Annotated in this window: 51 protein-coding genes (2 of these 51 cut by a window edge); 29 read left to right on the top strand and 22 right to left on the bottom strand. The window is 35.9% G+C overall.

The annotated features are described in order from the left end of the window. From HOO91_12940 to HOO91_12925, 4 genes are all read right to left on the bottom strand, one after another. A protein-coding gene (locus HOO91_12940; GenBank protein ID NOU18456.1) for a hypothetical protein crosses the window boundary here: on the bottom strand, positions 1 to 1,237 show its 5' end (the start). Its footprint begins 1,649 nt before the window's first position; 1,237 of the gene's 2,886 nt are visible here — the first part of the coding sequence; the start codon lies at positions 1,235 to 1,237; its stop codon lies off the left edge, out of view. A gap of 396 nt (positions 1,238 to 1,633) precedes the next feature. Next, positions 1,634 to 2,587, bottom strand: coding sequence for a TIGR01212 family radical SAM protein (locus HOO91_12935; GenBank protein NOU18455.1), 954 nt, complete (start codon positions 2,585 to 2,587; stop codon positions 1,634 to 1,636). Positions 2,588 to 2,782: 195 nt separating this feature from the next. Next, the gene (locus HOO91_12930; protein NOU18454.1) at positions 2,783 to 4,168 is read right to left on the bottom strand and encodes a TlpA family protein disulfide reductase; all 1,386 of its coding nucleotides are present in this window, start codon (positions 4,166 to 4,168) and stop codon (positions 2,783 to 2,785) included. 264 nt (positions 4,169 to 4,432) lie between these two features. Further along, entirely contained in the window at positions 4,433 to 7,660 is a 3,228-nt protein-coding gene (locus tag HOO91_12925) for a UvrD-helicase domain-containing protein (protein ID NOU18453.1), read from the bottom strand. A 329-nt stretch (positions 7,661 to 7,989) separates the two neighbouring features. Between HOO91_12925 and HOO91_12920 the strand changes: the two genes are divergently transcribed. Beyond that, positions 7,990 to 8,913: a hypothetical protein gene (locus HOO91_12920; GenBank protein NOU18452.1), complete on the top strand. Its 924-nt coding sequence runs from the start codon at positions 7,990 to 7,992 to the stop codon at positions 8,911 to 8,913. Positions 8,914 to 9,011: 98 nt separating this feature from the next. Here HOO91_12920 and HOO91_12915 read toward each other — a convergent pair whose 3' ends face one another. Further along, positions 9,012 to 9,167, bottom strand: coding sequence for a hypothetical protein (locus tag HOO91_12915; GenBank protein ID NOU18451.1), 156 nt, complete (start codon positions 9,165 to 9,167; stop codon positions 9,012 to 9,014). Between the two features lie 139 nt (positions 9,168 to 9,306). Here HOO91_12915 and HOO91_12910 point away from each other — a divergent pair, with 139 nt between their 5' ends. Beyond that, the gene (locus HOO91_12910) at positions 9,307 to 9,474 is read left to right on the top strand and encodes a hypothetical protein (protein ID NOU18450.1); all 168 of its coding nucleotides are present in this window, start codon (positions 9,307 to 9,309) and stop codon (positions 9,472 to 9,474) included. A gap of 116 nt (positions 9,475 to 9,590) precedes the next feature. On the opposite strand, the gene HOO91_12905 is transcribed toward HOO91_12910, so the two are convergent. Then, positions 9,591 to 9,755, bottom strand: coding sequence for a hypothetical protein (locus HOO91_12905; GenBank protein ID NOU18449.1), 165 nt, complete (start codon positions 9,753 to 9,755; stop codon positions 9,591 to 9,593). Positions 9,756 to 9,879: 124 nt separating this feature from the next. Between HOO91_12905 and HOO91_12900 the strand changes: the two genes are divergently transcribed. Beyond that, positions 9,880 to 10,047 (top strand): hypothetical protein, encoded by a 168-nt coding sequence (locus HOO91_12900; protein NOU18448.1) that lies wholly within the window; start codon positions 9,880 to 9,882, stop codon positions 10,045 to 10,047. 2,141 nt (positions 10,048 to 12,188) lie between these two features. Here the strand turns inward: HOO91_12900 and HOO91_12895 are convergent. Then, entirely contained in the window at positions 12,189 to 12,344 is a 156-nt protein-coding gene (locus HOO91_12895; GenBank protein NOU18447.1) for a hypothetical protein, read from the bottom strand. Positions 12,345 to 12,483: 139 nt separating this feature from the next. Between HOO91_12895 and HOO91_12890 the strand changes: the two genes are divergently transcribed. The 15 genes from HOO91_12890 (at position 12,484) to HOO91_12820 (ending at position 28,880) form a co-directional block, all read left to right on the top strand. Then, positions 12,484 to 12,651, top strand: coding sequence for a hypothetical protein (locus tag HOO91_12890; GenBank protein ID NOU18446.1), 168 nt, complete (start codon positions 12,484 to 12,486; stop codon positions 12,649 to 12,651). Positions 12,652 to 13,106: 455 nt separating this feature from the next. Beyond that, positions 13,107 to 14,099, top strand: coding sequence for an inorganic phosphate transporter (locus HOO91_12885; protein NOU18445.1), 993 nt, complete (start codon positions 13,107 to 13,109; stop codon positions 14,097 to 14,099). Between the two features lie 457 nt (positions 14,100 to 14,556). After that, positions 14,557 to 16,767, top strand: coding sequence for a T9SS type A sorting domain-containing protein (locus HOO91_12880; protein ID NOU18444.1), 2,211 nt, complete (start codon positions 14,557 to 14,559; stop codon positions 16,765 to 16,767). Positions 16,768 to 17,116: 349 nt separating this feature from the next. Next, entirely contained in the window at positions 17,117 to 18,103 is a 987-nt protein-coding gene (gene rlmF / locus HOO91_12875) for a 23S rRNA (adenine(1618)-N(6))-methyltransferase RlmF (GenBank protein NOU18443.1), read from the top strand. Between the two features lie 206 nt (positions 18,104 to 18,309). Beyond that, positions 18,310 to 19,518, top strand: coding sequence for an alpha/beta hydrolase (locus HOO91_12870; GenBank protein NOU18442.1), 1,209 nt, complete (start codon positions 18,310 to 18,312; stop codon positions 19,516 to 19,518). A 272-nt stretch (positions 19,519 to 19,790) separates the two neighbouring features. Next, a complete protein-coding gene (locus HOO91_12865) occupies positions 19,791 to 21,449 on the top strand; it encodes an NAD(P)-binding protein (protein NOU18441.1) in 1,659 nt (552 codons plus the stop codon). A gap of 254 nt (positions 21,450 to 21,703) precedes the next feature. Next, a complete protein-coding gene (locus HOO91_12860; GenBank protein NOU18440.1) occupies positions 21,704 to 23,644 on the top strand; it encodes an electron transfer flavoprotein subunit alpha in 1,941 nt (646 codons plus the stop codon). Positions 23,645 to 24,013: 369 nt separating this feature from the next. Next, positions 24,014 to 24,499, top strand: a complete 486-nt coding sequence (locus HOO91_12855) for a hypothetical protein (protein ID NOU18439.1) — start codon at positions 24,014 to 24,016, stop codon at positions 24,497 to 24,499. A 128-nt stretch (positions 24,500 to 24,627) separates the two neighbouring features. Continuing rightward, positions 24,628 to 25,263, top strand: a complete 636-nt coding sequence (locus HOO91_12850; GenBank protein NOU18438.1) for a CPBP family intramembrane metalloprotease — start codon at positions 24,628 to 24,630, stop codon at positions 25,261 to 25,263. Between the two features lie 148 nt (positions 25,264 to 25,411). Continuing rightward, a complete protein-coding gene (locus tag HOO91_12845; protein ID NOU18437.1) occupies positions 25,412 to 26,179 on the top strand; it encodes an AraC family transcriptional regulator in 768 nt (255 codons plus the stop codon). Positions 26,180 to 26,209: 30 nt separating this feature from the next. Beyond that, positions 26,210 to 26,653, top strand: a complete 444-nt coding sequence (locus tag HOO91_12840) for a VOC family protein (protein ID NOU18436.1) — start codon at positions 26,210 to 26,212, stop codon at positions 26,651 to 26,653. A 571-nt stretch (positions 26,654 to 27,224) separates the two neighbouring features. Next, complete coding sequence (locus HOO91_12835) at positions 27,225 to 27,578, top strand: helix-turn-helix transcriptional regulator (protein NOU18435.1); 354 nt, start codon at positions 27,225 to 27,227, stop codon at positions 27,576 to 27,578. Positions 27,579 to 27,836: 258 nt separating this feature from the next. After that, positions 27,837 to 28,124: a hypothetical protein gene (locus tag HOO91_12830; protein NOU18434.1), complete on the top strand. Its 288-nt coding sequence runs from the start codon at positions 27,837 to 27,839 to the stop codon at positions 28,122 to 28,124. 84 nt (positions 28,125 to 28,208) lie between these two features. After that, a complete protein-coding gene (locus HOO91_12825; protein ID NOU18433.1) occupies positions 28,209 to 28,526 on the top strand; it encodes a cupin domain-containing protein in 318 nt (105 codons plus the stop codon). 18 nt (positions 28,527 to 28,544) lie between these two features. After that, on the top strand, positions 28,545 to 28,880 hold the full coding sequence (locus tag HOO91_12820; GenBank protein ID NOU18432.1) for a cupin domain-containing protein: 336 nt from the start codon (positions 28,545 to 28,547) through the stop codon (positions 28,878 to 28,880). A gap of 249 nt (positions 28,881 to 29,129) precedes the next feature. Here HOO91_12820 and HOO91_12815 read toward each other — a convergent pair whose 3' ends face one another. The 4 genes from HOO91_12815 to mtnA all read right to left on the bottom strand — a co-directional run bounded on the left by HOO91_12815 (position 29,130) and on the right by mtnA (position 32,526). Next, on the bottom strand, positions 29,130 to 29,654 hold the full coding sequence (locus HOO91_12815) for an adenine phosphoribosyltransferase (GenBank protein ID NOU18431.1): 525 nt from the start codon (positions 29,652 to 29,654) through the stop codon (positions 29,130 to 29,132). A 241-nt stretch (positions 29,655 to 29,895) separates the two neighbouring features. Next, positions 29,896 to 30,639: an S-methyl-5'-thioadenosine phosphorylase gene (mtnP, locus tag HOO91_12810; protein ID NOU18430.1), complete on the bottom strand. Its 744-nt coding sequence runs from the start codon at positions 30,637 to 30,639 to the stop codon at positions 29,896 to 29,898. 7 nt (positions 30,640 to 30,646) lie between these two features. Next, the gene (locus tag HOO91_12805; GenBank protein ID NOU18429.1) at positions 30,647 to 31,417 is read right to left on the bottom strand and encodes a class II aldolase/adducin family protein; all 771 of its coding nucleotides are present in this window, start codon (positions 31,415 to 31,417) and stop codon (positions 30,647 to 30,649) included. Next, the gene (mtnA, locus tag HOO91_12800) at positions 31,414 to 32,526 is read right to left on the bottom strand and encodes an S-methyl-5-thioribose-1-phosphate isomerase (protein NOU18428.1); all 1,113 of its coding nucleotides are present in this window, start codon (positions 32,524 to 32,526) and stop codon (positions 31,414 to 31,416) included. The genes HOO91_12805 and mtnA overlap by 4 nt, the downstream gene beginning before the upstream one ends. Positions 32,527 to 32,865: 339 nt before the next feature. On the opposite strand from mtnA, the gene HOO91_12795 reads away from it, so the two are divergent. From HOO91_12795 to HOO91_12785, 3 genes are all read left to right on the top strand, one after another. Next, a complete protein-coding gene (locus HOO91_12795) occupies positions 32,866 to 35,376 on the top strand; it encodes a prolyl oligopeptidase family serine peptidase (protein NOU18427.1) in 2,511 nt (836 codons plus the stop codon). Between the two features lie 266 nt (positions 35,377 to 35,642). Then, positions 35,643 to 35,915 carry a hypothetical protein gene (locus tag HOO91_12790; GenBank protein NOU18426.1) on the top strand — a complete coding sequence of 91 codons (273 nt, stop codon included), beginning with the start codon at positions 35,643 to 35,645 and terminating at the stop codon, positions 35,913 to 35,915. Beyond that, entirely contained in the window at positions 35,902 to 37,137 is a 1,236-nt protein-coding gene (locus HOO91_12785; protein NOU18425.1) for a sodium ion-translocating decarboxylase subunit beta, read from the top strand. The genes HOO91_12790 and HOO91_12785 overlap by 14 nt, the downstream gene beginning before the upstream one ends. An 80-nt stretch (positions 37,138 to 37,217) precedes the next feature. Here the strand turns inward: HOO91_12785 and HOO91_12780 are convergent, their stop codons facing one another. Continuing rightward, complete coding sequence (locus tag HOO91_12780) at positions 37,218 to 38,849, bottom strand: M14 family metallopeptidase (GenBank protein ID NOU18424.1); 1,632 nt, start codon at positions 38,847 to 38,849, stop codon at positions 37,218 to 37,220. 285 nt (positions 38,850 to 39,134) lie between these two features. Here HOO91_12780 and HOO91_12775 point away from each other — a divergent pair, with 285 nt between their 5' ends. The 4 genes from HOO91_12775 (at position 39,135) to mnmA (ending at position 44,542) form a co-directional block, all read left to right on the top strand. Beyond that, a complete protein-coding gene (locus HOO91_12775) occupies positions 39,135 to 39,305 on the top strand; it encodes a hypothetical protein (GenBank protein ID NOU18423.1) in 171 nt (56 codons plus the stop codon). Positions 39,306 to 39,451: 146 nt separating this feature from the next. After that, positions 39,452 to 39,607: a hypothetical protein gene (locus tag HOO91_12770; GenBank protein ID NOU18422.1), complete on the top strand. Its 156-nt coding sequence runs from the start codon at positions 39,452 to 39,454 to the stop codon at positions 39,605 to 39,607. 291 nt (positions 39,608 to 39,898) lie between these two features. Further along, positions 39,899 to 43,126 carry a choice-of-anchor D domain-containing protein gene (locus HOO91_12765; GenBank protein ID NOU18421.1) on the top strand — a complete coding sequence of 1,076 codons (3,228 nt, stop codon included), beginning with the start codon at positions 39,899 to 39,901 and terminating at the stop codon, positions 43,124 to 43,126. 240 nt (positions 43,127 to 43,366) lie between these two features. Next, entirely contained in the window at positions 43,367 to 44,542 is a 1,176-nt protein-coding gene (gene mnmA / locus HOO91_12760) for a tRNA 2-thiouridine(34) synthase MnmA (GenBank protein ID NOU18420.1), read from the top strand. Positions 44,543 to 44,578: 36 nt separating this feature from the next. Here mnmA and HOO91_12755 read toward each other — a convergent pair whose 3' ends face one another. The 3 genes from HOO91_12755 to HOO91_12745 all read right to left on the bottom strand — a co-directional run bounded on the left by HOO91_12755 (position 44,579) and on the right by HOO91_12745 (position 47,615). Further along, entirely contained in the window at positions 44,579 to 45,349 is a 771-nt protein-coding gene (locus HOO91_12755; protein NOU18419.1) for a nucleotidyltransferase family protein, read from the bottom strand. A 136-nt stretch (positions 45,350 to 45,485) separates the two neighbouring features. Then, positions 45,486 to 46,928 (bottom strand): phosphotransferase, encoded by a 1,443-nt coding sequence (locus HOO91_12750; GenBank protein NOU18418.1) that lies wholly within the window; start codon positions 46,926 to 46,928, stop codon positions 45,486 to 45,488. A 9-nt stretch (positions 46,929 to 46,937) separates the two neighbouring features. Further along, positions 46,938 to 47,615 carry a DUF554 domain-containing protein gene (locus HOO91_12745; protein ID NOU18417.1) on the bottom strand — a complete coding sequence of 226 codons (678 nt, stop codon included), beginning with the start codon at positions 47,613 to 47,615 and terminating at the stop codon, positions 46,938 to 46,940. Positions 47,616 to 47,798: 183 nt separating this feature from the next. Here HOO91_12745 and HOO91_12740 point away from each other — a divergent pair, with 183 nt between their 5' ends. Further along, the gene (locus HOO91_12740; protein NOU18416.1) at positions 47,799 to 48,257 is read left to right on the top strand and encodes a hypothetical protein; all 459 of its coding nucleotides are present in this window, start codon (positions 47,799 to 47,801) and stop codon (positions 48,255 to 48,257) included. On the opposite strand, the gene HOO91_12735 is transcribed toward HOO91_12740, so the two are convergent. The 5 genes from HOO91_12735 to HOO91_12715 form a co-directional block, all read right to left on the bottom strand. Continuing rightward, positions 48,244 to 49,344 (bottom strand): 4-phosphoerythronate dehydrogenase, encoded by a 1,101-nt coding sequence (locus HOO91_12735; GenBank protein NOU18415.1) that lies wholly within the window; start codon positions 49,342 to 49,344, stop codon positions 48,244 to 48,246. The two genes, HOO91_12740 and HOO91_12735, sit on opposite strands and share 14 nt — an antisense overlap. A 264-nt stretch (positions 49,345 to 49,608) precedes the next feature. Then, on the bottom strand, positions 49,609 to 49,914 hold the full coding sequence (locus tag HOO91_12730; GenBank protein NOU18414.1) for a helix-turn-helix transcriptional regulator: 306 nt from the start codon (positions 49,912 to 49,914) through the stop codon (positions 49,609 to 49,611). A gap of 247 nt (positions 49,915 to 50,161) precedes the next feature. Next, positions 50,162 to 50,764 (bottom strand): hypothetical protein, encoded by a 603-nt coding sequence (locus tag HOO91_12725; GenBank protein NOU18413.1) that lies wholly within the window; start codon positions 50,762 to 50,764, stop codon positions 50,162 to 50,164. Between the two features lie 117 nt (positions 50,765 to 50,881). After that, on the bottom strand, positions 50,882 to 52,066 hold the full coding sequence (locus HOO91_12720) for an HNH endonuclease (protein ID NOU18412.1): 1,185 nt from the start codon (positions 52,064 to 52,066) through the stop codon (positions 50,882 to 50,884). 339 nt (positions 52,067 to 52,405) lie between these two features. After that, on the bottom strand, positions 52,406 to 53,884 hold the full coding sequence (locus HOO91_12715; protein NOU18411.1) for a PLP-dependent aminotransferase family protein: 1,479 nt from the start codon (positions 53,882 to 53,884) through the stop codon (positions 52,406 to 52,408). 86 nt (positions 53,885 to 53,970) lie between these two features. On the opposite strand from HOO91_12715, the gene HOO91_12710 reads away from it, so the two are divergent. From HOO91_12710 to HOO91_12700, 3 genes are all read left to right on the top strand, one after another. Beyond that, the gene (locus tag HOO91_12710) at positions 53,971 to 55,173 is read left to right on the top strand and encodes a PLP-dependent aminotransferase family protein (GenBank protein ID NOU18410.1); all 1,203 of its coding nucleotides are present in this window, start codon (positions 53,971 to 53,973) and stop codon (positions 55,171 to 55,173) included. Positions 55,174 to 55,213: 40 nt separating this feature from the next. Then, the gene (locus HOO91_12705; protein ID NOU18409.1) at positions 55,214 to 55,666 is read left to right on the top strand and encodes a GNAT family N-acetyltransferase; all 453 of its coding nucleotides are present in this window, start codon (positions 55,214 to 55,216) and stop codon (positions 55,664 to 55,666) included. A gap of 192 nt (positions 55,667 to 55,858) precedes the next feature. Next, the gene (locus HOO91_12700) at positions 55,859 to 56,203 is read left to right on the top strand and encodes a DHCW motif cupin fold protein (GenBank protein NOU18408.1); all 345 of its coding nucleotides are present in this window, start codon (positions 55,859 to 55,861) and stop codon (positions 56,201 to 56,203) included. A gap of 477 nt (positions 56,204 to 56,680) precedes the next feature. On the opposite strand, the gene HOO91_12695 is transcribed toward HOO91_12700, so the two are convergent. Both HOO91_12695 and HOO91_12690 read right to left on the bottom strand, forming a co-directional pair. Further along, on the bottom strand, positions 56,681 to 57,334 hold the full coding sequence (locus HOO91_12695; GenBank protein ID NOU18407.1) for a response regulator transcription factor: 654 nt from the start codon (positions 57,332 to 57,334) through the stop codon (positions 56,681 to 56,683). Positions 57,335 to 57,346: 12 nt separating this feature from the next. Continuing rightward, positions 57,347 to 57,671: the end of a hypothetical protein gene (locus HOO91_12690; protein ID NOU18406.1), read on the bottom strand. The gene runs 473 nt beyond the window's last position; the window shows 325 of its 798 coding nt (coding positions 474–798); its start codon lies off the right edge, out of view; the stop codon is at positions 57,347 to 57,349.

Here is a 57,671-nt window from a genome sequence, read left to right as displayed (position 1 = left end):
TGATATTCTCTGCCTTTATCCTATTGATAATTGAATTACATCTTTCTGAATCAATTATTTGCAGATATGGGTGGTTTAAAACCGAAAGAACATCACGATGGTAGAAACGCACTCTTCCATCATCATCTGTCCTTGAATTGATATGTAATTTGATAAGAAACTCCGCTAGGTTATACGCTGCTGTCTCCTTTAAAGGGTAACCCATTGTGATATTCAGCTCGCCAATGTCCTCGGGTAAAGCAGATAGAACAGGGAGTAGAAGATGTTCCTCGGGAAGTACAATTGCTGTGTTGATACCAAGCACAGACGTTTCACCCTTCAAATTGCTAATTATTTGGGGTAATAGCTTTGCCTGTGTAACGCCCGATGGGGTTGCAATAAGGTAAATCTTTGAATTCTTGTTGAAATTATTGAAATGCTCAGGGTCCAACTTATTCCTGAACTCATTCAGGTTATCACGTAAAAAGAGAGCGGCTTCGTGAACATCGGATTGGATGTATGATACATCGTAATCCCAGTAAAATAGGGCGTTATTGGTCTTTTTTAGATGCTTAAAAAGTGCCCTTTCGCACTCGTTAAGGGCATTGAATCCAATAAAAGCGTAGGTTCCCTCTAAGGGAGCATTAGTACTATCATCTAATTTAGCCGCTGCGAGGCTGTATGCTAAACCATCATAGCAAATCCCTTCTGATATTATTGCCGAGCGAAATTCTCTGTAAATTGAGCCTAAAACCTTCCATATCGATAGGTATCTATCGCGGATAATGGAGTTATTGGAATCGGTCATCACCCCTAAGTAACTTTTCAATACCTCAATCTGCTCGGGTGTGAAGCCCCCAAAACGCTCATCAATCTCCTTAATATCAAGGATATTTGTGAATAATTTAGAGGCATCAACACGATATTTATCTACCTGATCGAAATCAACAAGCATAACCTCTCCCCAGAAATAGAAATTATCGAATGTCTCCTCGGTATGTAATTGCTTTTGGTAGATGTTGTATAGTTTGACAATTAACGATAACGGATCGGTTTGCCTTAATCCCGATATCTTATACATTAATTCAGATATGGTAATTGTAGAGGGTTGCCAGATTGGGACTTTCAAGTTCTCCGAAAGGTATTTATTGAAAAAAAGCGATGCTCTTTTACTCGGGAAAACAAGGTTTAATTTGGAGATATCATTCCCAAATTCGTTGTATAAATCGTCGGCAACAAGTTTTAGAAAAGGAGGCATGGGAGTTGTTTGTTATTGAAAAATAAGATTTCAGAACAAGGATTAGCTTCACTGAACTCACTCTGTTCGGTTAATGAATTAGCTTCGCTGAACTCGTACAGAATACTCGGTTTTGATTTAAGAAGATAAAAAAAGATTTAAATTGACATGCAATATCTGCAAAATTCACGGTATGTCAAAATCGGATATTATGAGAAAAGGAGCAAATTCTTTGATAGATCTTATTCTATGCAATTTTAATAATTAACCTTAGTTGCTAGTTACTGGTTGCAAGTCACTAGTTTAGTGAGTTACTGTATTTGATTCTTTTTGCATTTAACTTTAAGAGATGAAATATGTCAATCCGAATATAAAATAGATAGATATCAGCAACTAGCATCCAGCAACTTGAGTTAGCTACCAAACATTCATTTCTAAAAAACGTCCCTGCCAGGTGTTTCGTTCCTCCAGTATTTTTTCAATTTTTGTAAGGAGTTGATCGGTTCGGAGAAGACCCCAGTTGGGTGCTACCAAATGCCAGGGAGGAGCTTCGCTAGTAAACCTCTCAATCACAAAATTAGGATTGAGTCTCTCTAAGAAATCAACAACAAAGTTAAGGTAGTCATTCATCGCAAAAAGAGAGAATTTCCCAGGAGTCTCATTATACTGTATCTCCATTTCTGTCCCACTGAATATCTGAAGCTGATGAAATTTTATTGATGTAAGTGGCAAATCTGAAAGTATCGCAGCCTGCGATAACATTTCCTCTCGGGATTCTCCGGGTAAGCCAAATATAATATGAGCGCCAGTATTAATTCCTCTTCGGGCAGTTTCTTCAATAGCCCAAACCGATTGTTCAAATGAATGTCCACGGTTTATGGATTCGAGAGTACGGTTAAAGCATGATTCTACACCATATTCCACAGATATATAGTAGTTCTTCGATAACTCTTCGAGATAATCCAATTTCTCAAAATCAACACAATCAGGGCGTGTACCAATAACCAAACCAATTACACCGGGGTGTGAGAGGGCTTCGGAATACAGTTCTTTCATCCTTTCAACTGGTGCATGTGTATTTGAATATGCCTGAAAGTAAGCAAGGTAGTTTTTTGCTCTTTTATAACGAAGTGCATGGAATTCAATTCCCTCATTTAATTGCTGGGTAATTGATTTTTGGGGATCGCAGTAACTTGGGTTAAAAGCATCGTTTTTGCAATATGTACAACCTCCAGTTGAAACAGTTCCATCGCGATTTGGACAGGTAAATCCAGCATTGATGGTAAGTTTTTGGACTCTGCCACCAAATGTTCGTTTAAAATAACCGGCATAGCTATTAAACCGCCGCTTATCGCCCCAGGGATAGACCATTTTTTAAATTTTGTTTGTGTATTGTAAAGTAAATAATATTAGTATTAGGTATCAAACGAAAAATGAAAAAAATTGATAGATATAATATATCTATATTCCAATCTAAGGTAAAATGACTTTAACGTGTAATTTTAATACATAACAAATAAGGCCAGCCGATGGCTAGCCCGATTGTTCAATAATTTGTTAATTTCTCTATTTTATCTTCACCAGATTCTCATCCAGTAGATTAATCAAATCAGCACCAGATGATGGTCTTGGCGCGCTTGGAGAGATAATAATACCATTCTGATCGATAAGAACAAATGTTGGAATTCCTTTAATCTGATAATCTTTTGCTACTGTTGAGTTAAATGCGCCATCGGCATGTAACTGGAGACCCATCATCTTCTTATCTTTCACCATTTTATCCCAAGCAAACATATCATCATCCACTGACATGCTGATGAATGTAATTTTCTTTCCCAAGTAGGCCTTTTCTACCTCTTCGAGGTAAGGTAGCTCATGACGACATGGGCCACACCATGTTGCCCAAAAATCGATGTATACAAGCTTCCCTTTTAGATCTTCAAGTGCGTATTCTTTACCATTAATATCTTTATACTTAAATAGCGGAGCAGTTTTTCCGGGTGCTAAATTCATCTTCTGGTCATAAAGCTTTTCAATGATATTCTTGTAACCTACAGTTTGACATTCGGCCTTATACCTATCCACCAAATCGGTTAGTTTCCAGAATTCGCCATAAGAAAGATCGTCCATGAAATTAACCTGCTTCAAATAATCACGAACTTCAGAATTGGTAGCACTTTTATCAATAAAGGCAAATAGTTTTGGTAGTCTTTCAGTTGCTGGCATCGATTCTAAATTATTATTCCCTATCTCCTTCTTGAATTTATTAATTATAGTAGCATTCAAAACTTCCAAATACTCTTTATACATCAAATGGTAAGCATTATTCAAATTAAATCCTTCAAGGAAGGAATAATCAGCACTATCGGGTTTAAACTCAATATTACTGTAGTAAGCGTGATATTCGGGGTAATTTGCCTCTAATGATTTAACTAGATAATCGGCCCTTTCGGTTTCGAGTTCAGCAATTTTACTGTTGGAGATTGTTTGTACTTTCTCAACAAGAGCATTCTTTAACGAGTCCATCTTCTTGTTAAACTCATCTTTTTTTAGAGTAAAAGTCTCCTGATAGTTTGTAATATATTTATCAACAACAACCTCTTTCTCCTGAAGGATTTTATTCACGCTTTCCAAAACACCCGAGAACTTTGGACCCTCCTTTAAATTCTCAAAATCGATAGTTACCTGAGTTTTATCTCCAGGGTTAAGATATAGCTCAAAATTAGTCTTCCTTCCAGTTTTTATGGTATACAGAACAGGCTTATCGATAGTAGTTTTATACTCAAATGTTTTATCGGCATTCAATTTAACAGTTTCGGTAATACCCTTCGAACTCAAATACACAACCGTGTCCCTGTAATTCTGTAATGTACCCGAAATAATAGCCTCCTTAGGCTCTTGTTTACATGCTATTGCCAATGGTAGCAAAAGAATTATTAAATATTTTTTCATCTCCGTAGGTTTTAGTTTTATTTTTTCGCAAGATAGGGAAAAAGTGAGAAGTGAGAAGTGAAAAGTGAAAAGTGGAAAGTGAAAAAACATTAGCGCCCAGTTCTCCATAGAGATAGTGCAGTTTTCAAATTGTCTTATTTTCAAATTGTCCCATTGTCTTATTTTCAAATTCTCAAATCTTCAAATCCCTCAATTTTCAAATTATTAAGCATCTCCCCTCTTCCGTCTTCCGACTTCCATCTTTTCTCTTTTAACTTTTCTTTTTTAACTTTTAACTTCCACCAACCTCTCCGAATCCACATACCACAAATACCCATCAACCCGTTCGTAACCCATTTTTTGAATTAGGCTTGAATACCTTCGAATCTGCTTATGGTACGATTCCGACTCCGCCCCAAACTTATAATCAACAATAACAACCTCATTCGCTTTTATCATAACTCTATCGGGGCGATAGGTAGAGCCTTCGGGCGTTATCACCGATGCTTCGTTTTTTATCTGCCACTCATCCGAAAACCAGTTTGAATAGGGCTCCTGAACAAGCAGCTGTTCCATTTTTCCTTTCAGTAGTTCCTTCTGTTCCAAATTTATCAACCCCTCCAATTGCATAGAATTAAGGGCATTGTCGATATCCGATGAGTAGGCAATCCTTGAGAAGAGCGTATGCATCAGCTTACCATAATTTATTGATTGGATATAGCTTGCCGTCGATTCCGAGAAGAAATCGGTTGATTCAAGCCTCTGCTTCACATTCGCCTTTGTTTCGCCAGCCGGGTAATTCTCAAGAATCCATATTGGGTTGCCCCCTTTCGTTTTCTGATTTTTGTAGATATCACGCTTACCCCTACTATAGCTGATGGCTGAATCACCATATCTATCGGCATCAACAACAAATTCCGATGAATCAATAGCCGACAGAACACTCCTCATCAATGGAGAAGTACTTAAAATCTTGCTATCCTCCTTTTTTTGTGGACAAAAAACGTACAGCTCATTCTCGGCACGGGTAAAAGCAACGTAAAGCAGGTTGATATTATCCACCAGCACCTGCATATCATCCTCAATGGCTGATTTTGCAAAGTAGCTGCTCTTGGAATCCTTTCCCGAATTTATTGGGTATTTAGGAAGAATATCGAATGGTTTTTGAGAGGATTCAACCCAAAGCAATGGCTTCATTCCGGGTGGGTTAAACTGCCAATCCCCATGCGGAATTATAACAACCGGGAACTGTAACCCTTTAGATTTATGTATTGTAGTTATGGTTACCGCATTCTCGGAATCGGGCATGGTTAGCGCAAGCTTAATGCCATCCTCATCCCACCATTCTAGGAATCGACCAATATCATTAGGCCCTTTACGCGATAGGTTAAGAATCTGCTCGTGCAGCTCCGATATATAGGCCAGCTCCTTCTTACTATTCAGCAGCCCATATCGTTTTATGATTGCCTCAAAAACTTCCTGCACAGGCCGAGTTCTAAACCCTTTTAGCCATTCAACCTCAATATCTAAAGCCTCCCCGGTAAAGAGCTGATGCCACGAAACTGCGCTATTGCCATTAATGGTTCTCAGACCCGCTGCCAGACACGCCTTTGTGATGCTATCCTTCGGTTGATAGGTTGCCCGGATAGCCGCAATGCACAGCCTTATTGCTGGCGATGACACAAGCAGCAACCCCTCCTGGCTAACAACATCAAATGAACCAAACGTTTCGGGGTTTGTCTGTTTATGCGATAGTAGAATATTTGCCAAATCCTGCCCATCCTTATTGGAGCGTACCAGAATTGCGATATCTCCCGCTTTATAGCCTCTCTTCTGAATATCCGAGATTAAATCGGGTAGATAATTCTTTAGATTCTCGTTGAACGACTTATCCTCATTGGGCAAAAAGTTAACCTCAACGTAACCCTCGCCCTCATCCTTCTTCGATTTCTTTTGAATAACATTATCGTATGCAAGCGAAAATTCCTTCCCGAAATCAGGTTCTAGATTAGTGCCAACAACCATCTCCTCGGTTAAGGCCTTTAAAACTATCGATGCGCTGGTAAAGAAAAGATTATTAAAATCGATAACTGCGGGCAAACTCCTTCGGTTTACATCCAGCGGTTTATGGGTAATTCCCAGCGATGCAAAATCAACCTCAAGTCCCGATGACAGTATCCTCCAATCGCCATTACGCCAACGGTAAATGGCCTGTTTCACATCACCCACAACCATGCTAAAGCTGCCCTGAGCAAGGCTATTCTCTATAAGCGGCTTAAAGTTTTGCCATTGAATAACCGATGTATCCTGAAACTCATCAATCATAAAGCTATCGAAACGGGTTCCAACCTTCTCGTAAACGAAGGGAGCATCCGTCTCCTTCACAAACTCCCTCAGCAGCGGGCCGCTATCCGCCAGCAGCATAAAACCCTCCTCGGTTGATAGCTTCCTGATGGTTTGCCACAAATCGCTTAGGATTGCCAGCGAATCCAGATTCTTTAGCACCAGCCTTGCCGAGTTGTACTGGGGTTCATTCTCCCCAATGGTATTATAAAGTTTGGCTAGAGCTGGGTGCAACTTCCCGCTGATTAAACCCGATATCTGGGCAAACTTCCCAGCATTCTTCCTATCCGCGGCCGTTACCCAATCCTCACCCGATGGGCTATCCAACGCCTTCTGCACACGAGCACCATCCAGCTTTGGGAGCAGTTCGCCAAAATCCAAATCGGCGCACTTCTCAAAAAAGCCGTAAACGCCACTGCTTCCATAAGCAAAATCCTTCTCACTAAACCCAAACTCACCTATAACTTTTAGTGTATCCTTTCCTAGCCCAATTACGCTACCCGAAATACTACCAATTAACCCATTCAGCTCCTTTTTCAGGGCGTTAACCTTCTCCTTATCGGTAATTGCAATAATCTCATCGTGGCTCAATAGCCTGAAACTCTCGGAGAACAACTCCCGCCCAAGGTTAACCAAACCGCTACGGATATCCCAGCTCTTCCCCGCCTCCAGCTGCGATTCGCCCATCGATTGTAACCACTGGAACAGCGCAGGGTTATCCACCGACTCATCAAGCATAATATCCGCTGCACGCTCCAGAACAGGCTTAAAATCCAAACGGATATCGCCACCACCCTGCTGCCCAATCTCCCATAGCAAAGCCTGAATAATCCGCTGCACAAAACTATCGATGGTGCTTACCGAGAAACGTGAGTAATCGTGCAGTATATTGGATAGCGCCTTTGACGCTCTGGCTGTAACGGTATCAGGGTTTATGCGGGTCTCCTCGCAGATAAGTGCGAACATTGGGCTCTTTTTGCCATCGGCAATACCTTTAAGCTCCTCAAGAATTCTCCCCTTCATCTCGGCGGTAGCCTTATTGGTAAAGGTAACCGCAAGAATCCGTTTGTACGATTGCGGATCGTGAATAACCAGCTTAATATACTCCGCCGCCAGCCGGAAAGTCTTTCCCGATCCTGCGGAAGCCTTATATACTATCAAATTCGACATACCCTGAGTTTATTCATTCGTTATTCGTGAGCTGTTAATCGTTATTCGCTTTTCACTTGGTTTTTCAAAGGTAAGGAAATTCTGGGGGTAAATTCTATACCTTAATGAACCTAAAACAAAGATAGGTTTCACTTAATTGGAAGTACAATTATTTCAAAAGAAAATTAAGTATCACATCCTGATAATTAAAAAGAAATAGTTTTAACTTTGGTGTATAAATACAAAACAGAGTTTGGATTATCATTCCATACTAGGTATTATAATCCAAATAAAGATTGGGTTATAAAAGAGTTATGCAACATGATTGAAGATAAGATAAGTAACTATATATGAAAAGAAAAATTTTTTCCTTTATTGTAATTTACACTTTAGTTTCGTTAGAAGTAAGATCCCAAGAAACTTTAGTTAGAGAATTGTTTTTAAAGGATATTCGTGAATTTGTTGTTGCTATTGGAGAAGAAAAATCTGATACAGTATTGGTTAATGGAAAAAAGAAACTTATGACTAAGTTTAATCCCATAGGAAGTGGTTTATTGACTTATTTGCATGTTGATACAATTATCTTAAGTAATATTATAACGGCTAGACATATTATAGATTATTTTAAAAATAAAGGAAGTAAAGAAATTTATATTCGACCTTCTTATGCTGATACCATTAGTACATTAGACTATTTTGGAATACCTGTGCCAATTATTAATTTTAATAAATCTCCAAATACATTTGTATACCCAGATTCAAAAATTGATTTAGGTGCTATTATTTTATCCTCCGGTAATTTGTATTATGAATACTCAAAAAAACTATTTAAAAAAAAATTTAGAATTTTCCCGATTAATTCTATGACCTCCTCGCACCTAGGAGATTTAGTGTGGATTTGTGGATACCCTGATCACATACAATCTTCAATTAGAAATTATTGTATTTCAACGTATAAGCCAGGATATATTGCTTGGATTCCATACAAAAATATGAAAAACAAAGATTTAAATCACATTACGTTAATTGAATCAAATGCGACTTTTGGTAATAGTGGAAGTCCCGTTTTCTCACTTCAAGAAAAACCTGAACTAATAGGAATTCTTGTAGCAGGTTATGAGGAGGATAATAATGTTTTTGATAAAAGTGTTATATCAAATAGTTTGATAGCAAAAAGTAGAGCAGGAGTTTCATTAGTTGAAAATGCTGAATATATTAAGCGTTTTAACGCTTACATAGAGAATGAATTAAAAATAATATTAAAATTAAAATAAATCACGGCGCCCCTCACACCTCGGATTTTCTATTCTTGCGGGCTTCGCTTAGGTAAACAGGGTAACGCTTAGCTTAAGCTGTAGTTGGCTTAAGATTATTAAACTCTAGCAGGACCTTCGGACTCTGCTAGGTTAATCGGCTTGGTTGACCTTCCAAATTCGGAAGAACTGGAAGAGTCAATAATAACCCAAACCGCCACCAAATCCCATCGCATTTTGCGATATTCTGTAAAAGCACCAAAACCTCTTTTCACTTGTCACTTTTCATTCTTAATTTTTAATTCTCCTCTTGCCTTTTCAAAGAATCAAATAGCACTTAAATGTTCAATAAAAAATATTTACTTTTGTTTAACAAGAAAAGTAATTGGATGTGCAATACCACAAACAGCTAATATGAAAAATAGATCGGTTTACATGTATACTTTAATCGCCTCAATACTTTTTATTATTGCAGGTGCTGCAACTAAAGTAATGTACGAAAGAAAATACTCAACTATTTTTTTAATTGCAGGGTTAATTGGTATTATATTCTCCATTATTCAACTTATCAGAAATCGATAAGAGAGATATTTACCCCCATTAATCCGAGGCCTCCCACCTCGGATTTTCTATACTTGCGGGCTTTGCATGGGTAAACAGAGTAAAGTTTAGCTTAAACTGTAGTTGGCTTAGGATTATTAAACTCTTGCAGGACCTTCGGACTCTGCTAGGTTAATCGGCTTGGTTGACCTTTCAGATTCGTAAGAACTGGAAGAGTCAATTGTAACCCAAACCGCCACCAAATCCCATCGCATTTTTCGATATTCCGCAAAAGCACCAAAAAATCTTTTATCATTTTTCATTCTTAATTTTTTATTTCCTCTTACCTTTTCAAAGAATTAAATAGCACTTAAATGTTCAATAAAAAATATTTACTTTTGTTTAACAAGAAAAGTAATTGGATGTGCAATACCACAAACAGCTAATATGAAAAATAGATCGGTTTACATGTATACTTTAATCGCCTCAATACTTTTTATTATTGCAGGTGCTGCAACTAAAGTAATGTACGAAAGAAAATACTCAACTATTTTTCTAATTGCAGGGTTAATTGGTATTATATTCTCCATTATTCAACTTATCAGAAATCGATAAGAGAGATATTTACCCCCATTAATCCGAGGCCTCCCACCTCGGATTTTCTATACTTGCAAACTTTGCCTGGGTAAAAGGAGTAACTCGCTTAAACTATAGTTGGCTTAGGATTACTTATACCCTCCACCTTACAATCAACCCCAAACCACTTAAATTAAGGGGCTTTAACAGTTAATACTATAAAACCTCCCAACCCTCCTAAAAGGAGGGCTAATAGAGTGCTTTAATTAGGATTGTCTTCTGGTGAATTGGTTAAAAATAGAATTGATAGAGTATACGAAAATCTGTTTCACCCCCTTGTTTCAATGGTGCAGGGGGTTTCTCCGTGCCAGAAGATTCGTAAGAGCTGGAAGAGTCAACAATAACCCAAACCGCCACCAAATCCCATCGCATTTTTCGATATCTTACCAAAACACCAAAAACCCTTGTCCCTTTTCACTTTTCACTTTCCACTTGCCACTTGTCACTTGTCACTTACCACTTGCCACTTACCACTCTCAACCACCACCTCCCATCGCATTTTGCGATATCTTACCAAAACACCAAAAACCATTGCCACTTGCCACTTGTCGCTTGCCACTTACCACTTACCACTTACCCTTGCCACTCTCAACCGCGATCAAATCCCCCGCTCGGCGTAGATTAGCGAAGCGTATCTACGTCGTCTTTAAACAGCGGTCTCTGACCGCACCAAACTCCATAAAAGAATAACCCCATTAATCCGAGGCCTCCCACCTCGGATTTTCTATTCTTGCGGGCTTTGCATGGGTAAACAGAGTAAAGTTTAGCTTAAACTGTAGTTGGCTTAGGATTATTTAAACTCTAGCAGGACCTTCGGACTCTGCTAGGTTAACCACCTTGGTTGACCTTCCAGATTCGTAAGAACTGGAAGAGTCAATGGTAAAATCGTTAAGTCATCTACATTGAATTACAAGTTGTTATTAGTGCAAACTCAAATTTATCCAACTGTACCATTTATCCCCGTTAATCCAAGTCCTCCCACCTCGGATTTTCTATTCTTGCGGGCTTAATCTGGGTAAACAGAGTAACGCTTAGTTTAAGCCTCCTGCCACTAAGATTTACCAAATCATCTTTAAGGCTTATCTGAATACTTGTAATTTTTTAAGGTTTAAGCTATTAAGGTATATTTGGGAATACATTTTTTTTGTATATTTATAAAAATATAACTTACGATGATAAAGTTACTGAGTAATTCCGCAATGTCTTAAATCGAGGGAACATTAGTTGGTATTATCCAAATAATATAAATCCCTATTATATTACATATAATATAAATGGAGGACACTAGAATGTATGAAAAGGAATATGAATTACTAAGAAACGAGTTAAATGATAATAAGAAATATGTATTCGAACGACCTCTTATCATTTTTACTGCGGCATGTATCTTTTTAGATTATATTTCAAATACAGGTTATATTATGTTGTTTCCTTGCTTAATTATTTTATTATTATTGTTTAACCTACATTTTACTGCTAATAGATTAAATAGTAATGCAAGAATTATTGCTTATATCAGGTATATATAGAAAAAAAGCATCCTGAAAGTTATCATTGGGAAACTTTTTTGAATTCTTATAGAGGTAAAGGTGAGAAAAAAGGTGTAAAATTTTATCCAATTATATACTATTTTCATATTGTACTTATTAGCCTTCTTTTATTACTGGAAATACTATTTTATTGTAATAGGCATCGGTTAAATCATTGCCCAAATGATATTAATCTGATAACAACAATAATCTCTATTATATTATTAATTTGTGGAATAATCTATTTTTTTACAATACGAAAATTGATTTCTCCAAAATTCGTTAAGATTTATTTTAAAAAAGAGACTGATAAGGTTGTTAAAATTATTGCATCTATGAAAAAAAACAAAAAAAACAAAAAAAATAATTGACCTTGCTCGTCATAAATTGCTTTCAGCGAGTTAACAAAATACACTCGGTTAGCGAAGCATATCTCCTCCATCGTTAAATTGCGGTTTCAAACCGCACCAAATTCAACAAAAGAATAACCCAGAAAATCCGAGGCCTCCCGCCTCGGATTTTCTATTCTTGCGGGCTTTGCTTGGGTAAACAGATTAATGCTTAGCTTAAGCTGTAGTTGGCTTAGGATTATTAAACTCTAGCAGGACCTTCGGACTCTGCTAGGTTAACCACCTTGGTTGACCTTCCAGATTCGTTAGAACTGGAAGGGTCGATAGTAACCCAAACCGCCACCAAATCCCATCGCATTTTGCGATATTTAGCAAAAGCTGCAAAACCTCTTTTCACTTGTCACTTTTCATTCTTAATTTTTAATTTTCCTCTTGCCTTTTCAAAGAATTAAATAGCACTTAAATGTTCAATAAAAAATATTTACTTTTGTGTAACAAGAAAAGTAATTGGATGTGCAATACCACAAAAAGCTAATATGAATAATAGATCGATTTACTTGTATACTTTAATCGCCTCAATGCTTTTTATTATTGCAGGTGCTGCAACTAAAGTAATGTTCGAAAGAAAATACTCAACAATCTTTCTTATTGCAGGATTAATTGGTATTATATTCTCCATTGTTCAACTTATCAGAAAACGTTAAAAGAAACAGTTACCCCCTTAATCTGAAACCTTTCCCAAACACCACCAAATGTATCGCATTTTGCGATATCCTTCAAAAACACCAAAACTCCTTTCCACTGGACACCGGCAACTTACTATTTGCAACTGTCAACTCCAATTCATCCCATCCAAACCATCGCATTTTGCGATATAGTTCGCACACTTTTGCCGAATTTCCAACCCGCAACCCCTAATAGCCTAAAGCCCACAATCTAAAATTCCCCCTAAAATACTCTCATAAGCCATTGCATTTTTAACTTATTTGCTACTTTAGCGGATTCGAAATACTAAAAAAGTATATCTAAATCTATAGAATAGCAATAAGTATACTTTATAAATAAATTAATACATCACTAAGGATATTAAATATTAGGTGAGATAACAAACATGGATACATCTTTAATTAGCCATCTACTAATTCCATTTCTAGCTGCAATGTTTTTAGCCGTAACAATGGGTGGAAGCGGAACTGGACCCGCTTTCTCTGCTGCTTATGGCGCTAAGGTTATTAAAAAAAGTTTAATCCCTGGACTATTCGGAATAATGGTTTTTCTGGGAGCTATTATTGCAGGAAAAGGAACGGCAGTTACAATGGGAAAAGAGCTATTGCCTCCAGAGTTGATGTCCGTCCCAGTAGTGTCAATCATACTTTTCTCAGTTGCAATATCGCTACTTATTGCCAATCTAGTCGGGATACCCCAATCCACAAGCCAATCCACTGTATTATCCATAGCTGCTATCGCGTTATACTTTCACAACCTTCACTCCGATAAACTATTCTTCCAAATAATCCCAACATGGTTTATCCTACCAATAATATCATTCATAATAAGCCTACTCCTAGGGAAGTATATCTATAAACCAATGCGAAGGAGGGGGCTTACCCTGCAACGAGCTCAGAGTGAGAATATGAAACCCGTATGGAATACTCTACTAATAATCATGTCCCTTTACGTTGCTTTCTCAATTGGAGCAAACAACGTAGCCAATGCCGCTGGTCCAATTACAACAATGACAGCAAATGAGTTACACATATCGTTAGACAAAAACTTCATCTTGCTACTAATTCTATCAATTCTAATTGTTGCTCCAAGTTTTGGAATTGGAAGTTCAATTTTCGGTCAAAAAATACTAGAGAATACAGGGAGAGAAATTGTCCTATTCGGGAAATTTGAGGCAGTAATTATAGCTTTTGTATCCGCAACCTTACTGCTATTAGCATCGTTAACAAAAGGAATCCCAACATCGCTGGTACAAGTGAATGTTGCTGCCATTCTAGGTATTGGCGTTGCAAAACTAGGTCCTAATCACATTTTTAAAAAAACCGAAGTCCGAAGATTTTTTGTGATGTGGATGATTGCGCCACTGGTTTCCTTTACACTATCAATGCTACTAATATTCATTGCCGACAAATACGGATTCATATAAAACTATTTTGGTGCCAGTTTCACTCTTCATTTTTTACTTTTCATTTTTCACTCCAATCCTCCCCCTCAGATTTTCCATTCTTGAAGGTTATACCTGCATAATACTCCATTCAACTTGAAACTATTCGCCTCAGTCGATTATATCTTTTCAGGTTACAGCCTGAAATTAACGCCAATTAAAGATTTATCTTATTGCTCTCTATTATTACCCCCCAAAGAATCCGAAAGAAACTTTCATCCCCTAAACTTGCTCTTTGAGTCACTTAAAAGAACTTTACTATGTTTACCATTCAAGGCACACCCAATAACTCATTGAAAATATAAAATATTACTACATTTGTTTGATTTATTAAAAAAAATCAAAAATGAGTATTTAAATAATGTAATGTTATATCCGCCAAACAGAGGGTGCTTGGCGTTTTGTAATACAATTCTCATGAAAATTTAATTTTTTAAATATGAAAAAAATAATAATTAATGCTTGGTTTATTTTAATATTGAGTATTGCTACTGATGCCGCATCACTATATGTTCCTTCTCAATATGCAACTATACAGGCGGCTATTAACGCCGCTCCCACAAATTCTATAATATACGTTGAGGATGGTGTATATACAGAGAAACTAGTTATTAAAAACAAATCGCTTTCTATTTTCGGTTCAAGCTATGATAAGTGCATAATCCAATACAATACTCAGAAAGATAAACCAAATACACCTGATATTGAATACGTTATTACCATTACCGGCACAGGTAGCGAAAAAATTGCTTTCCTGAACCTTCAGGTATTCGGTGGAACAAAGGATAATTTGGGTGCAATCACAGGTAGCGCCAGAGGTGCATTTTCAGCTTACCAGGTAAGTTTGTCGATAAAAAATATAAGAATAGAAGGCGTATACAATCTTGTTCCTGATTTTCCGGGTATGTGTATTAATGCACAAAACAGCACATTAAAAATTGAGAATGTTGAAATAAATAAATTCATGAATTCATATTTGATGGATTTAGGTATAAATATTGCCTGTAGTACTGCAAGTATTAATGGGCTAATATCTAACGCAGGTACCATCGATCATGTGATTAATATTTCCGGTAATCTCGTAAATAGGTGTTATGTAACAATTCTAAATTCAACAATAAGGGCAAGTAAACAACATTACGGCGAATGTATACGCGTATATAATTTCAGTTCCGTTAAAATGGACAATAACATTTTGTACCGTTCGCATGGAGGTATACCTTGGGATCCAAATTCAACAAATCATGCAGGCATTGGAATTAATGGAAGTAACAACAATATTACTATTACTAATAATACAATTACCCACCTTCCACTTGGCATTAACTTAGATATAATTCAAGATAATAGCGTTAAAGTTGAAAACAATGTTATTGAAAATTCGGAAAATTATGCTGTACGCATTGCAAATGGTTATGACTCACCTAATACTCATATAGATTTCGGTGGAGGAAGCCTAAATAGCATCGGTAGAAATTACTTTGTAAACGATGCGCTTCAATATCATTTCTGGGTTACAAATGATTTCCACTATAATTCATCAATGGTAATACCGGCAAAAAATAACTACTGGACGTACCATCTGTCTCCTTTTGATCTTAAAGCATATATTTATGACGATATAGATGATCCTAGATTATTAAAAATTGATAATGGAACAGGTGCGAATGCGGCAAATTTCAATACAATAAATTTCTCGCCCTCATTTATATTGCCCAATAATACTGTTACCACTTATGAGGATTTTGGAAACTTCACCAAAAATGAATTTGCCCTTAATATCAACGATGGAAACCCTGGAATTTATCAGCCATGCACATTTTTTCTAAGCAACGACAACCCTGACCTATTTGACATCCAGCCAACAATTGACTATAATGGCGTACTAACTTTTACTACAAAAGCGGACATGAATGGCACTGCAAAAATTTCTGCAGTTTTAAAAGATAATGGTGCAAATAACTTACTCAATCACAATTCAAGCCTTGTGCAATCATTTACCATTAACCTCATACCCCAACCAGATGCCCCAACTTCAAATAACATTTCGATTACTATTCCTCCAAACCAACCTTATGTATTCAAAACTTCAGACTTTCCGTATTACGATGCCGATGGCGATTTACAAACAGCTGTTTATATTAAAAATGCCGATAACTGGTATATGAAAGATCAAGGCTCCCCCTTTACAATGGGAACTATTACTATGCAAGACTTTATTAACGGGAGCCTGACATTTGTGCCACCTACCAATACATCAGGTTTTGTATCAACATTTCTTTTTCAAGTGGTAAATGATGGAGGGATAGATGGTGAAATTAAAGACCACCAATCCGCTTTTTATACAATGACCGTTAATGTATTAGCAACTAAAGCAGCCTCTGCAAAAACAACAGATGTGAACAATTTAACTCAAGCCGATCAACTTACAGCATACCCCAATCCCGTAACAAACTTGGTAACTATTAAACTCAATAATTGCTGCAATGGTACTGTAAAACTGTATGACATGTTGGGTAATGAGTTTCTTACAACAAGCGTTAATGATGGTAAAGCAGTATTTAATATGTCAGCATTAAGATCGGGCAACTATGTTGCTTCAGTGTTCTACTGCAACAGTATTAAGCATTTGAAGATAGTGAAAGAATAATTAAGGTAGTTTCAATTCCTATTCTTTCTAAAAGGCTATAATATTTAGGTCGTTTTTTGGAATTGTTTTCAATGATGTTTTTTTAATATAATGAAAGACTGTAGGAGTTTTTCAACCTAAATATTGATAGTTTCATGCAGTGGAACTAGTATTGAATTTAGGATATTATAAAGAAACAAAATAATACTAAACCCAGTTAATCCGAGGCTTTCACCTTGGATTTTCTATTTTTTCGGATTTTGCCTGTTTAAATAAAATTTGGCAAGTCTATAGCATTGAGGTATTTTTACCATCGGAGTAACAAAAGCAGCTGTAAACATATAATGTAGCTAAAAACATCTTCACAAAAATGCTTAGTAAAAAGCGAGAATATCCTAAAGAGAAAACCAGCTTGCACCCGCGAAATAGGCATCGTGAGCGGTATAACTTCAAACTTCTAACAGCTACCTACCCGGAACTTAACCAATTTGTGAAGCTGAATAATTACAATGACGAATCAATTGATTTTTTTAATCCCGAAGCGGTGAAAACGCTTAACAAAGCGTTACTAAGGCATTATTATGATATTGATAATTGGGATATCCCTAAAAACTATCTATGCCCGCCAATTCCGGGGCGAGCAGATTATATCCATCATATAGCAGATTTATTGGCTAGCAATAATTCAGTATCTCAGGATGGAAAGATACCTACTGGGCATAATATAAAATGTTTGGATATCGGTGTTGGTGCTAACTGCGTTTACCCAATTATTGGCAATAAAGAGTATGGATGGTCGTTTATAGGTGCGGATATCGATCCTATTGCTATTGAATCGGCAAAAAAAATAGTTGAGTTGAATTCCTTTCTAAAAGGGAAGGTTGAATTGAGGTTGCAACATAACCCACAGGATATTTTCCAAGGAATTATTCAAAAAAACGAACTCTTTGATCTGACTATTTGCAACCCTCCATTTCATAACTCTTTAGCCGAAGCCCAAGCAGGAACAATGCGTAAATTAACAAATCTGAAAAGTAAAAGAATCACAAAACCGATCCTAAACTTTGGAGGACAAAACAATGAGCTGTGGTGCAAAGGTGGGGAAGAGAAGTTTGTAGGCGATATGATTTATCAAAGCAAGCTATTCTCCGCTTCCTGTTTATGGTTTTCCACCTTGGTCTCAAAGCAATCGAACCTAAGAAGTGCTTACAAAGGGCTAGCGGATGTGAAAGCAGAAGAAATAAAGACTATTCCAATGAGTCAAGGAAATAAAACAAGCCGCATTGTTGCTTGGACATTTCTCACCCAAGATCAACATAAAAAATGGATGGTTACAAGGTGGAATAAAACTTATTAAATCAGGACTTGCAGTCCATACATTCTTTATGAACTCCAAACCGAATCTACATCCATAAAGCAAATGTACCTCCTTGCATATCCAAGGAATCAAATCACACTTCGATTATCAATGAAAAATAGTTTAACTTTGATATATAAAATCAAAGAAAAATTAAGTTATAAAAGAGTTATATATCATTTCATTAAACCAAAATTATAAAAAGTATGAAAAAATTATTATTCGTATCAATGTTTATGGCACTCTTTATTGTGTCGAATGCCCAATCTAATAAGAAGATTGAAATAGGCACAATTGATACTTTAAATTCAAAAATATTAAATGAGAAACGTGCAGTTTGGGTTTATGTTCCCAATCAACAGGACAACAATCTTTACTCCAAACAGCACTACCCTGTTGTGTACCTATTCGATGGAGGTGCCCATTTTTATTCAGTTGTAGGAATGACCCATCAATTAAGTACAGTTAACGGAAATACAATTTGTCCTGAGATGATTGTTGTGGGCATCAACAACACTAACCGAACAAGAGATTTAACACCAACTATCGATGATAGAGTCCCTAATTCGGGAGGAAACGAAAAACTAATCTCCTTCATCGAAAAAGAGTTAATTCCTTATATCGATTCAACATATCCTACTGAACCATACAGAATGTTAATTGGGCACTCCTATGGTGGATTGGCTGTAGTCAATACTTTAATCAATCACACTAATCTATTCAATTCATATATTGCTATTGATCCAAGTATGAGCTGGAAAAAGCAAAGTTTTTTAAAAGATGCAGAGAAAGTCTTAGCTGAGAAGAAATATAATAATGTTAACTTCTACCTAGGTATTGCAAATACTATGGTTAATGGGATGGATACTATAAAAGTGAAACAAGACACAACTCAAATGACTTCACATATTCGTTCAATCCTAGAATTAGCGAACTATACTAAAAAGAATAGGCAAAACGAGTTAAACTTTCAATTCAAATACTATAGCGACGATAATCATGGTTCTGTTCCTTTAATTACTGAATATGATGCCCTTCATTTCATATTTAGCTTTTACAACTTCAACATAACCTATAGTGACTTTATGGATACGACCATTGCATTTCCAGTAAAAATTGAAAAGCATTATAAGGAGATATCCCAGAAAATGGGATATAGTGTTAAACCTCCCGAAGGACAGATAAATAATTTTGGTTACAGCTCTTTGAATAGGAAAAGCTATTCTCAGGCAGAATATTTTTTTAAACTTAATGTTGAAAATTACCCTGAAAGCTATAATGTTTATGATTCCTTAGGTGATTACTATGTTGCTGTGGGTGATAAATCAAATGCAATAATTTATTTTCAAAAGTCATTAGCAATTAAGGAAATCCCCATCACGCGACAGAAACTAGAAAAACTACAAGGGAAATAAGAAATGTCCTTTTTAATCCGAGGCAGGAACCTCGGATTTTTTATTCCTGCAAACATTATCAGCAAAATATAGGGCTTTGTCCATTTTAATCCACTGCTTACATGTCCATTAATCATTGAAAAGAATAAAGGAGAAAACCGTTTTTCCGAACTATTGAACAAATAAAACCTCTAAACGTTAAGCATGTACACGATTTTAAAGAAAGACATTCATAAACATCAATGATTTAGGCATAATTAACAATTGTAAATATTAAACATGGAGGTCATAGGATGAGTTTTACAGACACAGTAACAACGGATGTTTTAATAATTGGAGGGGGACCATCTGGTTTAGCCACTGCAATTCATTTAGCAGATACATTTAAGCAAAAAGGGCAGATTCATAGAATATTACTAATTGAAAAAGGAAGTTCTATCGGAAGTCATATAATGTCGGGAGCTGTAATTAAGCCTTCCGTTTTCAAAGAATTGCTGCCCGAAGTTGATTTCTCTGAAATTCCTTTCAGCTCAAAAGTAACAAAGGACAAAACGGTATTACTTGGCGAAAAAATCAGTTTCACTTTGCCATTTCATGTTCCGTACATGAACAACAAAGGCAACTACGTTGCTTCATTAGGTCAAATATGCAAATACCTTGCAACCAAAGCCGAAGAGAAAGGTGTAGAAATATACACAGGCTTTGCAGTAGATGAAATCCTATACAAAGATGGAAAAGTAATTGGTGCCAAAACCAAAGATACAGGCTTGGATCATCATGGGCATCAGCTGGAGAACTTCCAGCCAGGCACTCGTGTTGAAGCCAAGATTACCATTTTTGCCGAAGGCACACGTGGAAGCTTAACCAAAATGCTTATCAATAAGTTTCACCTCGACAAGGATCGCAACGAGCAAATTTACTCATTAGGTTGCAAAGAAGTATGGTCAGTTCCTGATGGTAACATCAAGGCTGGACAGGTTTATCACACCATGGGCTACCCTCTCAACAATGATGAATTTGGTGGTGGTTTCATTTACGGGTTAGCCGATAATAAAGTGGCTGTTGGACTTGTTGTTGGACTCGATTATAAAGATCCATCTTTCGATACACACGATGCAATGCAAATTTGGAAAACCACTCCTTTTGTTTCCAAATTCTTAAAGGGTGGTAAAATGGTAGAATATGGTGCTAAAACGCTACCTGAAGGGGGTTACTATGCAATTCCAAAATTATATGTTGATAATGCTTTAATCGTTGGCGATAGCGCAGGATTGGTTACTATGCCAGCCTTAAAAGGTATACATTTAGCCATCAAATCAGGGATGTTAGCAGCGCAAACCGCTGCCAATGCATTATTGAACAATGATACTTCGGAAAAAAGTCTTCAACTTTATGAGACGCTGATAAATAATAGTATTATCCGCAAAGAGATGTATCCTGTCCGAAACTTCAGACAAGGATTTGCTAAAGGGTTAATTATTGGTGGATTACATTTTGGAACTCAACTAATAACTGGTGGAGCAGGTTTCTTTGGAAGACTTAGATCTCATGCCGACTCTACAACAACGCTAAAACCAAGTGAATTAAAAAAGAAACCTTTTAAAGAACGCTTTAAGGGTAAACTTGAGTTCGATAAGGTATTAACATTCGATAAAGCCACTGACATCTATCATTCAGGGGTATACCATGACGAGCAGCAAGTTGTGCATCTTAAAATTAACGATCTGGGAAACTTTAATGCCGTTAATATCGAAGAGTATGGCGCACCTGAACAGTTTTACTGTTCATCGGAGGTATATGAGCTTCATATCAATAAAGATGGCAAGAAAGAACTCAGAATTCATGCCGAAAATTGCATGCATTGCAAAACATGCGATATAAAAGCCCCTGGAAAAGGCATTACATGGGTAGTACCCAATGGTGGTAATGGTCCTGATTTTCAAAACATGTAATAAATCCAAGTTGCTACTTATAATAATGTTTTAAAGAATTGATTAACGAATATCGATTAACGATTTAGGATTTTTGAAATAAAGACGAAAAAAACACTGATATCTAGAATTATGATGCTGAATTTCAAATAACTTCTAAAATCAAAATTCGTTAACCGAGCGTTGCGAGTTCACCGAAGGTAATCCTTGTTCTTAAATCTCCTGTTTTACCCATAATTAGCAACTTAAATTAATAACTAAAAGATACTGAAACAATGGCTTTAACAATAATAAGTTTAATAAAACAAGTTCCACTTCCCACCGAAATGAGAATGGGTGAAGATGGGTTAATGGACAGAACAAAAGCAAAATCAATTATTAACATCGATTGCCAATTCGGGTTGGAAGCAGGCTTACAGCTCAAAAAACAGAATCCCGATTCACGTTTAATTGTTTGCTCCATGGGGCCTAAATCATTTGAAAATGCACTTAGAACAGCTATTTCAATGGGTTATGACGAGGCATACCTTTTATCGGATCGAAAGCTTGGCGGAAGCGATACTTATGCCACTGGACTTGCAATCTCTACAATGCTTAAGCATCTGGGATTTACCAAAGACTCTAAAGATCCCTTTATAATTTTAGCAGGCCGACAAACCAGTGATGGCGATACTGCTCACGTTCCATCGCAGGTAGCCGAAAAAATAGGAATTCCACAGGCCACTTTTGTTGAAAGCGTAAAATCTGATGGTACGGGCAATGTAATTGCAAAACGTATTATCGAGGGTGGATTTCAAATGATGAAATTACCTATCCCTTGTGTTATCTCGTTAACTCCAACAGGAATTCCTCCCCGCAAACCATCTTTAAGCGGAGCTATCAAAGCACGTAATTTGAAAATTACAACTTTAGGGATTGACGATATTGGTTTAGGAACCGAAAAGATAGGTATTAATGGTTCACCAACCATTGTAGTAAAAGTAGTTAATATTGTAAGCGAACGTCCACCTATCACGATGTCCGTAGGCCACAATGAAGTTTCTTTAGTCGACAGCCTAATATCAAACTTTAAAAAAGGGGGAAATGTATTAGCAAAAAAAGAGAATGTTGCTAAAAAGGAGATTGATCGACCCGATTTTCCTGAAAAAGACTTTAGAGATGGTGCACGAGGAATTATTACCTGGGCAGAAGTGACTAATGATAAAATCTCAAGGCCTTCAATCGAACTTTTAACTCCTGCCAGAAACTTGGCAACACAACTTGGCAACGACACCAAGGTAATGACAGTAATTATTGGGAAAAATGTACAACATCTGGCTCAAACAATGATTGAACATGGTTCTGATGAAGTTATTGTTATTGAAAATGATAAACTTGAAGAATACCAAGTCCTTCCATTCTCATCAATTATTGCCCAAGTCATTAAAGAACGAAAACCAGAAATCGCCCTTTTTGCTGCAACCACCTCTGGAAGAGAATTAGCGCCTAGAATAGGTATGAAAACCGATAGTGGCGTAACAGCAGACTGCACTGGACTTGAAATTGGAGAATACATTGATAAAAAAGAAAAAGTAATTTACACACCCATCCTTGAATCAAAGCGTCCCACATACGGCGAAAGTAAACTAGCAACTATCCTTGGCTTTGTTTGCCCACAAATTTCAACTGCCCGAGCGGGCACATTCGAAATCCCAAAACGTATTGAAGGACGACAAGGAATTATCTCAAGTTTTAATCCTGTTTTAAATGATAAAGACTTTGTAGTTGAAATTGTAAAAACAGAGAGAGGCGAAGGCGGATTACAAAACCTTTTTGAGGCTGATATCATAATTTCAGGCGGTAGAGGTACCATTAACGATAATTTAGGCTTGGTAAAAGGTCTTGCTGATGCGCTTATTGCACAAGGCATAAATGCTGAATGGACAAGTAGCCGTCCAGTAGTTGATGAAGGTATTACCGAATATGCAAGGCAAATTGGACAAACCGGAAAAACAGTTCGTCCTAAAGTATATATTGCCGTTGGTATATCGGGTGCAATTCAACACGTTGCCGGCATGAAAGAATCGGAAAAAATAATTGCCATAGATCGCAACCCTAAAGCACACATTTTCCAAAATGCTGACTTTGGCATAGTTGGAGAATATCAGGATATACTGCCAGAGCTGATTGAACGTGTAAAAGGCGGATTCACATTTGGAATTGAACCTAAAAAATAAATATAAGCATCGGTTATTGCAATGATTACCTAATCCTGCTGAAGGTGTGTTAAAAGTCAATTAACCGCAAAGTATTATAACGCGAGTTCGATGTAAGTATAATATATTGATTATCAGTTCACCATTAGATTGTTGCTTTGTCATGCTGAACGAAGTGAAGCATCTGTTTTATAGATCATTAGATCCTTCGCTTCGCTCAGGATGACACCTTACATCGAACTGACGTTATTATAAGATTTCGCGAAGTTCGCAAAAAGTCAATGAATTGTTTAATATATATTTGCGTTCTTTGTGTTTTCTGCTTTGTGGTCTCTGCGGTTATTAATTAATCTTTTTAAACAGCCTCCACAAGCGGGTAAATTAGGAACAATGGAAAATACAAATTTTAAAGCTGAAAAGGTAACCAGAACTGCAACCATTACCTTAAATGGAAACATTAAGGCAGTTTTTCCCCTATTCGGGGCATTTGAGGAGAGAAAATGGGCCGAAGGTTGGAACCCAACCCTAATTTATCCTTCCACAGAAGTTATTGAAGAGGGAACAACCTTTAAAACCCAAGGCCACAATGATGAATTGGAATATTTATGGCGAGTATCAAAGTACGATCCACAGAATTACTTAATTCAATACTTAGTCTCAACCGAAAACCGATACTGGACAATAACAGTAAAATGTAAACCTGTTACAGAGATTCAAGTAATGGCAGAAATCACCTACACATTTATTGGTCTTAATGAATTAGGCAATAAACTCAACCAACACGCTATTCAACGCATGTACCAACACAATTTATTGGATTGGGCGGAAGAGATAAACTATTTCCTTGCAAATGGGAAATTGAAGACAAGTAAATAGAATTGATTATTTTTCTTTAAAAAATAATTTGCTAAGTTTGAAAATTGTCCGTATCAGAATGTATTGTTCAATATATTACCTTGGTATGGGTTATACGAGTTAGGTGCAATGCATTAAAAGATAAATCTATGAAGAAAATTAAATTTGAGATTCTTAAAATTTTGTTATTTGGATTAATATTCCCAATAACCTATTTAATTTTCAACTTTACTATTAAGCAAATAGGATTACAATCAGGGTATTGGGTATCATCTATTATCTACTGGATAATAATTTCATCATTCACATTGTATTACTTAGGGTTTCAAGGAATTCTTGAATTATACAAGGTTAATAAATCAAAAACACAATTATGGGGATTGATAGCCTTTATTCCTGTAATTGGAACTTTTTTTGTCTCTTTTATTCCATCGTTCCCTCAATTAAGGGTTTCTTTAATGATTCTGACAATATCAACTGGCATTATCAATGGGACTTGCGAAGAATTATTTTGGAGGGGATTGACACTAAAAACAGAATTTAAAAATAAATATATTGTAATTGTTGCCTCCACCATTGGGTTTGGATTATGGCATTTGACATTGGCAACTATTAGTGGATTAAAATTTCAAGGAGGAATTGGCGCATTAGTAGGAGGAGCCTTCTTTATGGGAATTTTATGGCAATTTGTTGCAACAAAAACAAACAATATCTTTCTTGTTACACTAGCGCATATTTTAGTTAACATTTTTGCCTTTTCAACATTGATTTTGGAGAATTGGTAAGAAACAACAATAGGTCAAGCATTTCGTCCCTCTTTGTGATTTCTTATCGTAGAATAATGATGCATCTCAAAAATTCGCTGCATTTCACACCGCAACTATTTGCCTATCATTCCTAAAAATATTACTGTAACAAATAATTGCGTAAAGATTGGAAACAAAAAACAACATAGAATATTCAGAATTAAAACCAGACATTTCATTATCCGATTTTGTTAAATGCTTTTGGCGTTTTAATAATATTTCCTCTGCAAGATACGATTCGATAATACTTCCTGACGGTTGCTTTGATATAATTGTTGAGATAAGAGATTACAAAATTCAAAATATCTTACTAACCGGTTTATGGACAAATCAGATTGATATTTCAGTTGCTGGGAACACTGTACTTTTTGGAATACGTTTTAAACTCTTATCGGTGGAGTATATTCTACAGCAAAACATTTCATCAATTGTTAATAACAGCCAAATTATTGGTAGTGATTTTTGGAATATTAATTCGTTAATAACACTTGATTTTACCTTATTCTGCAACCATATTACAACTAAATTGATCTCAATTGTTGGAGATGGTAAAGGGACAAACAACCGTAAAGTTCAACTTTTCAACAACCTATACCATACCAACGGTTCATCAACTGTTTTGGAATACGCAAATATTGCTTCGTGGAGTAGCAGGCAAATAAATAGATACTTTAGCAATAAATTTGGATTGTCTTTGAAAGCATATTGCAATATCCTAAAGGTGTTTGCCTCTTTAAGCGATGTAAAAAAAGGAAAACTTTTCCCAGAACAGAATTATTTTGACCAATCGCACTTCATTAAGGAAGTTAGGAAACATACAGGCGTTAAGCCTAAAGAATTAAGTGATAATAAAAACGACCGATTTTTACAATTATTGACCATGAGTGAAAAGTAATTTTGCATTGTAATTTTAAATTTAAACAAAATGAAATTCAACAACATTAGACTTTTGGTGAACGACTTTAATAAGTGTTTCACCTTCTATAATGACATTTTAGGATTAAAATGTACTTGGGGTAAACTTGGCGATAATTTTGCCAGTTTTGATTTTGGTATTGAATCTGGTCTTGCACTATTTAAGGCGGACTTAATGAGTGTTGCAATTAACAATGCAGGTGCTAAAAAGAACGATAATCTGCAAGATAGCTTTGCAATTATAGTTCAGGTTAATAGCGTGGATGAAACCTACACTGATTTGAAAAAGAAAGGCGTTAAATTTATAACCGAGCCTATGGACATGCCTGCTTGGGGGATAAGGGTTTCTCATTTCCGAGACCCTGAGAATAACTTGATAGAACTATTTAATAGTTTGCCAAAGGACAAGTGGAATGAACATTTGATTGAAGATGAAAAAGAATTTAAAAAGTAGAAACAACAAATAGCACAACATACAAGTAATGGCATGGTTTGTGAACTGCCAAGGATAATATTTCTATCGTAGTTTCAATTTCCATTAATCCGAGGCAACTGTCTCGGATTTTCTATTCTTGCAGGTCTTATCTACCTCAATTTTAGTTTAAGTTTATAAGAGATAAAACTCACCTAACATTCCCTTAATAGCGAATAATAATTTGAAAATAAGCCATACCAAAAGATGAGGTTTAATATTCATTTTTAGGAGTATTACCAACTCAAAAGCAAGCAACCTACAAACCATAGAGCAACATTATAAAGATTACACGTAAGCTATTGCAACTCGGTACTGAAATTAAGCTTATACCTACCCCAAACATAAAACAACCTACTTCCTCGATGAAATGAACGAGATTGTTTTTGGAATAAGGTACTTAATTTGTAAATCCAACGACTCTATTTTTAAAACAACTGACTTAGTTTATAATATAACCGACTTAAAATATAGAACAAACGACTTTCTTTTTATATTAAACGAGTTTGTTTTATATTTACAATATTTATTTTTAATTTCAAACGACTAGGAGATGCTAATATTCAACTTTACACGAATTTTTAGGGCTAGAGGGATTGATAAACCCTTCAGTTACCTTGTAAAAGCAGGATACTCGGACAATTTTGCCACCCGTGTAGCAAATAGTAAGATGGAAAGATTGAACTTAAAGGACGTGGAGAAACTTTGTGTTTTGCTACAATGTACACCAAACGACATTCTTGAATGGATTCCAGACAAGAAAGAAGCGAAGATCGAGAAACATCCACTAAATACCCTAAAAAGAACAGGAAGCGTCACCCAGCTAAGCCAAATACTAAACGCTGTTCCTTTAGACAAACTCGGCGAGATTGAGACCTTAATCATGAAAGAGTTGAAAAAAGAATAATTAGGTTGTACAATCAAGTAAGTAGTCGATAGGCTAAAAGCCTATTGAAAAGCCTCTCACATCTCTGTATATAAATCCGAGCCTCCCTCCTCGGATTTTCTATTCTTGCAGGCTGCGCCCGCATTAATAGTGCAATCATTAGTATAATCATATATAGGACCCAACTCATTGAATAAACCATTTGATGATTTATAATAATTTGCTAAGTTTGAAAACAAATTATCCTCAAAAATGGGGGTTATAAACAAATTTTAACACATGCAAAAAGATAGCAATATAAAACGATCAATAAATTTGGCATATTATAAAGAAGAAGATTGGGAACGATTCTTAGAATCTATTGATGATAAGGAAAATATGCACGATACATGGAAAGATTGGCACAATATTTTCTTAAAAATTAAAGAGGAATTAATTTCGCATGGATACATTGTAAATGATTTTGTGGTCGAAATTGACGAACTACAAGATTATTGTAAAATGAGAGGCATAAAGAACGATGGGGACGCTCGATATCAATTTGTAGAAAGCAAACAAATAAAGTAAGAAAATGGGATTTAAATTGATTGGTATAAAGGTTAATACATTATTCCTTATGTCGAATTCACGTTAAATTAATTAGTGAACATTATGATAGTAAAATCTGAAAATGCTAAGAATCGACAATTTAAAGGAGTTTCATTTGACGTTTTAGCTGTTGGACAGAAATCAATGGTAACAAGGATGAATTATAGGGTTGGTGACAAAGTGCCACTACATTCTCACCCCAATGAGCAAAGCGGATATGTGATTTCTGGAAAATACAGAATCAAATATCAAGACATTAATGAAATTCTTAATTCTGGAGACAGCTATTCAGTACCTGAAAATGTTGAACATTCATGGGAGGTGCTTGAAGATGGTGCGGTTATAGATACATTTATTCCACCAAGACTTGACTATTTATAAATTTAAAAGCCAATGAATATGATTCCGATATTTCCAAAACCTATCGTTGATTTGCCTGAAGCTGATATTCCGATTAATGGAATTAAAGCATTTCTTTCGCAAGGATTAAAGCATCAGATTGTATTTATGGAATTTTCCGAGGATATTGACGTCCCTGAACATTTCCATGAAAGTCAATGGGGAATTGTACTTGAAGGTAAGATTGAATTGACAATAGATGGAGTAAAAAATGTATTTGTAAAAGGGGATAGATTTTTTATAGCCAAGAATATTAAACATTCGGCTAAGATATACACAGGTTATGCTTCTATGGAATTTTTTGATCAGGTTGATAGATATAAAGAAAAAAAATAAACACGAACCACCAATCAAGTAGGCAGTCGATAGCCTATGAGTCTATCAGAGAGACTCTCACCACATTTGCTTGATGAAGTCTTCTGACTTCGTTGTCTTTAAATTTCGACCTTCAGACCGCTCCAAATTTCATAAAAGAAAAATTCTCGACTATTTCTCTTTACATAAAAACGACGAAGCCATGACTTCGTCGTAGAGAAATATTCAAATACGAGGTTCAAAAATTAGCAGTAATGAGGCTTATTCCTCTTACTCTCCCTCAAACTGTACCATAGAGAAAATATCATGTCCTTGGATGTTATTTCTTCCTCCAAGTTCTGGGAGTTCAACAATAAAAGCGCACTCAACAACAACTCCACCTAATTTTTTAACAAGGTTTATTGCTGCATTAACTGTTCCTCCAGTTGCAATAAGGTCGTCAATAATAACAACTCTTTCGCCTTTACTAATGGCATCCTCATGAATTTCAACTTCCGCAGTACCGTATTCAAGGGAATATTTTTCACTTAGCGTTTTAAAAGGTAATTTCCCTTTTTTTCGAACTGGTATAAAACCAACTCCTAAACTATATGCTAAAACAGCACCAAACACAAAGCCTCGTGCATCAATACCTACAACCTTATCAATTTTTTTATCCTTATAACGATTATGAAACTCATCACAAGCTAACTTGAAAGCAATAGGATCCTGCATTAGCGTTGTAATGTCTCTAAATGTAATATTCTCAATAGGAAAATTAGGAATTGAACGAATTGAGTCCTTTATTCTTTTCATATGCTTATTGTTTAAACTATTTAATTTCATTTTTAAAGTGATTTTTTCTTTCTGCAAGATAAATGGAAAATATAACCTATACTAAAAAAATGTTTGTTTTCTGAATAGCTTCCATTTTTTCTATATTCTCATCTCTTTATTATTACACATTAGACTAATAATTGCTCAAACATTAAAACAATATATAAATTATTGAATTTGCATTTTTTCGATCCATTCACCCAAGCAAACTCGAAGGTACTTATCTGATTTTGGGCAAAGCGTTAATAATAATTTGTGTTACGTTTCCAACATTTTTATGAAAAACCTCGAGGATTTCGTCCCAAGTTACGGGTTTCTCATCCTCTTTCCAGCAATCATAATCAGTACTCATGGCAATAGCTGCATAGGGGATTTTAAGTTCATTTGCTAGTATTGCTTCAGTAGCCACAGACATGTTGATAATATCAGCCCCCCAAGATCTAAACATTCTGGATTCTGCTCGAGTTGAAAATCTTGGACCTTCAATTGTAACAACCGTTCCTTTAGGGTGCATTTGAAATCCTAGATTCTTACCTGTTTCAAACAGCAAATCCCTTATCTGGGGATTAAAAGGATCGGGCATGGCTGGATGCTCAGAGCCGTTTGCAAAACTATCGAAGTAGGTGTTTTTTCTAATTTTTGTAAAATCGATAAACTGATCGATAATTACAAAATGTCCTCTTCCTATCTCCTGACGCAAACTACCACAAGCGGTTGTTGCAATAATATGAGTAACGCCTTGCTCCTTTAGAGCGAATATATTGGCTCTATAATTCACCTCACTTGGATTATATTGATGCTTTAGTCCATGGCGTGATATAAGAACAACATCAACACCATTTATTTTACCACAACGTAGCGAAGATGTTGGATCTCCGTAAGGTGTGCTGATTTTTACCTCGGTTGGGTTTGTAAGAATTTGTGGATTATCAAATCCTGAACCTCCAATTATGCCAATTTTTATCATGCGACTATTTTTTTAATTCATTTATCTCCTTGGTCAATTCTTCAATTTGCTTTTGCTGAGAAATCATATACATAGTGATCTCCTCAATCTTTTGATGCAGTTTATTTTGGGTATCATCCGCATAATGCCCATTTTGCTTAGTTGCTGTTACGGAATTAAGTTCCTTACTCATATTAGATAACAGCTTATAGTATTTAAGCATTTTATAACCTGTTTCGTCCAATGATTTGCCAAAAGATATAATGCCATCCTTATGCCCCCCCATAATCATAATTTGCTTATCGGGCATATCAGTTTCAGCATATAATCTAATAATTTCATGAGCCATAGACAGAGTCCCATATTCAACCGAAACATCGGATGTAGGCAATTTATGCAGATAATGCTGCCATAAATCCATGTGATGCCCATGAAAAACAGCATTTATATTTGGATCCGATTGATATATTGCAGCATGGGTAAGTGATTCGGATGATGCAACTATTGGTCCTTGGGCGGTTAGTGAATTGGTTTCAAGATTATATGATATTACCTTGGTATAATGCTCTTTGGTGAGATGCATAAATCCCCCTGTTGCCGATCCCGTAATAATATACTGATTTCCGTTAACACGAAGACTAAGGTTTCCGTAGCCAAGACCATCACCATACACCCCTATCAATCCCAATTCATAAAGACAATTACGCCAATAATTAATTGCTTCGAATTGTTCAAAATCAAACGGTTCCGTTTTTATCCAATTACAGCTATATTTGATTACACCTTCTTGGCTCATCTTATCACTTTTTCTGGATATAAACTTGCAATACTTTTCTCACTAGCTTCGCATATCCCGCGCTCAGTAATAAAACCTCTAATAAGTCTTGCGGGTGTAACATCAAATCCAAAATTGGATGCATTGCTATTTAAAGGTGTTACTAAAACCTTTTTTAGCTCATTATCACAAAGTCCTGTAATATATTTAACCTCTTCGGCATCGCGCTCTTCAATTGGAATTTCTTTAACCCCATCGGTAATTTTCCAATCAAATGTTGATGAGGGTAAAGCAACGTAGAAAGGAATTCCATTGTCCTTAGCTGCTAAAGCTTTTAGGTAGGTTCCAATTTTATTTGCCGCATCACCTGCACGAGTAACCCTATCGGCACCAACTATCACCATGTCGACCATTCCATGTTGCATCAAATGACCTCCAGTATTATCGGCAATAATGGTATGAGGAACCCCTGCGTTTAAAAGTTCCCATGCTGTGAGGCTGGCTCCTTGATTTCTAGGCCGTGTTTCATCTACCCAAATATGTATTTTCACTCCCCGTTTAAACGCTTCGTAGATTGGGGCAGTTGCTGATCCATAATCAACAAATGCTAGCCAACCAGCATTACAATGGGTTAGGATATTTACAGTATCCCCTTGTTTTTTATGGCTTATTGCTTCAATTATTTTCACACCATGCTCGCCAATGTTTTTGCAAAATGCGGCATCTTCATCGGCAATAGTTAATGCCATATTTCGTGCTACTATTTTCTTTTCGCCCACGGTTGAAACCTCAGAAATTGCTTGCATTTGGCGGTTCACAGCCCAAATAAGGTTTACAGCGGTTGGCCTAGAATCAATTAATTTTTTCGCTGAACTTTGAAGTGAAATATCAAACGACTTCTCTTTTTCTGCCTCTAAAATTGCAAGATACATACCATACCCTGCTGCTACCCCAATTAACCCTGCTCCTCTAAGATGCATCTCTTTAATAGCAACAATCATCTCATCAATAGTAGTTATCTCTTCTATAATGAATTGATGTGGTAAGGTACGTTGGTCAATAATACAAACAATATCAGAGCAGTTATTCTTAAACCAAATAGTTCTAAAGTGTTTTTGCTGAACAATCATTGTTTACTGGATTTTAATCTTTCTGAATATATGAAATAAGACGATGCCATTTTGCATTACATTATGTGAATATATCTTCAATTAAACTAAAGGATGGCAATATATGTAATTTTTGCATCTAATTTAATATCAATATTATTCGCAATTATTTTTCAGTAATAACTTCAATCAAAAAACTTCTCAAATCGAAACAATAATAATTATAAAATATCTTTTATGCAAAAAAAACAATTCAGTTCTTACATTTTTAAAGACCTCTATAAAAACAATAGGATAATTGTTTTAAACCTATTCTATAAATTATACTCTAAAAGTGCATCATCATAATCATATTAAGACATGAAAAAATCATTGTTTTATCTTACAATTCTGATATTCGTATCGTCGAATCTCATATATGGACAAAACAAACCTATTGAAAGGGCGAACTATCAACTTGCAACACGTTTTTCACCAAAGAAGGTCGGTAAAATGGTATTCAGTACCAGCGTTGATCCACATTGGTTAAAGAATAGCGAACGCTTTTGGTACTCTTATGAAACCTCAAATGGCAAAAACTACTACATTGTTGATCCTGCCTCTAAAGTAAAGAAATTGCTATTCGACAATGTTAGCATGGCAGCCCAAATGTCCAAATTATCAAGAGATCCTTTTGATGCGCAGCATCTACCAATTGAAAAAATTAAATTCATAAAGAACGAAACGGTAATCCAATTTGAGGTGAAAAGCACCTTGGTTGATGAGGATAAAAAGGATTCGGAAGAAAACGATATGAAGAAGAAAGACAAGAAGAAGGATAAGGCAGATAGTGACAAACCTGATAAAAAAACTTATCATTTCGAGTACGATCTTACTTCTGGAAAGTTAACGTTGATTGATGATTTCAAGAAAATTAAGGAGAATCCTGAATGGGCAAACATTTCGCCCGATGGTGAAAAAATTGTTTTCTCGAAAAAGCACAATCTCTACTGGATGGATAAATCGAACTACGAGAAAGCAAAAAAGGATGAAAAGGACACCACAATTGTTGAGTATCAGATAACTAAAGATGGTGTAAAAGATTATGAATATGGATATACTAAAGAAAATGAGGATAACGAGGAAGAGGTAAAAAATATCGATAATCGCAAGCCCACCTATATTCTTTGGTCGCATGATTCAAAGATGTTTGCACTTGCCCGTGAGGACAGCCGAAAGGTAAAAGATCTTTGGGTTATAAAAACTCTCTCAAACCCAAGGCCAACTCTCGAAACCTATAAGTACCAAATGCCGGGTGAAAAAGAATCCCCAATTGAGGAACTTCTTATATATAATATGGTTGCCGACACTATGATTAAAGTTGATGTGGCTGCATTTAAGGATCAGAATTTATCAATATATAGCGCACCTAAACTCAACAAAGAGCGTGATGATGATTATGTTGCAAAAAAGTGGTTGTCGAAAACTAATGATAGACTTTATTTCTCACGTATTTCCAGAGATCTAAAAAGGGCAGATATTTGTTACGCCGATCCCAAAACTGGAAAAGTTACAGTATTAATTGAGGAGAGGCTTAATACATATATCGATTTAAACGATTTGGGATTGGTTAATAATGGGAAAGAGCTAATCCATTGGTCGGAACGTGATGGCTGGGGGCACTTTTATCTTTATGATGGCGATGGTAAACTAAAAAATCAAATCACCTCGGGACCATTCCATTGTGAGAGCATCGAAGGGATTGATGAAACAAACAGGGTACTATATTTTACTGCAAATGGTTTAGAACCAAATGAAGATCCATACTATTTACATCTCTATAGAATAAATTTTGACGGCACAGGTCTAAAACTTCTAAATAAGGGAGATTTTGATCATGCAGTCGTTTTATCGGATTCATATAAATATTTTGTAGATAATTTCTCCAGAGTAAATACCACTCCCGAATCGTCTCTAATAGATAATATGGGAAATAAAATATCAAGTCTTGAGAAAACTGATCTTTCTCTCCTTTTCCAGGCAGGTTATAAATTTCCAGAAATCTTTAAAGTTAAAGCAGCCGATGGGATAACCGATTTATATGGGGCAATGTATAAACCTTTCGATTTTGATTCAACAAGACTTTATCCAATTATTGAGTATGTTTACCCAGGCCCTCAAACGGAAGCCGTGAATAAGGCATTCTCCACTCGTATGGACAGAATTGATAGGCTAGCACAATTCGGTTTTATTGTAATTACGGTGGGCAATCGTGGTGGCCACCCAGCAAGATCAAAATGGTATCATAACTATGGATACGGAAACCTAAGAAACTATGGTCTTGCCGATAAAAAGGTTACCATTGAACAACTTGCCGATAGGCATAAATATATTGATGTCAACAGGGTTGGTATTCACGGTCATTCAGGTGGTGGATTTATGTCAACCGCAGCAATGTTAGTTTACCCCGACTTCTTTAAAGTGGCTGTATCTAACGCTGGTAACCACGAGAATAATATATACAATAGGTGGTGGAGCGAGAAACATCATGGAATAAAGGAAATTGCTGATACAAGCGGGAATGTGAAGTTTGAGTATGATATTGAAAAGAACTCGCAGCTGGCAAAAAATTTGAAGGGACACCTCCTTTTAACCACTGGTGAAATTGATGATAATGTTCATCCTGGGAATACAACAAGGGTGATGAATGCCCTAATTAGAGCCAATAAACGATTTGATTACTTTATGTTTCCCGGGCAACGTCATGGATATGGCGATATGTTCGAGTACTATTTCTGGTTAATGGGCGATTATTTCTCAAAATATTTAATAGGCGATTACTCCAATAGCGTTGATATCACTGAGATGAATAGGGAGATTGAGCAGAAGTAAATAAGAAAATTTATGTTGCGCCCGAACTTAATTGTATAATAGGTTCGGGCGTTTTTATTTAGATAATTATTGCCCTTCAACACTGCTTTACACCATAGATAATGTTGTTTAAGTGTGTTCTTAAATATTTATTTTTCTTGCTTTATTAAGATGATTGAATATTGATTTCATATACTTTTGTCACTATCTTAACTAAGAATTTTTTAACCAATTAATTTCGTGAGGGAGGATTTAACATGGGCAATGTACTATTGTACACTTTGCTTATGGCTGGGATAACTTTTGCCATAGGCTTTTTTGTAGCATTCATCATTAAAATAGTTTTTAATACTATTCAAAAGATGATGAGAACACAGACTGTAGATTTTAAAGCAGGTATGCATAGAGTGCGACATATTAATCGCATAAGGAGGCAAAATAATTTATTATCGCTCAATTCTGTAGGTACACAATTACGGAATAGTAGCTTCACCAACGGTAGTGAATCTGGAAAGTTAAATACAAACGAAATCGTTGAGTTCTATTATGGGAAATCTTGATCTCTCCCAACTTTTCCAAGGAATTTCTACACTTTTAACCTCAGAGCCAATCATCATTTTCTCAAGAATATTCCTAATGTTACTTGGAATGTTGCTGGTTTATCTGGGGAAAAAAGGAGTCCTTGAGCCATTGCTAATGATACCTATGGGTCTTGGCATGGCTGCAATAAATGCAGGGATAATGTTTATGCCTGATGGTACTCAGGGAAACCTATTTGTTGATCCGATGATTACAAATCCAGATCAGCTGATAGATATACTCCAGATCGATTTTTTACAACCCATTTACACATTTACATTTAGTAATGGCCTCATAGCATGTTTTGTATTTATGGGGATAGGTGTTTTGCTTGATGTTAGCTATGTTTTACAACGACCGTTTTTGAGTATGTTTTTAGCATTATTCGGTGAACTAGGCACCTTTTTAACCATACCAATTGCAATGTTTTTTGGTCTTACCTTAAAGGAAAGTGCTTCAATTGCTATGGTGGGTGGTGCCGATGGACCTATGGTTCTTTTCACATCACTTAGCTTAGCAAAACATCTATTTGTTCCCATAACTGTTGTTGCCTATTTATACCTTGGGCTAACTTATGGAGGATACCCCTACTTAATTCGCCTGATGGTTCCTAAAAGGTTAAGAGGAATAGATATGGCAGAAATCAACAGGAAAAAGCAAAAGAAAAAAGTTAGACCTGTAAGTTCTGGCGAAAAACTAGCTTTTGCAGTTGTAGTATGTACTATTTTATGCTTACTATTCCCTGTAGCTGCTCCATTATTCTTCTCACTATTTCTTGGTGTAGCTATCCGAGAATCAGGGCTAAAACATCTGATCGATTTTGTAAGCGGTCCATTACTTTACGGTTCCACGCTTTTCCTTGGTCTTCTTTTAGGAGTTCTTTGCGAAGCACATCTAATTTTAGATCCAAAGATTCTGAAACTACTTATACTCGGTATTATCTCACTACTTATATCGGGTATTGGAGGGATTCTGGGTGGATACGTAATGTATTTTGTTACAAAAGGAAAATTCAACCCAGTTATTGGAATTGCAGCAGTAAGCTGTGTTCCAACAACTGCTAAAGTGGCTCAAAAGGAGGTTTCAAAGGTGAATCCTTCAGCCATGATACTACCGGAGGCTATTGGTGCTAATATCTCAGGGGTAATAACCACTGCAATAATTGCTGGCATATACATCACACTTATTCCACTTTTCAAATAGTTTTTTTTAAGGTTAATAGAAAAAAAAGGAGTCGAAAATATGACTCCTTTTTTTTATTCACTTTAACGATATTAGTTCGTCTACTTATCAATTGTTGATTTTATCTCTGTATTATTAATCACTTTATAAACAGGGTATGGGTAAAAGTTTTTACTCCATTGAGGCACTAGGTAACGATCAAAGAAATTCCAAAACATCAAACCATCGTCCGATTGTGGTTCAAGAAGGTAAGATGCTAAATATCCTAACTTCTGTGATGTTCTAATAATATAACTCCCAGCAGGGAATTCCTTTGATTCCTTTACAAATTTACCCTGTAGGGTCTCGTTGTAGTGACCTTGACTTAATCTTGAAACTGGCTTAATATCTTCAATTACAAACTTATCAACATCAAGATTTATAGTGTTATTCAACTTTTCAACAACAACACCATGTGCTTTTAAAACATTGATTACATCAAGATCAGGAATAGATAAAATATATGCAAAAGGGAATTTCGTATTCTTAGTCGCAAAATAATCAGCAATATAAATTACAGTAACATCCTTTCTCCTATCGCTTTTCTTGTAACGTTCATATATATTCTCGCTCTCTACAGCATCAGCCTCAAAGGTTTTAATTGTAACATTATTTGGGGTTGGTCTTCCCTCATAAGCAATAGCAAATGAATCAGCCACAGTTGGGTTTAATCCTCGGGCAATTGCAGTGGCATCAACCTTTTTAATCAAATCTTTGATTTCCGATTTATGCGATGAGGAATAATCCATCAACGAATTGATAAGACTATAGCATCCTAATACCCTTGATTTAAAATCTGCATAAACATAATTCTCGTTAAGAATTCCGAGTCGATTACGAACCCCAACATAGTTACTTAGGTAGCGTGGTTCAGCGGCATAGGATATCCAACCTTTACTATAATCCATCATATCGATAAACTCGCCGTAAAAGCAATTCTCAGTTTTATACTTATTTAGAAGAGTACTCGACATTTCGGGCATCATTTTATCACGCATGTAGTTGATTAGCGAACGGTCGCAATTGGGATTCATAATCCAAGTAAAAGTAACTGGTTCAACATGATATGAACCATTTGTAGTATGACAATCCATTATAATTTCAGGATCCCACTTATTGAAGATATTCGTAATTACTCCTTTAATTTCAGGCGATTCAATCTTCATAGCATCCCTGTTAAGGTCTAGAAATTGACCATTATACCTTACTCCTACTCCATTTACAGGTCCATTCTGGTTGGTACGGTTCTTTGTACTTATCTTTTCGTTACCATCGGCGTTAAGAATAGGGCATACTAGCAGAATAACATCTTTAAGCACCTCAGGGTTTTTAATCTTTAGAAGATCTCTTAGATACATCAATACCGCCTCTTTGCCCTCAACCTCACCCGCATGAATATTGGCTTGAATGTAAACGACAACCCTTTTATCATTTACCAAATCCTTTGGCGATTTTGGCAATGGGTTACCAACAATAATTAACGGGATATCCCTTCCCTCAAATGTTTTGGCAATAGTTTCAACTCTGATATTCTTTGATGTTTTTTGCAGCTGATTTATATACGCCATCACATCATCATAGCGTGAGGTTGATTCAAAGTTTGACTTCTCAGCAACTGTTTGCAGTTCGGTTTGGCTATAAACACCAGTCAAACTAAAAATCATTACTAGGCTTAGTAAAGAGTATCTTATCATAGGTGAGTTATTTAATTAAATGGTTTGACTTACAATAGCAAAAATAGATTAATAGAACGGATTGAAAAAATTGGGTGGTAAAACACTGTGATGCTGTGAAGGTAACATATATCTCATTTGACTAAACTTAATAGAGGTTTTGCTTTACACATTTAGGTAGTGAGAGATATGACAATCGACATGAAAGAAATGATAATCGACATGAAGGTAATGACAATTTATGATTGCAAAATGACATTTGACATGAACTAATTAGCAATTTACAAGTGAGAAATAGCATTTGACATGAGGGATATAACAATTGACGAGCGAGAAATGACAATTAACATGAAGGAAATGACAATTGACGAATGCGAAATGACAATCAACATGAAGGAAATGACAATTGACGAATGCGAAATGACATTTGACATGAAAGAAATAACAATTGACATGAGAGAAATAGCAATTGGCTAGTAAGAAATAGTATTTGACATGAGAGATATAGTAATTGATAAGTGAGAAATGATATTTGACGAGCGAAAAATGACAATTGACATGTGAGAAATGAAAAATTAAAAGAGGGAGGTGGGGAGTGAAAAGTTAAAAATGGAAAGTGGAAAGTGGAAAGTGGTTTTGGTGCTTTTGCTAAATATCGAAAAATGCGATGGGATTTGGTGGCGGTTTGGGTTATTATTGACTCTTCTAGCGCTTCTGACTCTGCTAGGTCAACCAAGGCAGTTAACCTAGCAGAGTCAGAAGGTCCTACTAGCATTTAAATAACCTTAAGTCAACGACATTGATTCAATATCACCCAAACGGGGGATATGAAATGTTATTTATTTGATTTAACTTTAACTAATATAATTATCAATTATTTATCGCCTTTCAATTTGATCTGATTTTATTAAGTTTCATTTCGATTATTTATATATAAGCAGGTATTTATTACTTGTTTGAATACGGATATAGTTTCGTTGGCAGAGCAGTTTCATTTGCAATTTTTGTGGAAATAATAGAGTACTAACATTTCGATTATTAATCTAATTTGTAATAAAAAATAACCAATTATGAAAAAAATAACCTTAATTACTTTGTTTTCCTTTTTATTCCTAGCAAATATATTAAATGCACAAACTACAATTCAATTTGCAGGATTTAATTGGACTGTGAGAAATGGATCAGGTGGCCCAGGTCCAAATAATTGGTCAAATAGTCCAAGTAGTGTTTGGGTAGACTCAAATGGTCAATTACATTTAAAAATAAGAAAAATCGGAAATATTTGGTACTGTACCGAAGTAATAGCTCAACAGTCCTTCGGCTATGGAGAATACAGATTTTATGTCGCTAGCAATGTTGAAAACTACGATCCAAATATAGTTGTTGGTTTATTTACTTATGAAACCGATAGTAGAGAAATCGATATCGAATTCTCAAGATGGGGAGATCCCCTGAAGGTAGATGGATGGTACACCATACAACCCTCTCCTTATAATACCAACAATCAAAAAAGTTTTTCATTAAACTTATCCGGCGACTACTCAACACATAAGTTTATTTGGAATAGCAGTAATATTTATTTTCAAAGCTATCACGGTCATTATGCAACTTTACCATCTTCAGATAATCTAATAAAACAATGGACTTATACTGGTAACAATAATCCACCAGTAGGAAATGAAAGACTCCATATTAATTTTTGGCTATTTTCAGGTAATCCACCAACAAATCAACAAGAAGCGGAGTTGATAATCAGTGCTGTCTATGTTCCATCAGTCGCATCTCCATCAAACGACAATTGTTTAGGGGCAAAATTATTAACGTTAAACTCTTCTTGTAATTACACATCAGGAACAACCATTGGAGCAACATCTTCTGGGTTCGCCTCTTGTTCAGGTAATATAAATGATGATGATGTATTTTATTATTTTAATACAGGGACTAAAACAACGGTTACCATTAATGTACAAGGGACTGGAAGCTTTGATCCGGCTGTTCAAGTTTTATCTGGCACATGTGGTAATTCAATGCTTCAAATAACTAATGGCTGTATTGATGAAAGCGCACATGGTGGATTTGAATCACGCACATTTACTGGCTTAAGTACAAATACAACTTATTATATTCGTATTGGGAGTTATGATAGTGGCTCATCTAACCAAGGCAATTTTCAAGTATGTGTTTATTCTTCATTAGCTGATTTAATAATTACAGCAGGAACTCAAAATGTTAACCCAACTACTGTTACGGCAGGTTCAAATATTACAGTAAGTTGCTCAGAAGATAATATCGGTACGGCAAATTCTGGAGCAAATGAAGTTACATTATGGCTTTCTGCTGATGCAAATTTAAACACTAGTAATGATGTATACTTAGGACAGATAACAGGTTTTCCAAATGTATCACCTAATACATGTAGTAATATATTAAGCACTAGTATTCAAATACTACCAAACACTACACAAGGCAATTATTACTTATTCTTTTGGGCTGATGGAAACAATGATGTTAACGAATTAATTGAAAATAATAATTTTGCATCAAAACAAATTACCGTAACAACACAAGCGCAACCTCCTCTCACGGTATCATACCCCAATGGGGGAGAAACTCTATATAAAGGATCTAACTATAATATCACATGGAACAGTTCAAATGTTACTGGCAATATTCAAATTGATTTGTATAAAAATGGCTCAAATGTTCTGCAGCTGGCAGCCAGTGCTTCGAACACAGGGACATACTCCTTTAACCCGCCCTCGAATCTGGCGAATGGTAGTGATTATAAAATAGGTATTAGCGCAATGAGCGGTAGTGTTTCTGACTTTAGCAATAGTTTCTTTACAATAACTTCGCAATCTTGTACTAATTGGTCATTAAACCCTATATCCGCTAATTTTGTAGCAAATGGGGGCAGTGGTTCATTTATTGTTTCTGCCACGGGAACAGGATGCACGTATAGTGCAATTAGTAATAATAGTTGGATTAATAGTATAGTTTACCCAGGATATGGAACCACAAACTATAATGTTGATGCAAACACAGGAACAGCAAGGACGGGAAGTATTTCAATAAAAGATGGGAGTAGTGGTGTCACTGTTTTGACATTCAATATTGCACAAGCGGGACAATTGCCACTTACAGTTACATACCCTAATGGGGGAGAAACGCTCTATAAAGGCTCTAACTACAATATCACATGGAACAGCTCAAATATTACAGGCAATATTCAGATTGACTTATATAAAAATGGCTCAAATGTTTTACAACTGGCAGCCAGTGCTTCGAATACAGGCACATACTCCTTTAACCCGCCTTCGAATCTGACGAATGGTAGTGATTATAAAATTGGTATTAGCGCTATGAGCGGTAGTGTTTCTGATTTTAGCAATAGTTCTTTTACAATAACATCGAATGCAAATCCAGTAATAAATGTAAGTGGTAATTTAAGTTTTGGTAGTATACCTATTAGCAGTTCATCTCAGCGAATGCTAACAATAAATAATATAGGAGATGCTACATTAACCGTTTCATCAATAAATTATCCATCAGGTTTTAGTGGAAACTGGAGCGGAAACATTGGAGCAGGAGACTCACTAAATGTTACTGTTACATTTGCACCAACAACAGTTACTTCTTATAGTGGCAACATAACTGTAAACTCAAACGCAACTAGTGGTACCAATGCTATTACATGTTCAGGAACAGGTTCCGTTGCTCCAACTCCAGCAATCAGTTTAAGTGGTAATTTAAACTTTGGTGGTGTTAAAGTAGGTAGTTCTTCTCAGCAAACATTAACAATAAATAATATAGGAAATGCATCGTTAACCGTTCTATCAATAAATTATCCGTCAGGTTTTAGTGGAAATTGGAGCGGAAACATTGGAGCAGGGGACTCACTAAATGTTATCGTTACATTTTCTCCCATTTCGACAATTTATTATAGCGGTAATATCACGATTAACTCTACTGCTATAAGTGGGACTACAACTATTCAATGTTCTGGTTTAGGAATATCATCTACTGATATTAATGATATTGACAATGTTAGACCAATGATAATATATCCTAATCCTACAACAGGATTGTTGACCATTAAATCCAATGATTTAGCAGATGGTAATTACAAAATATTTTTATCAACTGCATTGGGTCAAAAACTTCTTGAAAAAGAATTCAAGATCACAAGTAAATCTAGGGAGATTCAAATTGATATTAAAGAGTTACCAAGTGGTATGTACTTTTTAACAATACAATCAACTAAAATATATCAAACCTTTAGTATCCAAAAACAATAGTAATTTGCATGTCAATACATTCATTGATTTATAGAAATTCGGTATAGCATAAAGAAATAGTTAAATTTATCTGGAACGAATCAGCAATTTGGTGATTCGTTCCAGTTTTATTTCATGAACCGTTAATCATTCAACAAATCAAGAACTCAATACCATACCAACATAAACTCATTCCTCCACCCAATCATCCTTCCAACTCCTCTTTTTTATTACTAACTTTGCCCCTTCTTAACAAAAATAATGAAACGAGTTGTTGTAGGTTTATCGGGAGGTGTAGACTCTAGTGTTGCGGCATATCTACTTAAAGAGCAGGGGTATGAGGTAATTGGTATGTTCATGAAGAACTGGCATGATACTGTTGGCGTTTTACAGGGAGATTGCCCTTTTGATGATGATCGGAATTTTGCCGAAATGGTTGCACGCAAGCTTAAAATTCCTTTTGAGTATGTTGATCTAAGCGATGAGTACCGTAAACGGGTTGTGGATTACATGTTTGATGAGTACGCAAAAGGTCGTACCCCAAACCCTGATATACTTTGTAACCGCGAAATTAAGTTTGATGCATTCATGAAGGCTGCTCTTAGCCTGAATGTCGATTATGTTGCTACAGGACATTACTGCCGGAAGGAAGAGATAGTAGTAAACGGTAAAACCTATTACAGGCTTCTGGCGGGACTCGATCCCAATAAGGATCAAAGCTATTTCCTATGCCAGCTAAATCAGAGTCAGCTTGAAAAATCGCTATTCCCAATAGGGCATCTGCACAAGCCAGAGGTTAGACGGATTGCCGCTGAGCTAAACCTTGCAAGTGCCGACAGAAAGGATTCACAGGGAATATGCTTTGTAGGCAAGGTTGATTTACCCGTGTTTCTGCAACAGAAACTGACCGCTAAGAGTGGCAATATCATTGAGGTTGATAAGGATTATTACACAAATATTACCAGTCCTAGTTCTGATGATTTAAGCGCATTGGCAAAGCCAATTACTTACAATCAAAAGGATGGAGAGGTGATTGGAAAGCATCAAGGGGCACAATTCTTTACCATCGGGCAACGAAAAGGGTTGAATATTGGGGGAAAAGCAGAGCCAATGTTTGTAATATCCACAGATATAGAAAACAACATTGTTTACACAGGCATGGGCCAAGAACACCCTGGGCTATATCGTAAAGGGTTATTTATTAACTCATCTGAGGTTCATTGGGTAAGACCTGATAGAGCATTAAAAAATGGCGAGAGCATTGAAATGTTGGCAAGAATAAGGTATCGTCAACCATTGCAGGAGGCTACATTACATTGCCGTGAAAATGGCATCTACATAATCTTTAAAAATCCACAAAGAGGTGTAACCGCCGGTCAATTTGCCGCTTGGTACGATAATGATGAGCTAATTGGATCAGGGGTAATAAATGAGTAATAGATCAAAGTTTAATGCTTAATACTGATTTGAATTCTATAACTTCAAACTTCTTCGGTCTTCTGACTTCCGTCTTCCGCCTTCTAACTCCCCTTTCAAAAACTCCTCTGCAACTGGAATGCTATCGGGTTTACCAACATCAACCACAAAATTACTGCTAACATCGTATCCACTAATAATATACTTAACACATAAATTCAAGTAGATATCGATAATTGAAAAAGCACCCACAGCTTTGGTCAACTTAAATATTTCGGGATTGATAACATGAATACCTGCAAATGCAAATTCAGTAAGCGATTCGCGGCTACTATCAGGAATAATCTGCTTATTCGTAAGCTTATTTTTCCAACCAGAAAGCTTCATCTCATTATCGAACAGAAACACCCTTGACGATTCCCTTTTACCTACGGCTAATGTTACTATTGCATTGGAATTGGAGTGAGATTGATAGATTCCATTCAAATCAATATCGGTAAGAATATCTACATTATGCACTAAGAATGGAGCATCACCATCGAGAAATTTAGCAGCATGGAATATTCCGCCGCCAGTATCGAGTAGCCTATCCGATTCGTCTGAAATGTATATGGTGGCTCCAAAATCTCTGCTTTGAATAAACGATATTAACATCGGCGAAAAATGATGAGTATTAACAATAATCTCATCAAATCCACTTTCAACAAGTTTTTTAATTGTATGCTCAAGTAAAGTAATACCACCAACCTCAACCAATGCTTTTGGTCTATCATCGGTAAAAGGTTTTAGCCTTGTTCCTAGGCCTGCTGCAAGAATCATTGCTTTCATGTAGATACTCCTTTACTTATTTTTAGTGGGTTTACAAAGTTTCTTCTCCTTGTTAGATGTGCCGCCACAGTTCTTGCAAATATATAGAGCATCTTTCCCTTTGGTATTCTTCCCTTTCTTGCACATAATCAATTTTTTATTTCCTATTTAACTCCCTATGCGAAATCCTGATATTCACTTTAGGAAAATCTTTTAACATATCAGCCAGTTGATTTGCACAGTAAACCGACCTATGCTGCCCTCCTGTGCATCCAAAACCAACCGAAATATATTTAAACCCGCGCTGTGTGTAATTCTCAACCGCATTCCGAATCAGTTCATAAGTATTATTCATAAAGATATCAACCTCGGGTCTAGCCTTTAAATACTCTGCAACGGGTGAATCGAGACCCGTTAAATCTTTATACTTTGCAAGTCTTCCAGGGTTTTGAAGTGCTCTACAATCGAAAATAAAACCGCCACCATGTTCAACATTCGGGGTTGGATAACCATTCTTTAACGAAAAACTTGTAATATCAATAGTTAAACCCTCTTGCAACTCTGTTTGTTCAAATCTTAACCGATAAATCTCTACGACCTCATTTAAAACATCGATTAAATAATTGATATTTAAATCACTAAAATCTGATTTTAGAATTTGAGCAATATTTTCAATTGCAGGTGGAATGCTTTGTAGAAAATGTGCCTTCCCCTCAAAGTAACCCCTATAGCCGTAAGCACCAAGCGTTTGAATTACACGAAATAGAACAAAAGCAGGAAACCGTTTCTTTAGTAGATTGACATCTACCTTTTTCTTACCACTCAACTCCGCTAAGTAGAAATCGAAAAGCAAATCCCTTTGCGATTGAGGTATTGAAGCCTTAGCCTGATATAAAAACGAAGCCACATCATAGAGGCAAGGGCCTTTCCTACCCCCTTGGTAATCGATAAAGAATAGCTCATTACCCTTTACCATGATGTTACGTGATTGAAAATCACGGTAATGGAAATAAATCATCTCATCATCAAGAAGGTAATTGGTGAACGATTCAAAATCATCTTCCAACATCTCCTCATCGAAAATTACTCCTGTGGGTTTTAGAAATGAGTACTTAAAGTAGTTAAAGTCCCACATCACCGATCTTCTATCGAAAATCTGCTTTGGGTAGCATTTGCTAAAATCTAAACCGTTTGCACCATCTACTTGAAAACGAACGAGATGAACTAGTGATGATTTAAAATGTCCCATCATCTTTTCATTATATTCGCTATTTGCTAAATGGCAAGAAAGCGATAAGTAAAGCGTAATATCTCCTAAATCGGAAATTAAATAGTATTGCTGATTGTCAGAGATTGAAAGCAAATTAGGAACATTTAATCCCTTTGAGAGAAAATGAAGGGTTAAAGAAAAAAATGCCATATTCTCTTTTACATCAGCATTATAGGCACCAATTACTGAATTATTGCTGCTAGTTAATCGAAAGTACTGCCTGCTAGAACCCGATTTTGGTAACGAAACAATTTCATCGGGTTGATGCTTATACAAACCTAAATAAAGATTGGTAAGTACCTTAATATGTTCATTTTTAAAATCGCTCATGGTACAAAATTATCCGAAAAAGTAAATCAAAGGTACAATGTAAATCAAGGCTGTAATAAAATCAATTACAAATATCTTTTTAATATCTAAAATATTAATCGACATACCGACTAAGAGTATCCCTCCAACAGCCGAAAGCTCAGTTATCATAACCTGATTAAAACTCCCACCCAATGAACTTGCCAATAGAGTAATTGCTCCCTGATAAATCAGTATTGGCAACGCAGAAAAAATCACACCAACACCTAACGATGCAGCAAAGGCAATTGAAGCAATTCCATCCATCAAACTTTTTATAAAAAGGAGTTTTGGTTCGCCTCCAAGTCCATCCTCTATTGAACCAAGTATTGCCACTGGTCCCATGCAAAATAGCAAGGATGCAACAATAAAACCTTCCGAAAACCTATTCCCTTTCAGGTTAAACCTGTTTTGCAGATAATCTCCAAGTTTATCGGTTCTTTTTTGAAGTTCAAGCAACGCTCCTGTTAATGCTCCAAGTATCAAGCTAAAAACAATCAGAAGAGCATGTTCAGTTTTTAGTACCATTGAAAAACCAAGATATAAAGTGAATAGACCTAAAACTTGGAATAGTAAATCTACAACTCTTTGAGGTAATATCGATTTAAATTTCAAACCTATAGCCCCACCCACGATAATCGCTCCAAAATTTACAATTGTCCCTACCATTTTTTTTCGTCAAACCTAGTAATTTTATCCATCAGCATTGTTAATTGTATGAATAAAAGTATTCAATTAATGCACATTTAGTTCTATTTATTAACAAATCCTTGCCCTTAATGCTGGAATATAGTAAATTTGAAAGTATGATTTTACCAGCATTTTAAAATTTACATCATATATTTCCTGATTATGAAATTTGAACTGATGACCAAAGATGAATGTATAGACTTCATCGAATTCAATATAACTGGCGATAGCGAAAATTATAATAAATGCGACGAGGAATCGCTTTACCTCAACGGTAATTTATTTAACATTTTCGCAGGATGTTTTGAACGGAGCAACCATCTGTTTGAGTTTATAGGTCAAACAATGTATAATAGCCGTAAATTCATTCCTTTACAGAACGAACTGAATGATAATCTTGAAAAGCTAATTGCTATAAACAGCCAGAAAGAATTTAAGGAATATCTCTCAGGCATATTCATGGGTCGTGAGCTGATGAATCAGTTTAATCAGATAGATTCCGAATACGAAAAACACTGGCGTGGATATATTCGCAGATGGATTAGAATTAATAGAGGTCTTAATAAATTGATAAACCGTTGTATTGAAGAGGATAAAGTGCTTTGGGTTATTGGTTACTAGCTCTAAATCCTAAACTTTTCAACTCTTTAATAAAACTAATACTCGGTAACTCATAAGCCGAAAACTCACGTCTAAAATTGTATTCGTTTCTTATCTTCTCAAAATCGTCTGGATTATTTCTGAATGCCTTATCGTCATTAGTAATATTATACGTTTTTGCTACGGTACTTTCTAAATCAACAAACGAATCAAGTATAATTTTACTACTTGTTGGATCTGGGGTTGGGCACCAAGGCTCTAATCCCAAACCAAAATATTTGCTTAAAGCATCCACCACCATCTTTGTGCCGTTGACCTTACCTTCGAGGGAGTAACCGGCAATATGCGGAGTGGCAATATCAATATATTTAATGATTTCCGGTGATACTTTTGGTTCGCCCTCCCAAACATCCAACGCCGAAGCAATAATTTTACCCGATTTAATAGCCTTCACCAAACTTGATGTTTCAACAACCTCGCCCCTAGATGAATTTATGATGATTACGTTCGGGTTAATCACTTCAAAAAAATTATCATTTGCCATATAATAGGTAGCATCTGTACCAGAATGATTCAGTGGTACATGAAACGTAATGATATCGGACTTTTGTGTGATTGTTGCAAAGTCGACAAATTCTGAGAGATTCTCATTCCTTTTACGAGGCGGATCACAGCACAATACGTTCATTCCCAAAGCCTCACCCGCTTTAGCAATTTTGCTACCAACATTCCCAACCCCAACAACTCCTAGCGTTTTACCTTTTAAAGGGAAGTTTTTGGTTTGCGATAATTGTAAAAGCGCACAAACCACCCATTGCAAAACCCCACCAGAGTTACAACCTGGAGCGGTTGCCCAAACAATACCCTTTTTATCGCAGTAATTTGTATCGATATGGTCGTACCCAATTGTAGCAGAACCTATGAATTTCACCTTTGAACCCTCAAGTAGTTCTGCATTGCAATTAGTTCTGGTTCTTATAAGAAGCGCATCGGCATCCTTTACAATCTCCCGATTGATATTGTTTCCGGGTAGATATAAAACCTCATCGAAAAAAGGTTCGAAAACCCCTTTTAGGTATGGAATATTAATATCGGTTACAAGTTTCATTGCAAAAGTTTGCGTAAAGATAGTAATTTGTTAGTTGACAGAGGAAAGTTGAAAGTGGAGAGTTGTGAGGAGTCTGGTGCTTTGGCGGGGTATCGCAAAATGCGATAGTTTGGAATTATGTTTTTATAATATGAGTTCCTATTTTTTTAAAAGTTAGGAACTCTGGTGTTTATTTGATGAGGTAGATGCGTTTCGTTAACTGAGCGATTTGAGCGAATTCGGCAAAGTCAATAAATACACTAATTAGAAATAGGCGTTTTTGATTTATCCAATTGTCAGGTTAATTCTTTTTCCAAGCCCAAATTCAAATATCCTGTATAGTGTAGAAAGTTGAATGTCGCATTTACCATTTTCAAGCCGTGATATATAACTTTTCTTCGTTCCAACTTTCTCTGCAAGCTGCTCTTGGGTCATATGCGCTTCCTTCCTAGCATCTTTAAGCATTTCGCTAATTACAAAGTATTGAACTTTCTCTTCAAATTCGTTGCGCTTTTCAGTACCAATCTTTCCGTACTTAATGTCTAATAACTCATCAAAGTTCTTAGCATTTCTAATCCTATTTGTGTCCATCGTCGTTCTTTTTTGAGTTAAAATATTCATCATTTAGTTTCAGAGTAATAAAAAACGTTTTTGCATCTCAATCCCAGTAAAAACCACATGTTAGTTGCAGTATATTCTTTACTTAACTAGGAATTTGGTGCGGTTAGAAACCGCTATTTAAAGATGAGGTAGATGCGCTTTGCTAATCTACGCCAAATGGGGAGTAAAACTTGTGACATGCCCATTAATTATATCGTCTGTGTTATGCCTCGTTTTTTTATTTATCACACAAAATTACGTCACTTTTATTTATATATATTTTCCCATTCTTATCTATGTAACCATCTAGTTTATTCATGTTACAAATGTCTTCGTCCTTGTTTGTTGATGGATTATAAATTTTACCTATCACCTTTGCAATAGATCTTATTCTGAAGTCAACATCTATCCAAACACTATCATAACAACTTGTTGATTCAATAGGAGTATCTACACATCCAGGGAAGGCAGAGATTCCTTCACTGCTAATTTCATTACCGTTTTTATCAAATGTCATAATATAGGGCCATGGGAATGCGGAACCATGAGAATTTAATACTACTGAATAATAAAATGTTGTATCAGGGAAGAAACCACATATACCACCAAGGCTCTTACCGAAAACTAAAGAATCATAACCTCTATGATCCAATAAATATTTGTCTTTTAGTCCGTTACCAAGAACCTCAAAGTTTAATGGCAATTTTAAAAATCCTGCTTTTTTGATTATTTTAATAAGCTGTTGTCTCTTCGAGGGTAACGAATTCTTAACTTGGTTCCGACAACTAAGATTCAACAAAAGAAAAAGTAGCAAGAATGGAATTACTAGATTTTTTTTCATTTTCTGATTTTTATGTGCATAATGTTCCTGTAGTTAGATTTGCTTGGGAGTTGCTTCCTGCAAATTTTATCCCATGTTAAAAACTAAGTTAAAGATAGTAAAAATGCGGAATCTGCGTCATTCGCCCTTATAAATTTCAGGATGTGTTATGTACAGTAATTCTTCATTATTTATAATCATTTCAGCCATCTCGTTCCCATCAATATATTTTTTTAAATAGGGTTTTATTAGAAATTCAGAATCATACCACATAGATGCAGTGGATATACCATTTATTCCATTAATTTCTAATGTACGATATCCCTTTAATAAAGCAGGAAACCCATCCGTGGTATTTTTAAATTCTTCTAATAAAATAATCCCTTTTAGAGTGGATAGTTCACCAGAAGTCCAATTGGATATTTTGTCAGAAACAGATAGCCCTTTTTCGATATCATTAATAGCTTCGATAGAATTATTTTGAACTTTATATTTTATCCATGCCCCTGCTAAGTATGAGTTACCATAATAAAAAAGATTATTGAATGAATTCAAAATTTCTTTATATTTATTGTAATTTTTATAATCTACAAGTTGTAATTTTGTTAATGTCGAGATGTAAAAATTTTGATATTTATTATTATCTAATCTACATTCAATATTTTTTAATTGTTTCAGTAAATTTTCCGTTAAAGTCTTTCTTGTAATTTTTTTTTTAAATAAAAAATATTTTGATTGAATAAAACTAATTTTTTCTTTTTTTAAAGAAATACTCAATTCAAAATCCGATTTAATCTTTTTTGTTGATGTAAAAGTCGTTTTACTCAAAGGAAAATTGATAATTAAATGACCTTCTTCGTTTATATTTTCCATCCAACGTAAGGAATTTAATAAATCCATTATATAATCATTATATCCAAGTGCTCTGTAACAATTGATAGATTCTACGAGTAATTTTGCTGATTCTAGATAATAATGATTTATAAAATAAGTATAAGCACCTAAATTAAATAGTTTTAATGCAATTTTAACATTGCCCAAAATAAATTGTTTTCTAGCTCCAATAATAAATTTTTCTAGTTCTAATTTAGATAATACGTTGAAATGCTCCATGTTTGTTACTTTTTGATGACAATTGGGGCAAAGGCCTATTAGATTTAAGTATTCATTGGGACCATTCCACTTATTTTTTCCTCTAATTGGTATTATATGATGACATTCTACGTTAGTATTGTAACAATCATCAACGTAACAACGACTCTTTCCCTCTGCTAGAATAATTTCTCTAAGAGATTTTTTTGTCATTTTCAACTTTTTTATCATTTACGTCTTTCACACTTTCACTTATTTAAAACTTAAACATTTTCATTATTGTGCATAAATCATTTACACATACATTCTTTCCATAATCACTCATCTATATCTAAATAAACATATACGATTTCCATTATACAATATCCCAAAAATACTAAACAATCCCCGATTATCAAACCATAGTCTTGGTATATAATCTCAAAACTTATCAACCATTTACACCGTTCTGCGGGCTCTACCTATTAATTGAGCAGGCAAGGTGGGCTTTACCAATTCCTCTCTGTATAATCGCAATTTGCGATAATTCTGAACTCTCTCCTCCAACTTTCCACTTTTCACTTTTCACTTTCAACTCTCAACTGTCAACTCCTCTAACGCTTTTGCAATTCGCCTCATTCCCTCCTCAATTTCCTCCTCATTGCATTTTGATATTGATAATCGCAAATAGTGCTCCTTGGGTGGGTTATAGAAAAAGGAGCTACCATCGATAATTTTAACCCCAAATTTCTGGAAATGCTCCTCTAAGTCAATCTTATCCGCTTTAACATTAAGCTTTAGCCAAATTAAAAATCCGCCTAATGGCTCCTGCCAAACAACTTTATCGGCTGGCATATAGGTTTTTAGTGCCTTAAGTGCCACTTTCATCCTTTTACGAAAAACCCTCAAATATTTTCGGATATGCAGCTCGTAATAGCCCGATTTGCAGAAGTGATATAGCATTATTTGGCTAAAGGTGTTTGAAGATAAATCGAACATCGTTTTCAGCGCCGTTAATCGGTTAACGCACTCTTTATCAGCAATTATCCAACCAATACGGAATCCGGGGGCAAGTATCTTTGAGAACGATCCAAGGTAAATTACAACCCCGTGCGAATCGATTGATTTTATTGGCAGATGCACCTTTCCAAAGTACTTCATCTCCTCCTCAATGCTATCCTCAATTATTATCACCTTATGTTTTTCGCAAAGCGAAAGGAGTTCCTCCCTTTTATCCTGCGGTAAGGTTACTGATGTTGGGTTGTGGAAGGTTGGCATCGTGTAAATCATCTTAATGGGATGCTTCTTCAGGTGCTTTTTAAAAACCTCAATATCCATCCCGCTTTCCGTAACGGGAATCTCAAGAATCTTACATCCATAGTACTTAATCAGCGGAATTAGCATCGAGTAGGTTGGCGATTCTGCCGCAACGTAATCATCTTTTGTTATAAATGTTTGAAAAATAAGCTGTAATGAGTTTTGAGAACCATTGGTTATAAGGATGTTCTCATCCTTTGAATTTACACCATGCAATCTCATGTGCGATACTATTGAACGCCTCAACAGTTCGTAACCACGTGGATTACAGTAGCTAAAAATCTGTTTGTCCGAATCGGAAATTGACTCCCTAATGCAATTATTAATCAACCGAACATCAATAAGCCTGGAGTCTGGTTCAAGCCTATTAAAGCTGATAAGATGCTCATTTTCCTCCCTTACCAATTGAGAAAATCTTTCTAATTTCACGTAATCGGGTTTATACGCCTCTTTAAGTATGTCGTCCCAAAATATCTCACCGTGGCTTACTGGCGAAATATCCTTATTCAAGCTCTTTCGTTTCCGTACCTTCGTATACGAGCCGGGCGTACTCTCGATGTATCCCAATGCCCACAGCTCCTCGTAAGCCCTTATAACCGTTGAACGGTTAACTCCAAGCGATATCCCAAGCTGCCTTGTTGATGGCATCTGAAAACCCTCCTGTAAATCGCCCGATTCAATAAGCGATTTTATTTGATTTACTAGCTGATCGAATATCGTTTCACCTTTACTCTTATCAATTGAAAGTAACATAGCTTACAAATATTGGTTGAGTAAAAATAGCTATAAATTGGATGTTTTCGCTCATACAATTATGGAATAATTTTGTAAAAAAAACTATGCAGATTACCTATTCAGAGTTTGCAGGAAGAGTGAAAGGATCAGAAATCCGAGAGCTCTTAAAATACACACGAAAAGAAGGAATAATATCATTTGCAGGCGGTTTGCCCGATCCAAGCCTCTTCCCTCTCGATGATATCACTCGAATTACAAAAGAAGTACTCAACGAGAAGGGATTATTGGCATTACAGTATGGCCCAACGCCTGGAGAACCAGAGATGATTGATGCTCTGGTTGAACACATGGCCAATTTTGAGGAGAAAGCTACAACGGAACAAATCTGCGTTACGTCATCATCTCAACAGGGACTCGATTTGATATCGCTGGTGATGGTTGATAAAGATTCCGAGATTATCATGGAGTTACCCTCCTACATCGGAGCCATTCAGGCATTTGAACGGGCAGGTGCATCGATGAATGGAATCCGTATGCTGGACGATGGTATGGATTTGGATCAGCTAGAAGAGGTGTTGAAAGATAAGTCCAGTAAAAAGATAAAGGTTCGCTTTATCTATACAATCCCCGATTATCAGAATCCATCGGGCATTGTGATGAGCCTTGCAAAAAGGAAGAAGCTAATCGAAATAGCATCACATTGGGAAGTACCAATTGTTGAAGATTCGCCTTACCGCGAAATCACTTTCAATGGGGTAACTTTTCCCAGCTTATGGACACTATCGAACGGCGAAGGGGTTATTCAGCTAAAAACCTTCTCCAAAATGCTTTTTCCCGGTATGCGATTGGGCTGGATTACAGCACAAAAGGAGATTATTGAAAAGTTAGCGTTGATGAAACAATCGGTAGATCTTTGCTCACCATCGTTCAACCAGCTGATTATTGCACGCTTTATCAGAGAAGGCAGAATGAAAGAGACTATTAAACAAGCTATTGCACTTTATATCAAAAAGAATGCAAGCATGCTCAGCTCGCTTGCAGAGTTTATGCCCGAGTACGTAAAATGGTCGAAACCAACTGGGGGTATGTTCCTTTGGTTAACGTTTCCTGAGAATATCGATACAAAGGAGATGCTAAAAATAGCTGCTGCAAACAATGTTGTTTATGTTATTGGCAAGCCATTCCATTGCAATGGAACGGGGCAGAATACGCTGCGTTTAAACTACTCGTTCCCTTCTATTCCACAAATAGATATGGGAATTAAGAGTCTTGCTCAAACAGTGAGGGAGTTTGTAGATAATAAATGACAGTGGAAAGTGAAAAATGGAAAGTGAAAAGTGAAAAACTATGGAAATTTTTACTGAAACGAAAGGTGATTTTACCATCACAACCGATAGAACTAAAATGGATCTTTCGGTAATACACAACTACCTATCCAACGAAGCCTATTGGTGTAAAAATATTCCCTTCGATAGGGTAAAAACTTCTGCTGATAACTCTCTCAATTTTGGGCTCTTCTATAAAGATAAACAAGTTGGGTACGCACGAATAATTACTGATTTTTCCACAATTGCCTATTTAGGAGATGTTTTTGTTTTAGAAGAATTTCGTGGACAAGGGCTCTCTAAATGGTTAATGGAAAAGATTATATCGCATCCTAATTTACAAGGGCTCAGACGTTGGGTACTTTTAACTAGAGATGCGCATGAACTTTATAAGAAATTTGGTTGGACAAATATTGCGAATCCAGAAAAATGGATGGAGAAAACAGATCTTAATATGTATAATAAACCAAAGTGACCATTCGTTATCAAAGCTATGTAATATCAAACAACTTGTTATGCCTTACAGTGAATACACAAAATACGCCAGATTCCAGATTATCTCCCAAAATTGTGTATCAAATTTGATTAAATTTATAACAAAATGTTTCATTCTTCGTAGAACTATTTGTACAAAAACCACAACTAATTAACCACTAAAACCTATAACATGAATCAAATTTCTTTTCAAACAACTGATTGGAGCAGTGTTCCAACAACCGTGCATAAAGGCGAAACGGGTGAGGCCTACTGGCAAACACAACAATTCGGCAATATTCGGGTAAGGATGGTGGAATATTCAGCCGGTTATGTTGCCGATCATTGGTGTCAGAAAGGGCATATTATCTACTGTCTTGAGGGTGAAATGGTATCGGACCTAAAGGATGGAAGCAAACACATGTTGACCAAAGGAATGTCATACATTGTTTCTGATGATTTGAGTAGCCATCGCTCAACCACTGAGAATGGTGTAAAACTATTCATTATTGATGGTGAGTTTTTAAAATCATTTTAGATCTCCTCTAACCGATTAGGTTATTTCTGCTTTCTTACCCTTTGCCCTAAAGGGCGAAAGCAGAAAAATAAACCTACAAACTGGTGCATACTACTTAGCCTATCGCAAATTGCGATTAATTATATCAAAATGTGATAATGGGTGTGGATGATTGAAACTAGGTTTGCATCTTAGGTGATATTTATTTTAACAAAGGCCTAAAATAGAAGAGTTTCATGCTAAGCCCGCAATGAACGCTAAGTTTGCTGATTTATATATCGCTCCTACGGAGCTTAATTTTTGACATTATTTATTTTCTACAAATATTTCGTTCCTACGGAACTTTTTATGGACGATGAAAATTCTTCATTACTTCAGAATTCCGCCAATAACTACCCACAGCATCACAGTAAAACAGCAACACATTAATACAACATCACAGCCTCACAGCCCCACAGCAAAACACCCTCACAGCACCACAGCATCAACCTCACAGCATCACAGTTTAATATATCCATTCTTTATTGCATAAAGCACCAGCCCAACCCTACTTTTAACCGAGAGTTTTTCGAACAAGGAATCTCTATATCCATCAATAGTTCTTGCACTCAGAAACATCTTATCGGCTATCTCCTTATAGGTCATCTCGCTACAAACAAGCTCTAGGAACTGAATCTCCTTATCATTAAGTTTTACGGTCTCAACCTCATTGGATGAGCCTTTTATGCTATTTGCCATTGTGCCGCTAACCAAATCGGAGTAGTAAAAACCCTTATCAACGATGTTACACAATGCGGTGTTCAGCTCAATTGGATCGGCATCTTTAAGCACATACCCGTTTACACCCGTTTTCAGCATCTTGATTATAGCCCCCTCCTGATCGAACATCGAGAGAACAAGTATTTTAATTTCAGGGTACTTCTTTTTAATCCATAAAGCCGTTTCATAGCCATCCATCTCGGGCATAGCCATATCCAAAAGAACAATATCTGGAACTGAAAGCATCCGGAGGTTTTTTATAAACTCCTTGCCATTGCTGGCTTCCCAAACAACATTGAAATTCTCAAAATTATTTACCAGTTCAACCATCCCCTTGCGGAAAAGGGTATGATCGTCAACAAGTACTACGTTAATTTTTTTTGCAAATGTCATAATATAATTCCTTTAGCATGGCATATTTAGTGTAATTGCAGTTCCTTTACCCTTCTGGCTATCGATATCTAATGATGCACCAATAAGTTTTGCTCTGTAGCTAATATTGCTTAACCCCGTTCCCCTATCCTTCCCATTAATTAAATTCAGCGATGATAAATCAAAGCCAATCCCATCATCAATTACCTTAATGGTAAAGAATTCCAACCCATACTCCACCTCAACCCTAATAACCTTTGCTTTGGCATGTTTAACAATGTTATTCAGGGTTTCCTGAATAATCCTAAAAATAATAAGCTGTTTCTGCGATTCGAAGGTTCTCTCATCACCACGGAGA

The organism is Bacteroidales bacterium (genome assembly GCA_013141385.1).
In the GTDB taxonomy this organism is placed as follows: domain Bacteria; phylum Bacteroidota; class Bacteroidia; order Bacteroidales; family Tenuifilaceae; genus UBA8529.
The sequence above is the reverse complement of the archived record's forward strand: the minus strand, read 5'-3'. Positions and strand labels throughout refer to the sequence as shown.

Coding starts and splice junctions, on each gene's coding strand:
- HOO91_12935 (NOU18455.1), bottom strand. CDS start 2,587: ATGGTCTATCCCTGGGGCGATAAGCGGCGGTTTAATAGCTATGCCGGT.
- HOO91_12930 (NOU18454.1), bottom strand. CDS start 4,168: ATGAAAAAATATTTAATAATTCTTTTGCTACCATTGGCAATAGCATGT.
- HOO91_12925 (NOU18453.1), bottom strand. CDS start 7,660: ATGTCGAATTTGATAGTATATAAGGCTTCCGCAGGATCGGGAAAGACT.
- HOO91_12920 (NOU18452.1), top strand. CDS start 7,990: ATGAAAAGAAAAATTTTTTCCTTTATTGTAATTTACACTTTAGTTTCG.
- HOO91_12910 (NOU18450.1), top strand. CDS start 9,307: ATGAAAAATAGATCGGTTTACATGTATACTTTAATCGCCTCAATACTT.
- HOO91_12905 (NOU18449.1), bottom strand. CDS start 9,755: ATGAAAAATGATAAAAGATTTTTTGGTGCTTTTGCGGAATATCGAAAA.
- HOO91_12900 (NOU18448.1), top strand. CDS start 9,880: ATGAAAAATAGATCGGTTTACATGTATACTTTAATCGCCTCAATACTT.
- HOO91_12890 (NOU18446.1), top strand. CDS start 12,484: ATGAATAATAGATCGATTTACTTGTATACTTTAATCGCCTCAATGCTT.
- HOO91_12885 (NOU18445.1), top strand. CDS start 13,107: ATGTTTTTAGCCGTAACAATGGGTGGAAGCGGAACTGGACCCGCTTTC.
- HOO91_12880 (NOU18444.1), top strand. CDS start 14,557: ATGAAAAAAATAATAATTAATGCTTGGTTTATTTTAATATTGAGTATT.
- rlmF (NOU18443.1), top strand. CDS start 17,117: ATGCTTAGTAAAAAGCGAGAATATCCTAAAGAGAAAACCAGCTTGCAC.
- HOO91_12870 (NOU18442.1), top strand. CDS start 18,310: ATGAAAAAATTATTATTCGTATCAATGTTTATGGCACTCTTTATTGTG.
- HOO91_12865 (NOU18441.1), top strand. CDS start 19,791: ATGAGTTTTACAGACACAGTAACAACGGATGTTTTAATAATTGGAGGG.
- HOO91_12860 (NOU18440.1), top strand. CDS start 21,704: ATGGCTTTAACAATAATAAGTTTAATAAAACAAGTTCCACTTCCCACC.
- HOO91_12855 (NOU18439.1), top strand. CDS start 24,014: ATGGAAAATACAAATTTTAAAGCTGAAAAGGTAACCAGAACTGCAACC.
- HOO91_12850 (NOU18438.1), top strand. CDS start 24,628: ATGAAGAAAATTAAATTTGAGATTCTTAAAATTTTGTTATTTGGATTA.
- HOO91_12840 (NOU18436.1), top strand. CDS start 26,210: ATGAAATTCAACAACATTAGACTTTTGGTGAACGACTTTAATAAGTGT.
- HOO91_12835 (NOU18435.1), top strand. CDS start 27,225: ATGCTAATATTCAACTTTACACGAATTTTTAGGGCTAGAGGGATTGAT.
- HOO91_12830 (NOU18434.1), top strand. CDS start 27,837: ATGCAAAAAGATAGCAATATAAAACGATCAATAAATTTGGCATATTAT.
- HOO91_12825 (NOU18433.1), top strand. CDS start 28,209: ATGATAGTAAAATCTGAAAATGCTAAGAATCGACAATTTAAAGGAGTT.
- HOO91_12820 (NOU18432.1), top strand. CDS start 28,545: ATGATTCCGATATTTCCAAAACCTATCGTTGATTTGCCTGAAGCTGAT.
- HOO91_12815 (NOU18431.1), bottom strand. CDS start 29,654: ATGAAAAGAATAAAGGACTCAATTCGTTCAATTCCTAATTTTCCTATT.
- HOO91_12805 (NOU18429.1), bottom strand. CDS start 31,417: ATGAGCCAAGAAGGTGTAATCAAATATAGCTGTAATTGGATAAAAACG.
- mtnA (NOU18428.1), bottom strand. CDS start 32,526: ATGATTGTTCAGCAAAAACACTTTAGAACTATTTGGTTTAAGAATAAC.
- HOO91_12795 (NOU18427.1), top strand. CDS start 32,866: ATGAAAAAATCATTGTTTTATCTTACAATTCTGATATTCGTATCGTCG.
- HOO91_12790 (NOU18426.1), top strand. CDS start 35,643: ATGGCTGGGATAACTTTTGCCATAGGCTTTTTTGTAGCATTCATCATT.
- HOO91_12785 (NOU18425.1), top strand. CDS start 35,902: ATGGGAAATCTTGATCTCTCCCAACTTTTCCAAGGAATTTCTACACTT.
- HOO91_12780 (NOU18424.1), bottom strand. CDS start 38,849: ATGATAAGATACTCTTTACTAAGCCTAGTAATGATTTTTAGTTTGACT.
- HOO91_12775 (NOU18423.1), top strand. CDS start 39,135: ATGAGGGATATAACAATTGACGAGCGAGAAATGACAATTAACATGAAG.
- HOO91_12765 (NOU18421.1), top strand. CDS start 39,899: ATGAAAAAAATAACCTTAATTACTTTGTTTTCCTTTTTATTCCTAGCA.
- mnmA (NOU18420.1), top strand. CDS start 43,367: ATGAAACGAGTTGTTGTAGGTTTATCGGGAGGTGTAGACTCTAGTGTT.
- HOO91_12755 (NOU18419.1), bottom strand. CDS start 45,349: ATGAAAGCAATGATTCTTGCAGCAGGCCTAGGAACAAGGCTAAAACCT.
- HOO91_12750 (NOU18418.1), bottom strand. CDS start 46,928: ATGAGCGATTTTAAAAATGAACATATTAAGGTACTTACCAATCTTTAT.
- HOO91_12745 (NOU18417.1), bottom strand. CDS start 47,615: ATGGTAGGGACAATTGTAAATTTTGGAGCGATTATCGTGGGTGGGGCT.
- HOO91_12740 (NOU18416.1), top strand. CDS start 47,799: ATGAAATTTGAACTGATGACCAAAGATGAATGTATAGACTTCATCGAA.
- HOO91_12735 (NOU18415.1), bottom strand. CDS start 49,344: ATGAAACTTGTAACCGATATTAATATTCCATACCTAAAAGGGGTTTTC.
- HOO91_12730 (NOU18414.1), bottom strand. CDS start 49,914: ATGGACACAAATAGGATTAGAAATGCTAAGAACTTTGATGAGTTATTA.
- HOO91_12725 (NOU18413.1), bottom strand. CDS start 50,764: ATGAAAAAAAATCTAGTAATTCCATTCTTGCTACTTTTTCTTTTGTTG.
- HOO91_12720 (NOU18412.1), bottom strand. CDS start 52,066: ATGATAAAAAAGTTGAAAATGACAAAAAAATCTCTTAGAGAAATTATT.
- HOO91_12715 (NOU18411.1), bottom strand. CDS start 53,884: ATGTTACTTTCAATTGATAAGAGTAAAGGTGAAACGATATTCGATCAG.
- HOO91_12710 (NOU18410.1), top strand. CDS start 53,971: ATGCAGATTACCTATTCAGAGTTTGCAGGAAGAGTGAAAGGATCAGAA.
- HOO91_12705 (NOU18409.1), top strand. CDS start 55,214: ATGGAAATTTTTACTGAAACGAAAGGTGATTTTACCATCACAACCGAT.
- HOO91_12700 (NOU18408.1), top strand. CDS start 55,859: ATGAATCAAATTTCTTTTCAAACAACTGATTGGAGCAGTGTTCCAACA.
- HOO91_12695 (NOU18407.1), bottom strand. CDS start 57,334: ATGACATTTGCAAAAAAAATTAACGTAGTACTTGTTGACGATCATACC.